Source organism: Paraconexibacter sp. AEG42_29 (genome assembly GCF_040581415.1).
In the GTDB taxonomy this organism is placed as follows: Bacteria; Actinomycetota; Thermoleophilia; order Solirubrobacterales; family Solirubrobacteraceae; genus Paraconexibacter.
The window spans coordinates 4363058-4418322 of sequence record NZ_CP114014.1; the positions used below are offsets into that span (position 1 = coordinate 4363058).

Sequence of the window (55265 nt, forward strand, 5' to 3'; positions counted from 1 at the left end):
GCCGGGCTGAAATCAGGGTTGTTGGGAAACGCCTGGCACGGCAGGTAGGCGCTGCCGCTGCCGCTGGTGAGCGGAAAGCGAACGAAATGCCCGTTGATGTCCTTCTGCCCCGCGATGCCGGCGAGGCCGGCGAGCGCGGCGCCCGTCATGACGGTTGTGGAGATGCCGGTTTCCGGCCACTTCCGTGCGAAGGCGGGGATGATCGTCCGGTCAACACGCGAGACACTCGGAGTGAGACCGTCGAGGAGGGGCTTGCCGGACTGCGCCAGCAGCGCCACCGATCGCACCGCCGGACGAAGGTCCCGCAGGAGCGGGCGTGCGTCCATGAGCAGCGTGTCGGCCTTGAGGGCGACCGTCCGAACGCGGGACAGCGTCGGCTGCAGTTGACCGACACTTCGCTCGAGTCTGTCGACGAGGGGGTCGACGACCCCAAGGGTGGTGCGGAGCCGGTCCAGCGTCACGTTGGTGTCAACCAACGTCGACGGCGCACGGCGGAGCGTGGTTCGGATCGCGGCCTCGCGGCTTGCCGTCGTGCTGAGGGTGGAAGCAGCCCCTTCGATGAGCGCGCGTAGCCGGGAGGGATCCGCGCCGAGGGCGTCGACCGTGCGGGAAGTGTTGTCCACGAGCGCCCGCAGATCGGCACCGCCCCTGCGCTCTCCGCGCAGCGACCGAAACGCTCGGCCGGTCTGTGGCGCGACGTCGGCGAGGGCGTCGAACGCAGCGCTTGGGACCGCCGGGTCGCTCAGGGCCGCCGCGACCTCGCCGGGTAGGCGCTTGAGACCGGCTCGGGCACCCCCTTGGAGGACTGACGTGATGTCGTCGAGCTCGACCTGCGTCGTTGTCCGCGAGGGGGGAATCGCAGCGTCGCCCAGCTCACCTGCACTCGGGTGGCCAGGTATCAGCGCGACGTAGAACGCCGAGCCCAAGACTGTCCGCCAGCGGAGCGCCGCCCGCGCGTCGCCGTAGAGCTCGTCCGCTGAGGAGTCGAGCTTCAACGTCACCCGCGCGCTCTTGCCGTCTGCTTGAGCGTCGATTGACTTGACGGCCCCGACCTTGACGCCGTCGATTCGCACCGGAGCCCCCGGGATGACCTGAGCGGCGCTCCGGAAGTTCACGACAACTTCGCGACCATCCCCTCCGAGGATCTTGCCGGGGGCGCCGGTGAAGATGGCGATGATCAGCCCGAGGCTGAGGACGATGGTCGCAAGCCCGATAAGCCGTTGCCGTCCGAGCGCAGGTGCCTGCATCAGCGGTTCCTTGCCTTCGTCGTCGGGACGAGGTTGAGGTGGGTGGTCGACGGATAGGAGCAGGGCGCTGCGTAGGGGTCCTTGTAGGTCAGGCCGCTCGATTGGTCGGACGTCCCGAGGAGTTCGGCGGGGCTCGGCGGAATCAAGAGGAGACGGAACGCAGCCGCCGGTCCAGCCGGCCCCGACCCGGTTCCGCCCCAGCTCGTCATGCTGCGCCAGCCGGTCGTCCAGGACTTCAGGTCACACCCGTAGCGGCCAAGCGTCACGACGGTCGGGATCGCGCTGTCCAAGCCCGCTCGGAGCGGCGTGAGCACGGGCTTGAGGGCGCCAGTGGTCTTCAGCACCTCGGGCACGGTGGGGTCAACGGCGCGAAGAAGCATGCCCGCCGGGCCCAGTGAAGCAGGCGCCTCCTTGAGCAGCGCTCGCGCTTGACGGAGACCGGCGGGGGCCCCGGCGAGCGTCTTCTCGGCGGACACGCTCAGGGCTCTCAGCGCCGCGAGCAGCGGGCGTCCCTCTCGTGTCGCCGCGCCCAAAGCGACCAGACTCGAAGGGGCGTCGGTCAGGGTCCGCTGCAGCGGTTCGCGCCGATCGATGAACGGCTGAAGCGCGCGATCGGTGGGGGCCAGAAGCGCGGCCAGCTCGTTACGGCTGGCGTCGAGGGCGTCGACGCCGCTTCGCAGCGACGGAACGAGTGCTCGGTTCGCCGCCGGCGCCGTGAGCTGCGTGTCGAGGAACGCGATGGCACCGGGAATCTCACGTGCGACGTCCTCCACGGTCTGATTGACCTGGGTTCCGCGGCCGAGTAGTCCTTGCCCTAGCCCGCCGACGGCCACGGCGAGCGCACCGCGCGTCTCCTTGTCGAAGGTGTCCAGCGCATCGGGGACGCCGAACGTCAGCGCGTCGTCCCCGGCGCGCAGCGTCCCTCCCCCTGACACGTCGTCGCTCGCCTTCCCCGGTGACAGATCGATGAAGCGCGCACCCAGCAGACCGTTGGCGCGCACCGCGACCTTGGTGTCGCTGGGAATCGCCAGCCCAGGCTCGAGCTGAAGCGAGACGACGACGCGCCCGGCGTCATCGACGTCGGTGGTCTCGACCTGCCCGACGCGGACTCCACGGATCCGGACCCCGTCGTGCTTCTTGATGTTCCCCGCGTCCTTGAACGAGACGTCGACGTGGCCGTAGCCTCTCCCGGGGACGCCGTTGAACAGCGACATCGCCAGGTAGAGCGCGGCGATGAGCGCGGCGCCGACCAGCAGACCGCGGATGGCAACGCGGGTGGGCGCCTCGGTGTCGGTCCGACGGTGGTGACGCGATGCTCTGCGCATCTCAGCCTCCGAGTAGGTAGTCGAGGAGGCCGCTGACCGTTCCCTCGTTTGCCGGCGGTGGCCCTGCTCCGTCGCGGCCGCCGGGACCTCCGAGAAGGCCCTTGACCGTGTCGTTGAGTGTCTTGGGGAGCTCCTGGAGGGCGCCGGTGACCTTCGGTACCAGGTCGTTCAGCTTCTCCGGCGCGTTTGCCTGCGGACCCTTCGAGGGGGTGGGCGGGCTCGCCTCGTCAGACGGCGCGCCGCTGCTGGAGCCGGCCGTGGACTGCCCGCCCGTCTTCTTCGTCGCCGTTGGGCTGAGACGGGCGAGCACGCTGGTCGCCGTGTCGAGCGGCACGATCGCCTCGCCGCGGAAGACGTGGGACAGGCCGTCCCTGAACTGGATCGCCTTGGTCCAGTTGTCCGCGAGTGCGAAGAGGTTGTTCGTCGACTTCCCGATCGCCTGGCTCAACGGGGGCAGCTTCTCCGTGAGATCCGCAAGGCTGGATGCGGTCGGCGTCGCCAGACGGAGGACCGGCGTCGCCTGCTTACCGAGCCGCGTCAGAGCCGGCGCGGCCTGCGTGGCGGCTTTGAGCGTCGGGCGGGCGCTCTCCGTGAACGGGGCGACCTGTCGCAGGACATCGTCGAGCAACGGTGCCGAGGCGCTGATCTCCTGCGCCGCGGGCTTCAGCGGCTTGGTCGTCGCAGTGAGATCGGCGAGGAAGGCCTGGAGTTGCCGGAGGGTGCCGGGCGCCCGTGCCAGGGTCTGCTGCAGCGCAGCCCGGCGCTCGGCCAGCGTCTTCGCGGTGCCGCCGAGCGTCCCGACGAGCTTCGTCACCTCACGGCGACGCGCGGACATCTCGGCGACGAACCGATCGCCGGACTCCACGAGGCTGCCGAGGTTCTGATTGTCCGACACCAGCTCGTCGAGCAGGTCGTCCAGTCGATCGAGCGCGGTCGGGAGCTCGCCAATGACGCGACGCAGGTCCAGCCTCCGGCCGGCGACCGCGTTGCCGGCCTCGCTCAGGAAGATCGTCAGCCGCGCTCGGGTGCCGGCGTCCAGCACGTTCAACACCTGGTCGAGGTCCGTCGAGACGGAAACGTCCTTGCTCGGGACCCGCCAACCGTCTGCTGCCTCAGGACCCTGAGCCGGATCATCGATCTTGACGCTCTTCTGTCCGAGGAGGTTGATCGACGTGATGCCGACGCGGACTCCCTGATGCAGCGGCGCGTGATCGTCATCGATCTCGAGCTTCGCCGTGATTCGATCGTCGCTGCCGATCTTGAGCTTGACCTTTCCGATGCTGACGCCGCCCTGCTGAACGGGGGACCCGTCCCGCAGTCCAGCCGCGTCGTCGAGCGCGACTTCCAGCTGGTACGGCTCGCTCCGGGAGGTCACCCAGGCGATGGCTGCGAGCACGACCGCACCACCGAGGATGATCGGGATGATCCTGCGCATCAGGGCGCCTCCGTCTTCGATCCAGGCGTGGTCGACGCGCGGGTGGCGGGCTGGCGCGCCTCGGGATCCTTCGCAGGGTCCAGAGCATCCTTCGTGATCCCGCATTCCGGCTGGAACCAGGGCTGTCCCGCGTTGTTGCCGGGCGGCCGCGGGAAGGCGAACCTGATCCCGGGGTAGATCTTCGCCGCGGTCTCCGGCGTGTAGCTCTGCGTGTTCGTCGCCGCATACGGCAGTACCTGCGGATAGGCCCGAAAGAAGTGATCTCTGCCGTCTGTCGACGACAGGAAGTCGCCCCAGTTGGTGAAGAACGACACGATGTCCGGCGTGTAGGGCCGCAGGCACGGAAGCTGCTCGGTCAGCTGCTTGCCCACAGAGGCGACGTCGGGGAGCAGCGCGGTCGCCTTGTCGAGCAGCGCGTTGACGTCGGGCGACGCGCGGCGGACCGTGGCCAGCGTCGTGCGGGCGTCCGGGCCGACCTCGACCACCGTCTTCAACACGCGGTTGAGCGGACGAGCCAGCCGGCGTATCTCTCCGACGCCCGGATCGAGGCGGACGACGAGATCGTTCGCGGCCCTCAGCGTCGGGTCCGCGCGCTTGAGTGTGTCGCGGACGTTCGTGAAGGTCGCGGGGGAGCGCGCGAGCGTCTTCTCCAGGTTGTTCGACTCGGACGCCACCGCAGCGAACGTTCCCCGGGCGCCGTCCAGGAGGGAGCGGATGCCGGGATCCGACCGATCGATCGCTGTCGTGGTTCTGGCCGCCGATCGGAGCAACGTCTCGAGGTCGTCGGTGTCCGACGCAAGGTCGCCGAGCACGGTGCCGACCGTCTGGACGGGCCCGGGCGCGACGTCAAGCGCCCGTCCGAGCGGCTCGCTCGCCTGGTCGAGTGCCGGTCCGCCCGCGTCGAGCATCGAGCGCAGATCCGTGCGCAGCGGACGATCGAACATCGCGAGCAGCTCGTCGTACTCCACCGGGACGGCGAAGTTCTTCGCGGACATCTGGCCGCCATCGGCGATCGGGCGCGCGTCCGCCGAGCCGGGATGGATCTCGATGTACCGGTTGCTGAAACTCACCGTGCCGCCCCAGCGCAGGCGCATCGTGGTCTTGTCGGTGATCGGCCATGCGACGTCTTCGATATTGAGCGTGACGAGCGCCTTCCGGCCGCGATCGACCGACTGCACGTCGCGCACGTCACCGACGAGCGCACCGGCGGCCCGAACCTCCTGTCCCTTCAGAAGCCCGTGCGCATCGGGCAGGACGACGGACACCGTGCGGGGTCCTTCCCCGCCTGACGAGAGGACGACGACCAGGAGGAGCGTGATGATCACTCCGCCGACGAGAGCCGGGACTCCGAGGGACGCGCGACGTCGCCGCATCTCAGCCGCCCAAGGGAAGGTTGATGTTCGCGCCGTAGTACATGACCGACATCGCGCCGGCCAGGACATGCACCAGCACCAGGTTGACCTTCAACGAGCGGGCGACGGCGGTACCGACGTTGGCCGGTCCGCCCCGCGCCCGCATGCCGTAGAAGCACGCCGTGACCCCGCAGAACAAGGCGATCAGCGCCATCGTCAACGCTGCATAGAGCTCCATCGCGATCGACTGCATGCTCCATGCGACGCTCAGGAGCGACTCACCTGAGATCGCCTGGAGCACGAACGTCGCGTCGATCCATGCTCCTGCGGTCTGGCCGATGATGCAGATCGCCGCCCCGAGCGGTACGAACAGGAGCAGGGCGATCAGACGTGGGCCGACCACGAACCGCATCGGATCCACACCGGTCTGCTCGAGCGCGTCGATCTCCTGCTGGATGCGCATCGCACCGATCTCGGCGGCCATGCCGCAGCACGCCTTTGCGGCGATCACGTACCCGAACATCAGGGGGGCCGTCTGACGCGGCAGGGCGTACCCCGTGATGAGACCGCTGTAGTCGCCAGCACCGATCGGGCTCAAGAGGAAGTACGCCGCGTTCTGCAGCGTGAACCCCTGGAACATGTTCATCACGAGCAACATTCCCCAGGTGCCCGACATCAGGATCGCCGTCTGCCGCACGGTCTCCGACGCGTACCGGGGCGCACCGGCCATCCCGCGGATGCTGGCGCCGAAGAACTGCGCCCATTCGCCGGCTCCCGTGAGCGCGCCGTCGACGGCGTCGCGGGCCTTCGACGGAGCCGCCGTGGGGGGCGGACCTGCGCCTTTGACACTGGTGGCCATCGTCTCAGCCCCTCATCGCGCTGGCGGCCGGGAACAGCGCGCCATAGGCCAGGTTGAAGACGCTGTTGATGAGCCAGATCCCGAGAAACGTCAATACGACGGTCTCGTTGACCGCTCGGCCTACGCCCTCCGCACCGGCGCTCGTGGTGAGGCCCTTGTAGCAGCTCACGACACCGACGAAGAAGCCGATGATCGTCATCTTGAGGACCACGACGAAGAAGACATCTGTCGAGTGAAGGCTCATCACCCAGCTGTCGATCCAGACCCCTCTGCTGAAGCCGAGGACCGGGGGAGCCAGAAGAAGGTTGACCGACGACACGATGACGAGACTGACCATCGCGAGGACCGGAGCCACCATCGTGAGCGCCGCGACACGCGGCAGTACGAGCGTCCTCATCGTGGGCACGCCGAGCACGGCCAGCGCGTCGAGCTCCTCGCGGATCTTGCGCGCGCCGAGGTCGGCGGCCATCGCGCTCCCGACAACGCCGGCAAACACCATGCCGGTGACCCAGGTCGAGATCTCTCGGGTCCACACGATGTTCACGAACCCGCCCTCGCGGTCGAGGAGTCCCAGGTTCGCGACGACAAGTCCGAAGAGCAAGATGCCGAACCCGACGAGGTAGACGAAGTGCGAGAGCAGGAGCGGTCCGAACGAGCGCTTGCTTGCGGCCGATGCCTCCTCGAGCGCCTCGTCGAACCACCCTCGAGTCGTGAATGCGGTACGCACCACGCCCACGGCCATCTTGCCCATGCCGCCTACGGTCTCGAGACGCGTAAACGATCGTGAACCGACCGCGTTCGACGTCGCGTTCTCCACGAGACGCGTGATCAGGACACCCATACCGACACCTCCTCCATAGACAGACAGCGACACTACCCCGCCTCGTTCCCCGCGTGGAGCCTCCATCGGAGGGGTCTTGCACCCTCTCCAGCAGGTCTGAGACGCATCCAGCCGAGGGACCCTCGAGTCACCTCACTTCTCCGGCGTGCCGCCACAGTAAACGATCGCTAACTACAATGCTACGGCTGCGTGGGCGCCGAGGCGCCCGGACAGACTGCCGTTCAGCCGGGAAGCTGCTTTGCGGCCGCTGAGGATCGACGTATTGACAGACGAGAACGGGGCGTAGTCGCCGGCGAACTGCACCGGATCGTTCGGATCGACAGCACGATCCGCCTCGGCCATCAACCGGAACGCCCCAGGCTTGACCATCAGCGCGCAGTTCTCCCAGCGCTGAACGAGCACGTCTTCGAGAAGCGGCTCCAGGTCTCCGAACCACGGCCGCAGATGCTCGACCACCTGACTGATCACCCGATCGTCGGGGGTCTCCCAGTTGTCAGCGCACCACCCTGCCCGCATGAACACGCTGATGATGCCCTTCCCGGCCGGGGCACGATCGGGCGCCTTGTGATGGTCGAGGAAGATTGTGGTGACGTCGGCGCACTCGCGCTCCGGGACCATGACGTACATCTCGGGGTGCGCAGTCGCGCGCGACAGCCCGAGGTGGACGTTGACGCTCTGCGAGTACTCGGCCGACTCGAAGAACCGCCGTTGAGGGCCCTGAAGTTGCGGATAGAGCTCGAGGGCGTTCCGCGGCGGCGCGGCGATCACGCAGCCATCGAACACGTCGGTCTGCTCACCCATGTCGCCGCCGTATGTGACGACCACCCCGGCGTCGCTTCGTTCGACGTTCGCGACAGCTGTGTTGAGCCGAACCTCGCTGCCCTCGAGGAGCCGCGTCGGAAGGCTGTCCATCCCCCCCACGAGCGAATACATATGCGGCGTGAAGTGCTTCGCCGTCCAGAAGAACTGGGCAACCGAGGCCCCCTCGGGCGGAGCCAGCCATGCCCCGCGGACGAGCGTGCCGGTCAGGTACTGGTAGAGCTCCTCGTTCAGCTCGCGGAGCGAGTAGTCGCGTACCGATTCGGTGTCGTGCTCGACGAGCGACGCAACCTGCTCGTAGTCCATCGCCGAGCTCAGCTTGCGCGCATCGGCCGCGACCTTCCAGAGCTTGAGCTTGCTGCGGAACGACAGCAGGTCGGTTTTGAGGAAGCTACGCAGCGGGTGCCCCATGTCCAGCTGACGCAAGCGACCGTCACGCGGCACGGACCCGATCGGCTTGATGGTCAACACCTGGTCACCCATACCGACGCTCTCGGCTACGGTCTTCGTCAGGTCGTAGCTCCCGAGCAGCCCGACCGCTCCAGTGTCGAACATGAAGCCGTTGCGCCGCACCGTTCGCGCCCGTCCTCCGATCCAGTCGTTGGCCTCGAACACCGTCACGTGGTGGCCCTGAGCCCGCAGCTCGTGAGCCGCCATAGCCCCCGCGACCCCCGCACCGACGACCGCAAGCCGAGCACCGCTCATCGGAACGCCCCGTGGAACGAATCACGCAGATAAAGTGAACGATCGCTAACCAGCATAGGGGACTTCTACCTCCTCAACGGCCGCCGCGCAAGTGCAATCGCCATATCGCTCGCCTCAAGGTGCCCGAGCGCGCGTGTCGCTCAGGCAGGCGCGAGCCCGCGCGCGCGGGGCTCGACGACACCCGGCGCCAGCTTCGCCTCGACGCGCCGACTCGCCCTGACCATCAGCACGGTCATGCTCGCCATCCAGGTGAAGAAGGAGACCGAGAGCACGTACCACGTGAGCAGCCCGTTCCAGGCCAGGGGACCACTGTGAGTGAGGACCGCCAGGCTCCCGGATGCCACACCGAAAGACGACCATAGGCTGACGTACGCGGACCAACGAGGCAGCAGCGGGGCCTCGCTGTGGTCCTGCAGGACGACGATTGCCATCACCACCATCTGCACGATTGCGGTCCCTACGATTCCGACGAACGGGAGCCACGCCAGGTCATTGAGCATCTGCACGGTGGCAGCGTCGCGCTCGGGTCGGTAGGCAGCCGTCTGCCACACGAGCTGCGGAAACAGGAACTCGAGGAGCAGGCACGATCCGGCCACGAGCTGCACCGCCCCGAGCGGGGACTCAGAGCCGGCGATCTGCCGGATCTGGTGGGTCAGCGCCGCGACATAGAACGCCAGCAAGGGCGCGGCGACGGTGGCGATCAGGATCCCGACGCGGATTCGGTCGCGGTCCTCGAGAAACATCTGCTGCACGGCCTCTGCCGACATCTGAGGCGACGGCGGCGGAACGAAACCCGCAACGAACACGAAGCCAATAAGGAACACCGGGGCGAAGCCGAAGCCCGCCAGCGCGCAGAGCCGCTGATGCCGCTCGCTCATAAATCTCTCCCACCGTCGGATGTGTACCGCGTACACTACATCGTATGCTGGTGGCTCGAGGAGTTATCTTCTCCGCGTGCCCCCGACCGGCAAGAGAGCGACTCCCGTCGACCGCGATGCCGTCGTGGCTGCGGCAGTCCGGATCATCGACACCGACGGCGTGAGCGCTGTGACGATGCGGCGCCTCGCATCCGACCTCGGCGTCACGACGATGGCCGCCTACCGGCATGTGCGCAGCAAGGACGAGCTCCTGCAGCTCGTCGCTGCCTCGGTTGTTGCGGACATCCCGGCCGCGCCGCCCGACGCATCATGGGGGCGCGTGATCCACGACTTCTTCACCGCGTTCCACGATCGGCTGGTGGAGCACCCTGGCGTCGCCCTGCTCTTCGGCGGTCAGAGTTTCCTGAGCGAGCCGATCTACGCCGTATCCGACCATGTATTCACTGCACTTCTCGATGCCGGGTTCAGCCCCGAGTCCGCGGTCGCTCTGTTCATGGGTTGCGCGAGCTGCAGCATCGGCTCCGCGGTGCTCGAGGCCGCGGCGGCACAGTCCCGAATCGACACGAGCGACAGCATGCTGCTGATGTCCGCGCGGAAGTATCCGGGAATCGCGGCAGTGGCCGAGTTCATCCCGCAACGTCAGTCGTCGACCTCCCACGATCAAGCCCTCAGCAAGCTGGTCGCCGGCTACGCCGCGGTGCTCAGCTTGGCGGAGTAGCCACCCTCAAGCCACGAGGAACATGACGACGACGGCTGTGGCCACGGTCGCGACCCACCCTTCGAAGATAGCCCGCAGCCATCGCGGCGCGTCGCGAATCTCCATGAAGTCGAGTCCGACATACCGAAGCTTTGCGAACGCGACGGCCAGCACGAGTGCTCCCGCGGCGTCGGGATCGTCGAACCCGTGGTCGGTGCCAAGCCACCAAGAGAGCAACGTCGCGAGCACGAGCACGCCCCACACCGCGGTCGCGCGGGTTCGTAGGAGGTCAGCCATGGTCAATGCACCAGGTAGAGGAGCGGGAACAGGACGATCCACAGGAGGTCCACCATGTGCCAGAAGCACGCGGCCCCCTCGAAGAAGAACGACTGGTGCTTCGACAGGCTCGAACGCTTGCTGAGCGCGATCATCATCCCGAGCAGACCCATGCCGACGAGCAGATGCACGAAATGCACTCCGGTGAGCACGTAGAAGTACATGTAGAAGTCGTTCGTGGCGGGGTCGAGCCCATGATCGAGCTTGTTCGAGTACTCGATGATCTTGTTGATCGAGAATGCGATGCCGCAGACGAGGGCGCCGTAGAGCAACGGGGGCGCGAGCCTCGCGCGCCCGATCCGCACCGCACGGACAGTCATCACGACCAGCAGCGAACTTGCGAGCAACAGCAGCGTGTTGACCGCACCAAACGCTTGGGTCAGCGTCTGCTGGGATCGCGCGAACTCCGCCGGCTGCTCGCCGCGGTTATAGAGGTAGGCGATGAACAGCGCCGCGAAAATCGTGAGATCTCCGAGGATGAACATCCAAGTGCCGACCTCCGCCGGCAGCCGGCGACGCTCCGCTTTCAGTGGCGCTGGCCTGGCAGCGTCGACAGTCATCGATGGCAGTGAGGGACGAACTTCCATTGATAACGCACGTTAACCTACTCTAGGCCACGCGGCAAGGGTCACTCTCCCGGGGAAAGAGACTCGCGCGGACAAGAGCCGGCGCCGGCGCGTGGCCGAACGCATTGCGAACGGACGTTTACTTTTTTCAGCGTAGGTGCGACACTCCTCGTCCGACCGCTACCCCGCCCCGACCTCTCAGCCGCCGGCCGACTCCTGTTGCCATCAGCCACGAAACAAGCCCGCAGGCCCGTCAATCGCGGCGAGCGTCTGCTCTCAGCTGCCCGGAAGCTCTTTCACGAGCGTGGGTACAGCGCCGTGAGCGTCGACGACATCGGAGCGGAGTCCGGGCTCGGCGGCGGTTCATCGCTGTACCGATACTTCTCCGGGAAGGAGGCGCTGTTGGTGGCGCTCCTCGACGAGTCGCTCGACCGATACCTGATGGCGTTGCCCAGTCCGACCGACGACCCGATGGCCGACATACGGCTCGTCGCGACGACTCATGTCGCGATCACCATGGAGGCGCCTGATCTCGGGGGCCTCTTCGTGCGCGAGCTCCGTTCGCTGTCGAGCGAGAACGCACGCCGGATCGAGCGCCGTTCCGGCGTGTACCTCGGCGCGTGGGTGTCGTTCCTGCGCCGCGCCTACCCTGACACGCCCGCCAGCGAGCTCGAGGCGGCCGCGAGTACCGCGATGACGACCGCCGCGGCGCTGATCCTGCTTCCCCATCCGCGCGTGAACACAGACCACGAGGCGCTCGTCGCTGACATGATCGTGGCGTCGCTCAGCGCGCTCGAACGCGCTCGCTGATCGTGCGCGGGCGACTTCCCCGCCCAAGCCTCGCTCAGCCGGCCAGCTTGCGTAGCTCGGCGTCCAGCGCAGCCGCGGCTGCCTCGCCAGACGCGGTGGCCGCGGAGAGGTTCGGGGCTGACAGGTACTCGCCGGCGAGCACGACGGACTTGTCGTGTCGGGCGCTCCGAAAGCGGAACTCGCCCAGCCGCGCGTAGTGCCCGACCGGGCTGTATTGCTGCTCCCACCGGGTGATCTCGACGAACTGGACGGCGTCGGCCGTACCGGGCAGGAAGCTGTCGGCAGCCTCCACGGCAATCGCGGAGAGGCTGTCGTCGTGATCGTCGACATGGCGCTCACACCAGTCTGTCGTCAAGGTCGCGGTCAGGAGCCCCTTACCGGCCGGCGCGCGACCCGGTGCCTTGTTGTGGTCGAACCCGATCGCCCCCAGGAACGGGTGTTCTGAACGCGGCACCATCGCATAGGTGGTGTCCATGCCCGCTGGAGCGGCATCCAGCGCGATGTTCGGGGTGATGATCTTGCCGGCGCGCACCATCGAGAGGTAGTCACGTCGCCACTGATCCATGTCGGGGCGCACGGAGACCGCTCTCCGCGCCGGCAGCGCGACGACGCATCCGTCCACCGATCGCACGTGCTCGCCGTCCTCCTCGCGCCACGTCACCTCTGCGCCGTCGGCGGTCTGCCGTACCTCGACGACCTCCGCGCCCAGGACGACGTCGAGCTGATCGGCAAGCCCGTCGGCGTACGCGCCCATGCCGCCGCGGAACGCCAGGAGCTTGGCGCCGGCAAAGAGCGCGAGAATGCCAAGGAACTCGACCCGCGAGACGTCGCTCGGCTCCGTGGCGAAGATGCCTCGGATCGCCGGTCCGAGAAGGTGATCGCTGACCTCACGGCTGAGGTTCCCCTCCGCCCATTCGGCGAGCGTCATGCCGTCGTACTCCCCCGCCTCGACGATGCGCGTGGTTGTCGCCTTCCGCGCCCGCAGCACCTCGGGCACCAGTCTGGCTGCGGCGACCTTCGCGCGCGGCGACAGCGCTTGGGTCCTCACAAAATCGCGGACGATGCGCTCGCCGTCGAGGCGGTGCACCTTCCCGTCGCGTACGAGTCCGAAGACGAATCCGCCCGGCACGAGCTGGTCGGAGAGGCCGGCGTCCGCAGCGATCCCCAGGAGGTTCCGGTGCGTCGTCGGGAGGAAGATCGCTCCTTTATCCAACAAGAACCCGTCGCGCCGTCGCGAGCACATCTTGCTGCCGGCCCGCAAGCTTTGCTCGAGGACCTGGACCGCGTGCCCCGCCTGCTGGAGTCGGAAGGCGGCAGCGAGCCCCGCTGGACCTCCTCCGGCAACGATGATCTGCGACCGAGCCATGTGTGACGACCTCCCGGTGAGCGAGTTGCGCGACGCCCTGGTCTCCTCACTCCAGCGGCCGAGAGCGAGACGCTACCACAATTGCTAACGGACGTTAACTTTGGATAGGCTTGTGGTTGATGCCACTCATTGCGGTCGAACCCAGAGTCGAGATCTACGCGCAGGACATCGGAGACGGGCCTCCTGTGGTTCTGCTTCACGGCTGGGCATTCGATCACCGGATCTGGGACCGACAGGTCGGCGCGCTCGCGGACGCCGGCCACCGGGTGGTCTGTGTCGACCTTCGAGGTCATGGCCGGTCTGACCGCCCGTATGGGGACTACTCGGTCGAGCGCCTCGGACAAGACGTCGTCGCGGTGCTCGACACACTGGAGCTGGAGGACGTGACGCTGGTCGGCTGGTCGCTCGGCGGATTGACGGCGTTCCGGGTGGCAACGACGTCGTCGTCACGTCTCAGGCGGCTCGTCCTTGTCGCGTCGAACGGCGTCGCGACGACCAGGAAGCCCACGTTCCCTTTCGGCGCCCCTGCCGAAGCTCACGAAGAGTTCGTCATCACTCGCGAAAAGGCGGACCGCCTTGAGTCACGCCGCAGCCTCATCGCCGGCGCATTCGCCCAGCAACCGACGGAGGCCCTCATCGCTCGAGTCCTCGAGCTGACCCTTGCCACGCCATCGTGGGCCGGCGCGGCGACCCTGAGCACGTTGATGCAGACGGACCAGGTCGCAGGCCTCGCCGACCTTCGCGTGCCAGTGGCCCAGATCGTAGGCGAGAAGGACCCGATCTTCTCGCATCGAGCTGGCGCGTGGCTCGCCGAACAGATTCCTGACCTGCACCGCATCACCCTCGACGGATGCGGTCACTACCCGATGATCGAGGCACCGGATGCATTCGATGCGGCGTTGCTGAAGTCCGCGTCGCTGTAGCGGGTTCCCCAGCGACACGCGTGGGCCGGGATGAGAAAAGAGAGGGAGTCATCCCGGCCCGCGTCGACGCGTCATGCACGACACATCGCTCATGCGTGCGCTTGAGTTCCGACGTCACCAGACTATCAGATGAGTGAACGTTCGTTATCTTTGGACCCCGCGCAGCGCAGGTTCGCCTCGTCGACCCCCACTCTTCTGCGCGCCGAACAGCGCTAGGTTCCAATGCTCACACCGGCACGTACCGAGATCCAAGAGTCGGGCGCCCCGACCGCGACCAACAATCGCTATCGCCGTCCCGTCGTCGTGTTGACCCCGGGTTGCGACGCCGACGAGGCCATCGACGTCGCCCTGGCGCTAGCCGAGGAGGACGCAGCGCTCCTCTTCCTGTGGCTCTGGCCGGCGCCGCGGCCGTGGCTGCTCGGTGCGGGCCCTGCTTACGTCGAAGCCGGCCGCAGTGGTGGTGTCGCGGGCCTCAACGCCGCACTGCGTCACGTTCACCCGATTGCTGCGGCGACCGACATGCGCTCCGATGCTGTCGACCTCAGCGAACTCCTCCGCGACCACGACCCCGACGCCGTCCTCGTCGCGCCAGATCCCCCGCGCAGACGATGGCTTCGCCGCACGACGCGAGCCGAGTGCCGCCGCATCGCGACGATGACCGCCGCGCCGGTACGCGCACTCGATCCAGCCGCTGACCTTCGCGGGCCCCCCAAGGTCGGTCCACCGTCACCCGCTGACGGCAACCACCCACGGTAACGGGCTTCGACGCACTTCAGGAGCCCTCCACCATGGAGTTAACGGACGTTAGCTTTTGCGATAGGGTGGGCTGGTCCCCAACCGAGGTATCACGACGTGACCGACCAGATCGTTGGCCAGCAAGACCAGCTGGAGCTCGACCACAGCACGAAGATGATGATCGAGACGGTGCGCGACTTCGCGAAGGCCCGCGTCGCTCCCGGCGTGATCGAGCGCGACCGCGAGGAGCGGTTTGACCGCGACCTCGTCAAGGAGCTGGGCGCCCTGGACCTGCTGGGGGGAATCGTTCCCTCCGAGTACGGCGGCACCGGGCTCAGCCATGTCGCGTTCTCCGCTCTGCTCCAGGAGATGTCACGCACCGATCACCTGATGGGCTTGGTCATGTCGTTCCCGAGCGGCCTCGCGGGATCGGGCCTGCTGAACTTCGGCACCGAGGAGCAGAAGCAGGAGTATCTCCCTGGTCTGTGCTCCGGCGACATCATGTTCTCGGCAGCGGTCACCGAGCCCGCGTCGGGCACGGGGGTCGCCGACATGCAGACCATCTGCCGGCGGGACGGCGACGAGTACGTGATCGACGGCGCCAAGACCTGGATCAGCCTGATCGACGTCTGCGACTACGTACTGACCTTCGCCACGCTGGATCGCAGCGGCGGCCGGAACGCGGTGTGCGCGTTCCTCGTCCCGCGCGACGCTCCGGGGTTGACTCTCCGGCCGTTCAAGAACAAGCTGGGGTTCCGTGGCGTGGCTTCTGGCGAAGTCTTCCTCGAGGAGGTTCGCGTCCCGGCGGCCAACCGCGTCGGTGAAGAGGGCCAGGGGTACGGCGTGGCGATGTCCGCCGTCGAGACCGGGCGCCTTGGCGTTGCGTCCCGGGCCCTCGGCATCGCCCAGGACTGCCTCGACCGCTCGGTTGCGTACAGCCGCGAGCGTCTGGTCTCAGGTCAAGAGATCGGCCGCTTCCAACTGGTGCAGTCGATGATCGCCGACATGGTGATCGGCCTCGAGGGAGCGCGCGCGATGACATACGACTACGCCCTCAAGCGTGACGCCGGCGACCGGGCGCGGCGTGAGGCGTCCCTCGCGAAGATGCACGCCAGCGATGTCTCGATGATGGCGGCGACACACGCGGTGCAGATCCACGGCGCGTTTGGCACCCACGAGGAGTACCACGTCGCGCGCCACTTCCGGGACGCGAAGGTCCTGCAGATCGTCGAAGGGCAGAACCAGCTGCACCGCGGGATGGTCGCCGAGTACGCGCTCGGCTACCGCGGCGGGCGTTAGCCACGTGAGCTTGAGGCGGCGCGCGGCGCCGCCTCAAGCTCGCTGGCGAATCCGACGAGCGCGGAGTTGAACCCGGCGGGGCGCTCGAACATCGGGCAGTGGCCGCATCGCTCGAGGACCATCAGGCGAGCATCGGGCAGTGACGCCGCCAGGGCTTCGGCTTGCGCGACCGGCAGGATGCGGTCGTTCGCCCCCCAGACCAGCAGTGTCGGACCCTCCAGGCGGTCGGCGCCGCTGTCCGCCGCCGCATGTGCGCCGGCGACGAGAGCGTCAGAAAATCCCGGGGTGGCCATGAGCGGGACGATCTCGCGAGCCAGTTGCCCTGAGAGTCCGGCAGTGTCATAGAGCCCGAGGCGGAACACCAAGCGGCGGAGCCGGGGGCGCCGCGCGACAGCCCGCAGCGCAGCTGGGCTGAAGAGCCCGTTGAACGCCTGGAAGCCTCGTACGATCAGCGCGAGCCGCCGCTCGCTGAGCGCGATGCCGCCCGCGCAGGCGAGGACCAGACCCGCCACCCGCTCCGGGGCGCCGAGCGCGAGCCGGATGGTCGCAAGCCCGCCCATCGAGTGGCCGACGACGATGACCGGCGGGAGAGCCAGGGCATCGATCAAGGCGAGTAGCGTCGCTGAGTGGGCGTCGAACGTCGCGCCGGGCGCGAGCACGTCCGACCCGCCGAACCCCGGCAGGTCGACGGCCACCACTCGGTGTCCGGCACCGGCGAGCGCCGGGATGTTCTCGAGCCAGGTCTGCCAGCTTCCGCCGAGACCGTGCACGAGGAGGAACGGGGGACCCGACCCGTAGTCGACGTAGCGCACGGACCGGTCGAGCACGCGTATGTCATGCACGTGCTCCGACCAGTCGATGTCCGTCCACCGGGGGAGGTGACCCGTTGCCTGGCTCATGAAATCAGCGCTTGGGTTTGAGCCCCAGGCGGCGTCGCCAGTCGCGCATGCCGAGGAGGCGAACGGCCCGGTCCGTCGACTTGTTCTTTCGCCTGGAGTGCGGGTACCAGTGCACTTCGGTCTTCAGATCGACCCGCTCGGCCACGAACGCCTGCTGCCGGCAGAACTTCAGGACGCCGTTCGGGCCCCCGAAACGGTGGCCGATCCCGGACTCCTTCCAACCTCCCATCGGGAGTGGGAACTGGAAGACGTTCGCGAGCGCGTTGTTGATGCTCACGCCGCCGGTGAGGAACTCGCGACTGAGTCGATCCGCGCGATCGGCGTCAGCGGTCCAGATGCTCCCACCGAGACCGTACGGGGAGTCGTTCGCCAAGCGCATCGCTTCGATCTCGTCGGCGACCTTCATGACCGGTAGCGTCGGCCCGAACGTCTCTTCGCGCATGCAGACCATGCTGTGGTCGACGTCCACGAGGACCGTCGGCGGGTAGAACAGCCCGTGCGCGGCGCGTTTGCCGCCGGTGAGTGCCTTCGCGCCCTTGGCGATGGCGTCGTCGACGTGGCGCTCCACGAGCTCAAGCTGGGCTTCGGTCGCCATCGCGCCGAGGTCCGCCTGGTACGCCCCTACCGGGTCCATCCCCTGCCGAAGCCTCTTCACGCCGGCGGTGAGCTTGCTGACGAACTCGTCGTAGATCGGTGCCTCGACGTAGATCCGCTCGATGGCGATGCACGACTGACCTGCGTTGAACATCCCGCCCCAGATCGCACCGCCGACAGCGCGGTCGACGTCGGCGTCTGCGAGCACGACCATCGCGTCCTTGCCGCCCAGTTCGAGGCTGCACGGGATCAGGCGCTCCGCCGCACGGATGCCGATCTTCTTGCCGGTCTTCGTCGAGCCTGTGAACTGGATCATGTCGACCGCGTCGACCACGGCCGCGCCGGTTCCTCCGAGGCCCGTGGCGCACCCGAGGACTGGCGGCGCGCCGATCTCCTCGTTCCAGCCGCGCACGACCTCGGTCCATGCGAGCGGGGTGACCTCCGACGGCTTGGTCAGCACCGCGGCGCCGGCCATCAGCGCGCCCGGGACATCCATCAGCGGCATCCCGAGCGGGTAGTTCCAGGGGAAGATCATCCCGACCAGCGGGTACGGCTTGTAGTGGACCTCGAGACGTTTGGTGAGGGACGCCGGCCCATGGGGCCGCAGGCTCTTGTCGGCGAGGAACGCCGCGCCGTTCTTCGCGTAGTAGTTGATGACCTCGACGGCGACCATGATCTCGATGCCGGTGTCGCCCCAGGACTTGCCTGACTCCGACTGTACGAGCTCGAGCAAGCGACGCTCGTTGTCCATGATCCAGTCCAGCCACTTGTACAGGTAGGTCGCGCGGCCGTCCGGGCCAAGGGCCTCCCAGGCGGGCTGAGCGGCGCGGAGGTCAGCGGCGAGCGCCGTGACCTCGGACGCGGCCATGTTGGGCAGACTCCCCGCAACGGCGCCGTTCGCGGGGCAGAGGATGTCAAACGTCTTCCCGGCTGCCCTTCCGTCGGGTGAGCTGTCGTGAATGCTGTCCGGGCCGGATGAAACTGCCATGGTTCGCTCTCTCCTGTCAGCGTGGTCGGCGCGTACGCGCCACCGAGGACGATAACTGTCGTTAACTACGTGTCGCGGGAGGCAGCCGCTCGGCTTGCCATTCGTCTGCGGATTGGGCTAGCTCTCCGTACGCAGCACGTAATCGCCGATGTCTGCCTGCCGTGCCATCGCCCAATACTGCGCGTTCGTCCAGGGCATGTTCGCGACGATCCGCCCCTTGCTGTTGCGGTAGTACGTCGTCATGCCGGGATGCGTCCAGATCGTGCGGCTTAGTGCCTCGTCCAGGCGTTCGTTGTACGCGTCGTGGACGTCCTGCCGGCATTCGAAGCTGGTCGTCTCCCGCTCGGCGACCTGCCGGAGGAGATCCATGAGATACCGCACCTGGATCTCGACGCTCATCACGTGGCTCCCTCCGTGTCCGGCGTTGGTGTTCGGGCCGAAGAGCATGAAGAAGTTCGGGAAGTCCGGGACGGTGATACCGAGGTAGGCCCGTGCGTCGTCCTCGCCCCACGTGTCGCGGAGCGTCGCGCCGGAGCGCCCGGTCACGGTGATCGACCCGAGCATGTTCAGCGTCTGGAAGCCGGTCGCGAACACCAGGACATCGGCGGGATACAGGGTGCCGTCAGCGGTCACGACTCCCTCGGGACGGATCTCCACCACATGGTCGGTCACAAGGTCCACGTCGTCGCGGCTCACCGCGCGAAACCACCCGTTGTCGATGAGGGGCCGCTTGCCGTAAGGCGGGTAGGTCGGCAGGCACTTCTCGCGCAGCTCGTCCCAGTGCTCTCCGAGCTCGGCCTGGATGTACGACGTGAGGAACTTGCGATGACTTTCGCTGATCCGGTTGATCGAGCGCTCGGGGTGCGGCCACTCCCGGTCGATCTGCAGCGCAGCGTGCAGACGCTCGCCGTACGTCCACACAAGCTGCGCCCGGTACCAGCTGGCGTAGTTCGGCACGTCGGCCATCGCGCGGATGACGCCGCCCGGGACCTCGCGCTTGTAGTTGGCGTTCGGCACGGCCCACTGCGGCGACCGCTGGAACACCGTCAGCCGACTCGGAGTACCCGCGAGGGCGGGGACCAGCTGCATCGCGCTGGCCCCGGTGCCGAGCACCACGACGCGCTTCCCAGCGAGGTCGACGTCCTCCCGCCACTCGGCGGTGTGGAAGGCCGGCCCGGCAAAGGTCTCGATGCCCGGTATCCGCGGGTACGCAGGACGGTTCATCAGCCCGACGGCACTCAGGACCATGCGTGGATGGAGCTCCTCGACGCTGCCGTCCTGCGTCCGGACCGTCACCGTCCAGCGTTGGCTGCCCTCGTCCCAAGATGCTGCGTCGACCTCGACGCCGTAGCGAATGTGCTCGGCCACGTGATGCTCAGCCGCGACGCGCTCCAGATACGCGCGCAGTTCGTGCTGCTTCGCGAAGTATTGCGGCCAGTCTGGCCGCGCCGCGAACGAGAATGAGTAGAAGTGCGACGGGGTGTCGACGCCGCACCCTGGATAGGTGTTCTCGAGCCAGGTTCCGCCGAGCGCGTCGTTCTTCTCGAGCACCGTGTACGGAATCCCGGCCGCCTCCAGTTCGATCGCCGCCGCAATCCCAGAGAACCCGCTGCCGATGACGAGCACGTCCAACGCCCTCGCCGCCGGCGTGTCAGGCACCTGAACCCGCCGATCGGTGATGCCCATCTCGTCCAGCAGCAGACCGCCGGCCTCGTCGGGAACGGGCGTGGCCATCGCGTGCGTGAGCCACCGAGCGACCTGCGCACTGCTCGGGTCGGCCGCGGGCGCGAGCTGACCGCCGCGCACGGCGGTCACGACCTCGACGACCTTGTTGCGGATCTCGTCCTGCAGCGCTTTTGGATGGCCGCCGGTGTCGTTGTCGCCACCACCGCGCGCCGGTTTCGGTCGATAGGGCTCGTCGAGCCACCGCTCGTCCCCGGTGAGGTGCGTAAGGACGAGGAGGAGAGTCGGGATGTTCGCGTCCTCGAGCGCCTCCCGGAGGTCCGTCGTTGCCGGGTCCAGGGTCGCTGGCGTGCTGGAATCCATGAGGAATTATATGTTAGCGGTCGTTCACTGATTTCGCTACGCTCCGGCGATGGGACCCCTCGCAGGTGTGAAGATCGTGGAGATCGGCTCGATCGGCCCCGGGCCGTTCGCAGCGATGATCCTGAGTGACCTCGGCGCTGACGTCGTCCGCGTCGACCGGCCGCAGCAGACACGGCTGGTGCCGAGCGACGTCCCGGACCCGGTGATGCGTGGTCGACCGGCAGTTCCCGCGGACCTGAAGACCGCAGCCGGCCGGGAGCTCGTGCTCGAACTCGCCGCGACCGCCGATGCGGTCATCGAAGGCTTCCGACCCGGTGTCCTCGAGCGTCTCGGTCTCGGCCCGGACGTCCTGCGGGCGCGGAACGCGCGCCTCGTGGTGGGCCGGATCACGGGCTACGGCCAAGATGGGCCGCTGTCCCAGGTGCCGGGCCACGACGTGAACTACATCAGCGTCTCGGGCGCCCTCGGCGGAATAGCACGAGAGGGCAACCGGCCGCTGTTCCCGTTGAACCTCCTCGGAGACTACGGCGGCGGCGGCATGCTGCTGGCGCTGGGGGTTATCAGTGCCGTCCTCGAGGCGCGGTCCTCTGGGCGTGGACAGGTCGTCGACGCGGCGATGGTCGACGGCTCGGCCCTGCTCACGACCGTCTTCCACGGGCTTCGTGCCGGCGGCGGATGGAGTGACACGCCGGGGACCAACGTGCTCGACTCCGGCGCCCACTTCTACGAGGTCTACGAGACGAGCGACGGCGGCTACATCTCGGTCGGGGCCATCGAGCGGCAGTTCTACGCGGACCTGCTCCGGATCCTCGGGGTCGAGCCGGCAGAGGCGCCCCAGTGGGACAAGGCGCGCTGGCCCGCGCTCAAAGTTCGGTTCGCCGAGATCTTCCGTTCGCGGTCCCGGGACGAGTGGGCGGCTCTGCTCGAGCACGCGGATGCCTGCGCCACACCTGTGCTCTCGATCGGCGAGGCTCCGCAACATCCGCACAACGTTGCGCGCGGCACGTTCATCGAGGTCGACGGTGTCGTCCAGCCTGCGGCCGCCCCGCGCTTCAGTCGGACCCCGGGAGACGCCGCACGGCCGGTCCCCACTCCGGTGGACGCCCTCCGCGCGTGGGGCCTGGCGCCCGCCACGATCGCCGAGGTCCTCGAGGTCGGCGCGGCCGGCTGAGAGCCGGAGACGCGGTCACGGCGGCGTCACCCGAGGCCCAGGTTCGCCGCGACTGCCTCGGCGAGCTCTTGATCCGAACCGCCGTGCAGACTGAGGAAGCGGGCGTCGATGAACGCTGGCGCGATCGCGTACTCGACCATGTATCCGTAGCCGCCATGGAACTGGACACCGGCGTCGACAGCACGGCCGTGGACGCTCGTCGCCAGCAGCTTCGCTGCGGCGGCCCGGCCGGCGGTCACGCGTCCGTGGCGGTGGTCTCCGAGGCACCCGTCGACCACGGACTCGGCGCCATCGAGTTCCGCTGCGACCCTCCCCAGAGCCTGCCGTGTGTTCTGGAAGCTCCCGATCGGTGCGCCGAACGCCCGCCGGTCGCGCACGTAGTCGATGGTGAGGCCGAGCGCGGCGCGCGCGCCGGCAGCAGCAGCAGCGGCGAGGAGGAGCCGTTCGACCGTCAGCAGCTCCTCGACGTCGGCGTCGATCAGGATCCCGTCTGCCTGCACGTGGACGTCGTCCAGCGTGACGTCGGCGAACCCGGCCGCGCGCAGACCGAGCGGGGGCGCTGACGGCGTGACGGACAGGCCGGAGGCATCACGCTCCAGCGCGACGATCCTGGGGCCCTCGTCGGTCGTCACGAGCAGGATCAGGAGACCGGCGTCGATGCCACCGACCACCATTCTGGCGATTCCGTCGAGCACCAGACCGTCACCGCTCGAGGCCGCACGGATACGGCTATGGAGGGCTGAGGTTGCGCGAAGCTCAGCGGTGACGACGCGTTCGAGCCAGGCTGCACGCCGACTGTCAGGAGTGCCTGCACGCAGCGCGCGCGTCGGGATGTCGTCGTGTGCGATCAGCACCAGCGCGAAGGCGGGGACCAGGGCGTGCATGGCCTCTTCGACGATGATCGCCGGGTAGCGGACGTCGTCGACGCCGAGACCGCCCATGTCCTCCGGGACGCCGACGCCGACGAACCCGTGCTCCGCCGCTGCCCGGATGACGGCATCCGGAATGCGCCCGGCCTCGTCCCACGCTTCTGACGCCCCGAGCACCGTGCGCTCCAGGTGCGTGCGAAAGCTCTCGCGATACGTCTCGTGCTCGTCGTCGAAGTGCTGGCGACCGGCGGTGCGCGCTGCAGCGATGGGTGCCATCCGTCAGCGTCCCGTCCAGACCGGCGGGCGCTTTTCCACGAACGCGCGGGCGCCCTCTTTGGCGTCGTCGGACTCCCGGACCGGACTGATAAGCGGCGCTTGCCGTCCGAACGCCTCGGCGTCCGACCAGTCAGCGGACTCGATCACGATCTGCTTCGACGCCGCGACCGCCATCGGCGCACCGGCCGCGATGCGTGCTGCGAGCTCCCTGGCACGGCTCAGCGCCTCGCCATCGGGGACGACGAGGTTGACGAGCCCGATCGCGTAGGCCCGCTGCGCGCTGATCCGCGCACCCGTCGTGACGAGCTCGAGCGCGAGGTTTCGCGGCAGACGCTGCGCAATCCGGAACACGCCGCCGGCCGCGGCGACCAGGCCCCGTCCGACCTCCGGCAAGCCGAAGGTCGCGCTCTCGGCGGCGACGATCATGTCGCAGGCCAGGGCGATCTCGAACCCGCCGCCGAGCGCCGGCCCTTCGATCGCGGCGATGAGCGGCGTCACCGGAGGCCGCTCGACGATCCCGAACGCTCCGCGGGACGCGGTCAGCGGTCGTTCGCCCGTGGCCGAGAACGCCTTGAGGTCCATACCCGCGCAGAAGAAGCCGCCGGCTCCCGTGAGCACACCGGCCCGGAGGTCGTCGCGCGCCTCGAACGTATCGAGCGCGGCAGCCAGCGCCTCCGCAGCCTGGAGGTTGATGGCGTTGCGCACCGTCGGCCGGTTCAGCGTGATGACCGCGACACCATCGGCGCTGTCGAGGATGACCGGCGCGGCCGTGGTGGACTCCATCAGCGAGGCGCCATCCTGATCGCGCCGTCCAGCCGGATCGTCTCGCCGTTCAGCATTGCGTTCTCGACGATGTGCACGGCGAGCTTTCCGTACTCGTCGGGCTCACCGAGGCGGCTGGGGTGCGGGACCGTCTTCGCCAGCGAGTCCTTCACCTCGGCGGGCAGGCGATTCAGCAGTGGCGTGTCGAACGTGCCGGGCGCGATGGTGTTCACGCGGATGAACTTCCCGGCGAGGTCGCGCGCAGCGACGATCGTCATCCCGACGATTCCGGCCTTCGCGGAGGCGTACGGGATCTGCCCGATCTGGCCCTCGAACGCCGCGACCGACGCGGTGAGGATGCAGACACCCCGATCGCCGTCGACCGGCTCGTTCTTCGCCATCCGGGCGGCCGCAAGGCGCAGGACGTTGAAGGTGCCGATGAGGTTGATGGTGATGACGTCGCTGTAGGTCTCCAATGAGCCGGGGTTGCCTTCGCGGTCGACGAGGCGGACGGCGCCACCGCGCCCGGCGCAGTGGACGAGGATGCGGAGCGGGCCGGCTTCCTCGGCGGCGTCGTACGCCGCGTTCATGGCGTCGACGTCACGCACGTCGGCGGGCATGAAGCGCACATCGTCGCCGAGGTCTGCCGCGACCGCCTCCCCGTCGGACGAGGGCAGGTCGACGATGGTGACCTTCGCGCCGCGCTCGAGCAGCCGGTGGGTCGTGGCGAGGCCGAGGCCGGACGCGCCGCCCGTGACGAGCGCTGAGGTTCCTTCGATGTCCATGTGGTGTTGGCCTCCTAGAGCCGTTCGATGATCGTCGCGTTCGCCATGCCGCCGGCCTCGCACATGGTCTGCAGACCCCAGCGTCCGCCGGTCGCCTCCAGCCCGTGGAGCATCGTCGTCATCAGGCGGGCGCCCGAGGCGCCGAGCGGATGGCCGAGGGCGATCGCCCCGCCGCGCGGGTTGACCTTCTCGAGGTCCGCGCCGAAGTGCTTGGCCCAGGCCAGCGGGACAGGGGCGAACGCCTCGTTGACCTCGATGTGGTCGAAGTCCTCGACGCTCATACCGGTCCGAGCGAGGACCTTCTCGGTCGCCGGGATCGGTCCGGTGAGCATCAGGATCGGGTCGGCCGAGGCCACGGACATGGCGTGGATCCGAGCGCGCGGTCGCAGGCCGAGAGCGGCAGCCTTCTCCTCGCTCATGATGAGCAGGGCGGCGGCGCCGTCCGCGAGCTGCGACGAGTTGCCTGCTGTCGTGCTCCATCCGAGGTCCGGGAATCGCTCGCGGTACTCGGGCGCGTCGAACGCGGACTTAAGCCCGGCGAGCGTCTCGACGGACGTGTTCGGGCGGATCGTCTCGTCGGTGTCGACCACACGCGGACCGGAGCCGTTGCCGTCGACGGTGATCGGGACGATCTCCGCCGAGAGGTCCGTCGCCGCGGCCTGCTGCTGCGAGCGCGCCGCGAAGACGTCGAGGTCGTGCCTCGAGAGCCCCCAGTCGCGGGCGATGAGCTCGGAGGAGATGCCCTGCGGGACGAGGCCAGGTGCGTACCTCTCGGCCACCTTCGGCCCGGCGGGGTCCTTGCCCATGCGTGCGGTGAACATCGGGACACGGCTCATCGACTCCACGCCGCCGGCGACGACAATGTCGTAGACGCCGGTCATGATGCCCATCGCAGCGAAATCGACGGCCTGCTGAGCCGAGCCACAACGGCGGTCGACCGTGGTGGAGGGGACGGTGTCTGGAAGGCCTGCCCCGAGCCACGCCCAACGCCCGACCGGGCCTGCCTGTTCGGCGACCTGGCTGACGCAGCCCATGATCACATCGTCGACCTCGACCGGGTCGAAGTCGTTACGGGCGATCAGCTGCGTGAAGACCTGCCCGAGGAGCTCGGCTGGATGGACGCCGGAGAGGGCGCCACCAGGACGGTCGTCCTTCGGGGCCTTCCCCTTCGCCATCGGGGAGCGTGCAGCGTCGACGATTACTGCGGTGCGCATGTCCATGCGGGGTGCCTCCTCAGGCATCCGTCGGTTAGAGGCCCATCGCCTTGGCGACGATGACCTTCATGATTTCGGTGGACCCGCCGTAGATCCGGCTCACACGGGCGTCCGCGAAGGCACGGCCGACGGGGTCGACGCGGTTGTAGGCGGCTGCCCCGAGCACCTGCAGGCAACGGTCGGCGACCGTGCCCTGCAGCTCGGTGCAGAAGAGCTTGACGGCCGCGGCGTCCGCAGGATCGAGGTCGCGCTGTTCGTGAGCGTCGAGCGCGCGGTCGGCGAGAGCCTGGCCTGCAGCGACATCAGCGTGGCAGCCGGCGAGCGCGAACTTCGTCGCCTGATCCGGGGCGCCTTCGTCCTGCGTCCTCCGCTGCACGGCAGCCACGGTCTGATCAAGCGCCGCTACCGCTGCTGCTTGAGCGTTCAGGGCGATCGACAGACGCTCCTGCGCGAGGTTGTTGGTCATGTACTCGAACCCCCGGCCCTCGTCGCCCAGCCGACTTGAAGCGGGGACGACCATGTCGGTGAAGAAGAGCTCTGAGAGGTCTTGCGTGCGGAGGCCGATCTTCTCCAGCTTCCGGCCACGCTCGAAGCCGTCGCTGGCGGCCTCGACGACGAGCAGGCTGATCCCGCGACGCCCCGCCTCGGGGTCGGTCTTCACGGCGAGGACGACGAGATCCGCGCTCAGGCCGTTGGTGATGAAGGTCTTGCCGCCATCGACGACGTAGTAGTCGCCGTCTCGACGTGCCCTGGTCGCCATCGCCTTCATGTCGCTCCCGGCCGCAGGCTCGGACATCGCCAGCGCGCACACAGCGTCGCCGCTGGTCAGACGCGGCAACCACGCCTCGTGCTGCTCGGCGGTCCCGTACTCGAGGAAATACGGCATGCAGATGTCGGTCTGTACGCGGAGCCCTCCGAGGGTCAGGCCGAGGCGCTGCGCCTCCTCGGTCACGATCGCGCTGTGCTTGAACGTCGCGCCGGGCTTACCACCGTACGCATCGGGCACGCCGATGCCGAGGATTCCGAGCTCACCGCAGCGCTTCCAGAACCATCGCGGCGGTGTGCCGGTCGCTTCCCAGCTCAGGTACTCCGGAACGACCTCGGTTTCGAAGAAGCGGCGCACCGAGACCCGGAAAGCCTCGTGCTCTGGCGTGTAGACGGTGCGACGCATAGGCTGAGTAAATGATAACGCACGTTAACTATTGATGACCCGCCATAGGCCGCCGGGACGGCGAGTGTGCGAGTTCACGAGCGTTGGCGCGCCCGCGATCTAGCGCGCGCCGGCGAGCTGCCCCGCAAGCGCGCGCTGGTAGCCGATGATCGCCTTGTTCTTGTTGAACACGATCGCGCCGATGAGCTCCTGCCCACGGAACGCCTCGACCACGAGCGACGGCTTCTCGGTGTCCTCTTCGACGACCTCGAAACGATCGGCCACCGCCAGGAGCCCAGCCGATTTCATCTTCACCGAGTACTGGTCGGACCAGAACGTCGGCACGGTCGCAAAGGATGCGCGCCCCCCGGGGTCAGCCAGGAGGTTGGTCGCTGCGGTCGCCGCCATGTCACGGGCGATCGCCCAGTGCTCGATGCAGATCGGTCGACCGGCCTGCGGGTGCGGCCAGGCGGCGACGTCTCCGGCCGCGACGATGTTGCTCGTCCCGACCGCCACGCAGTGCTCGTCGCACAGGACAGCGCCGTCGAGCAACTCGAGTCCGGACCCCTCGAGCCACTCGGTGTTGGGCGCCGATCCGAGGGCGAGCAACACGACGTCAGCAGGGAGCGAGCGGCCGTCGGCGAGGTCGACCCCGCTGACACGACCTCCTTGCCCGGCGAAGCCCGACACGCTGGTGGACAGGAAGAACCGGACGCCGTTCTGCTCGTGGAGCGTGATTGCTCGCTTGCCGACCTCCGCACCCAGGACCGGCATCGGGAACGGCGCGATGTCAACCACGGCGACTTCGGTGACGCCAAGGCCACGCAGGGTGGCCGCGACCTCGCACCCGATGAATCCCGCACCGACGATCACGACGCGGCTGGTGCTGGACACCGCTTCGCGGAACCCCGCGGCGTCGTCGAGCGACCGGAGAACGTGGAAGCCCTCGAGCTCTGGGAGTTCCGGCCACGATCGTGCTCGGCGGCCGGTCGTGATCATCAGGCCGTCGTAGGGCACCTCGGTGCCATCGGCCAGGCGGACGACCTGCCGATCGCGGTCAAGGCTGACCGCGGCTTGGCCGAGCGTCCACGTCACGTTCGCGTCGGCGCTCACGCGGTAGAGCGTCTCGTCGGCGGTCATCGACCCAGCCAGCAACTGCTTCGACAGCGGAGGCCGGTCGTACGGCCGGTGGGTCTCGTCTCCGACAAGCACCACGGCGCCGCCGAACCCGGCCTTGCGCAGAGCCTCTGCGGCGCGGTGCCCGGCGAGGCCCCCGCCGACGATCACGATCTGCTCCACGGTCGCGATCAGTCCTCGATGCGGATGGCGGCCACCGGGCACATCCGGGCCGCCTCCTCCAGCTGCGTCCGGTACTCCTCACCGGGTTCGGCGATCAGCATCGTGGCGACGTTGTCGTCGTCGTCAAGGTCGAAGATGTCGGGCGCCGCGAGAACGCAGTCTCCGTGCGCCTCGCAGAGGTTGGTGTCGAGGATGATCTTCATGGTTGTTCCTTCGGATCGGGAGCTGGTCTCGAACGGCGAGCCGCTCAGGCGGCTTCCATGGTCACGGGGAGCTGGTACACGCCCCGCGAGTACGCGTCGCGGATGTAGCTGATCGGGCCCGCGGGCCGAATGTCCTTGGTCCGCTGCAAGAGCTCCTCGAGCAGGATCTTGATCTCGAGGGCGGCGACGTGCTTCCCAAGGCAGGAGTGCGGGCCGCGGCCGAAGCTCAGGTGCGGGTTCGGGCTGCGAGTGAGATCGAAGTCGTTCGGGTTGTCGAACGCATCCGTGTCGAAGTTGCCGGCCGCGAACAGCATCGCGACGATGGAGCCTGCCTTCAGCTCTACTCCGTGCAGCTCGACATCTTTCGTCGTCGTGCGGCAGAGGTGGGTGAACGGGCTCGAGATCCGGACGATCTCCTGCGCGGCGGTGAGCGGGATGTCGTCAGCGTGCTCTCGGAGCCAGGCCATCTGGTCCGGCCGGCGCATCAGCTCATGGAGTCCGTGGCCCAGCGACGTACGCGTGCTCTCGGCCGCGCCGCTCGCCAGGAGTACGACGTTCCCGCGGACCTCTCCTTCAGGAAGGCCGGCCTCGGCGATCTTGGACATGATGTCGTCCCCGGGCTGGGCCTTCCGCAGCTTCTCGAGATCGAGCGCGTACCCGAAGAGCTCCATGATCGCCTTCCCGACGTCCTCGAAGGACGGGGTGATGCGCGTGTCGAACGGCGCAGCGAACTGGTCGACCCAGTGGAAGAACTTCGGCCGATCCTCCTCGGGAACCCCGAGCACGTCGCCGAGCGCCTGCATCGGCATCAGGTGCGCGATGTCGTCGATGAAGTTGAACGGCTCCCCCTTCGCCAGCGCGGGCTCGATCACCGCTACGGCGTACTCGCGGAACTTGTCCTCGAGGCCCTTGACCATCTTCGGCGTGAACGCGCGACTGACGATGCGTCGGGTCTCGCGATGCTTCTCGCCGTCCTGCGTGAGCATCGCGGGAGCGCCGACAGCGTCGCCGATGGGCGCGAACGCCCAGAAGTTCACCGAGTTCAGACCGCTGGCATACGTCTCGGAGTCCCGATCCACCATCTCGATGTCCTCGTGTCGACTGACCACGTAGAGCTCAGGAACGAGCAACGGATCGTCGAACTTGTGCAGACAGACCGGCTCCTCCTCGCGGAGGTACTTGAAGGACTCCAAGGGGAGCCCGAACGTCGCTGGGTCGCCGTTGGCGTAGGTCTCCGGGTTGAAGACTCCGAGCTCGGCCTGCGACATCTTGGTGGCCATGCGGCGTTCACTCTCCGTTTACGTGAGATCACCCACTGTCGCGGGGCGATCTAAGGTCGTTGACGTCGATCGTAGCGGTTTCGTGAACGATCGTTGACTTATTTCTCTTCGGTCGCAGCCGCGACCGCACGACGTGCCGCCGTCCCACCCCCCGCGCTAGCATGTTAACTGACGTTTACTGAGTTGTTCTACCGAGGATGTTCGCGCACGATGACCGACCAACGGGCACCCTGGCAGTCGCCGATCGACGGCACACCGGACGAATGGCTCGCTTGGGCAAACGCGCTGCCCATGTCGCGCGACCTCAACATGGTGTGCACCGGCATCGACCGCGGACGCGCGACATACAGCGTCGCTTCGTCGCCCCTGACCCCGAACCCGAACGGATCGATCAACGGCGGAGTCGTCGCTGCGATTGCCGATCAGGCTATGGGAGCCGTCACCATGACTGTGATCTCACCCGGCCAGGTCGTGGCGACGGCCAGCTTCCACGCACAGTTCCAGCGGCCCGCGATGCCGCCCCTGACCGTTCGCGCGCACGCAACGAAGACGGGCCGCACGCTGGTCTTCGTTGACGTCGTCGTCGAAGACGCCGACGGACGCCTGACCAACACAGCCCAGGGAACCATGATGGCGGTTCCGCTCGGCGGTTACCTCCGGGAGCGCACGGCCGATGCGGAGAACGATGGAGCCCCGTCTTGACTTCCCGGCCTGACGTCGTTGCCGCCCCCGGCGGGACGGATGCAAGCAGCGCGCCACGCCGGCGTCTGGTGAGCCGCGACGTGCAGATCCTGCGGGCGGCAGCCAAGCTGTTCGCCGACCGGGGGTTCGCGGGCGTGGGAGTCGACGAGATCGGGAAGGAGGCCGGGGTCACGGGCCCGGCGATCTACCGGCACTTCAGCGGCAAAGATGAGATCCTGGCCACCCTCTGTGACGATGCCCTCGACCAGTTGGTGTCCCTCACCAACAAGGATTTCGAAGACGCCTGGGACCAGTTGTCACACCTCGTCGCCGGGCACGGCAGCTTCGTCGTAAGCCACGGATCCCTTGCCGGGGTCTGGATCAGGGAAGGGCGTCTGCTGTCGGACGCCTCACGACTGCACGTGTACCGGCGCCAGCGCGCATACATCCAGCGCTGGAGCACGACGATCGCGCGCTGTCTGCCGCACCATGCCGAGGATGAGCACCTCACGCTGACCTTCGCCGCCCTCGGGATGCTCAACTCCATCGCCACCTGGCCTCCGGCAGCGCGACGTGCCGACCCGGTGGGTCTGCTCTTACGCTCGGTCCTGGACGGCCTGCGCGGGCTCTCGCGGGAGCCGGCGCAGGCTCGCACCAAGCCGGGCGCCTAGTTGCGGAAGTCCATCCAGCAACCGTGCGGCGTCCACCCGAGGCGAAACGGAATCTCGACGCGAGCGACGGGACCGACGGTGATGTCGTCCGTGTCGAAGATCAGGTATTCGCCCGTGCCCTCACGCCACTTGGACACCGGCACGATCAGCCATCCGTCCCCTTCAGGCGCGTCCGGCTTCCTCGGAGCGAACGTCGGTTCCATGACGGCGAGCGGCTGGTCATCGCGGATCCGGTAGACCTGCTCGGACCCGGTCCGGACGTTCGTGGTGATGACGCTCTTCATGGACATCCCCTTGCGCTTCTCGTCCCCGCCGACGAACGAGCCCCACTCGTACCCCTTGCCGTAGAAGCGCTCGTCCACCTTCGGGAGCTCCGCGATCCGGTCACCAAGCTGCTCGGTCGTGACCTTGCCGCTCTCGAGATCGACTGTCCAGCGCCCGATGTAGCTCTTCGCGATCGAGAAGAACAGCGCGATGTCGTCTCCCGGCTTGAAGTCGCTCTCGAAGGGGAACGGCGGGCGATCGAAGATCGGACCGTCGAGCGTGAGCTTCCCGTCGATCACGTTGGCCGACAGCGTGTGCATCACGTACTGCGGCGGGATATCTGCGGAAATCCACCGCACGTCGCCCTCCAGGCTCCGCGGCACGAGGGCGAGCTTGATCGGCAGCGACTCATCCCACCCGAAGATCCCGAGGTCGTTCTCGACACGCTCTTTGGACGCGATGAACGGCTGGAACGGGAGGACGATCCATTCCTCGGTCAGCCAGATGTCGTGCGCCACCGTCTCGTACGGAGCATCCCAGAGTTCGAGCGACTTGACGGTCCCATCGGGCCGGACGTTGTGGAGCGTCACGTACGGCGGCTCGTCCCGGTAGGCCCAGCCGTAGAGCTCCCCGGTCTCGTGGTCCCACTTGGGGTGCGCGGTGAACGCACAGTCGCCGAAGGCCGTTGGCTCGCTCATTCCGCGCGAGAGCTTCGACGACCAAGGCACGATCCCCGTCGTCTCAAGCGTCTCAGGATGGAGCGCGATCGGCGGTCCCCCCTGTTCGCCAGAGGCTACGACCTGACCCTGAAACGGGAAGACGTTGATGTTGTTCGTTCCGTGCGGGATGCCGGCGGTCGCCTCGTCGCGCTTGACCTCGCCGAATCCCATCGCGCGCCAATCGGTGAACTTGCCGTCGGCCCACTCGAAGATGCCGGATCCATGCCGCTGCTCAGCGAGGAACTTCGGGGTCCTGATCCACCGGTTGCGGAAGTCGGCGCGGCCGTTCTCGAACACGAGACCCTGGATCATTCCGTCCTGTGTGAGGATGCCGTTCGTCCCCTGCTTCGTCGGCCTACGCCATGTGGGTCCGTTGCGGTAGAAGCCGCCACAAAGATCCTTCGGAATCTCGCCCTCGGTGACGATGCAGTCCTCGACGGTCGCCTCGAAGCGCATCGGCTTGAAGGGACCCTTCAGCCGCGCGTCGTTTGGGATAGGTGCGCCCATGTGGGTGTCTCCTGATGCTCGCGGTAGGTGCGGCGCCTCGCAACCGAGGGCGTCGCCGAAAATGAAGTTAGCAACTTTGGTGAACGGTCGTTATCTACGACCGCTCGACTATCGGAGAGCCAGCGAGCCCGCGATGATCTCCCGCAGAACCTCGTTGGCGCCGGCGTAGATGGGCATCACCAGCGCGTGGCGCACATGCGCCTCCATGTCGTACTCGGTGGCATAGCCGTAGCCACCCATCATCTGCATGCCCTCGAGGGCGACGCTCTTCGCGGTCTCGCTCGATTTGATCTTCGCCATCGAGGCGAGGCGGGCGACCACTTTCGGGTCGCCACTGCCGTCCTCGAGTCGTGCAGCCAGCTCATACGTCAGCATCCGTGAGCACTCGATCTCGGTTGCGAGGTCCGCGATTCGGTGCTGGATGACCTGGAAGCTGCTGATCGGCTTACCAAACTGCCTACGTTCCTTGACGTACGCGATCGTGTCGTCGAGCGCGCGCTGCGCGAGGCCGGTCGCCACTGCTGCCCCGAGCAGCCGCTCCCCGTCGAGCCCCGCCATGATGTGGCGGAATCCCTGACCCACCTCGCCGACGACGGCTTCCTCAGGGACGAAGCAGTCGGTGAAGAAGACGTCGTTCACCTCACGGCCGCCAAGAGTCGGGATGCGGTGGGTCTCGATGCCGTCGGCGTTGCCTGGCACCTCGAACAGCGTCAGTCCGTGGTGCCGTGAGCCTTCGCGGCTCGTGCGCGCGAGGACCATGATGCGGCCGGCGCGGTGAGCGTATGAGCACCAGGTCTTCTGTCCGTTCAGGACGTACCCACCCTGGGCCTTGGCCGCCGCGCACGAGATGTTGGCGACGTCCGAGCCCGCCTCCGGCTCAGAGATGCTGATCGCCATCAGCGTGCCGCCGGCGATGTCGGCCAGCGCCGACCGCTTCTGCTCGTCGGACCCGAAGCGCTTGTAGCACCCAGCCACAGTCGTCGAGGCTCCGAAGCCCTTGATCGGAACCAGGCCCCGGTAGAGCTCTTCGAAGAGCAGCGTCTGCTCGACATACGTTCCTCCAGATCCTCCGAACTCCTCCGGGATCGCCACCCCGAGCCAGCCGAGCGCCGCGAGCTTGTCGTACAGCGGGGTGCTGTGGTCCTCCTCGTCGTCGTCGACCCAGTTCTCCCGCTGTTCGCGTGTTCCGCACTCCCGCCGGACGAAGTCGCGGATCGCGTCGCGGAACGCTTCCTGATCAGGATCGAGTCGCATGTGCCGAAACGTAGCAGTCTTAGTTAACGATCGTGTACTGTGACGCCAACCATGGACTTCACGCTCTCCCCTGCTCAAGCCGCGCTCCAGGAGCGCGCGACCGCCGCAGGAGCGGAGTTCCGCGACGCGTGTGGCGCCTGGGACCTGGCGGACGAGGCCCCGTACCGCGAGATCTTCGACCGGATGGGCGAGCTCGGCTTCTTCGGGCTGACCATGCCATCGGAGTTCGGTGGACAAGACCTGAGTGCGCTGGACTACCTCATCGCGACGACCGCGATCTTCCGCGCTTCGCAGACGTGGCTCTGCTGTGAACCCCTATTCTGCACGACTGGCCCAGGACCGTCGATGATCATGCTCGGCGATGAGGGGGTGCGGGAGAAGTACCTACCGGACATCGTCGCGGGACGTCGCGGATGCAACATCGCACTGACCGAGCCGAACGCCGGGTCCGCGCTCACCCACCTGTCCACCACCGCGAAGCGCGACGGTGACGACTACATCGTCACCGGCTCGAAGAGCTACGTCACCGGTGCTGTCGTCAACGACCTGCACGCAGTGTTCGTCCGCTTTGACGACATTCCCGGCGCAAAGGGTGTCGGCGCGCTCGTGTTGGAGGACCGCATGGAGGGTGTCCGGGTCGAGCGCGGCCCTCGTTTCGTGGGCGATCGCGGCATTCCGCACGGCGACCTGTTCCTCGACGAGGTGCGTGTCCCCGCGGAGAATCTGATCATCGGCCCCGGTCAGTTCGCCCGCCTCATGAGCGCGTTCAACATGGAGCGACTGCACAACTGCGCGTTCTGGCTCGGGTCGTCGTTGGCGGCCTACGATGAGGCCGCGAAGCATGTGCAGCAGCGCGAGGCCTTCGATCGTCCCTTGGTGGAGTTTCAAGCCGTCTACCACGACCTCGCCAACATGTGGACGCAGATCGAGGCGCTCCGCCTGCTCGCCACCCAAGCTGCCGCCACGGCGAAGGACGGGAAGTATCCCGACCTCCACATGGTCACGATGGCGAAGCTCTTCGGCGCGACCGTCGGCCCGCAGATCACGCTCAAGTCCATGGAGCTGCACGGCGGTGTCGGAGTGACGCTCGACGCCCCGATCCAGCGCATCCACCGCGACGCGATCTCGAATGTGGTCGCGGGCGGTGCCCCAGCAGTCCTTCGCAACGGTATTGCCGCGGGCCTCTTCCCCGGCCGCCGCTTCCCTCAGACGCGTTGAGTTAACGATGCTCACTGAAACCACCTCGCTCACATTGGTTAGCGATCGTTCATGTAGAGTTTTGGCGTCATGACGAACGCCTCCCAGCCTGCCTCTGTCGACGCCGGAGCGGACGAGTTGCTCGAAGAGGTGCGGGACGGTGTCGGTGTGCTCACGCTCAATCGACCCGCGCGGCTCAACGCCCTCAACGTGACGATCTGCGAACGGCTGCAAGAGGCGCTCGTTCGCCTCGAGGCGACACCGGAGGTCCGAGCCGTCGTGCTCACCGGGGCAGGTAGGGCCTTCAGCTCGGGGGCGGATCTCCAAGGTGCGGTCGGCGGAGCCGACAAACTCCTGCGTGATCACTACAACCCGCTCGTGCTGACCATGATGCGGCTTGACATCCCACTGGTAGCTGCAGTCAACGGTGTCGCAGCCGGCGCGGGGGCCTCTCTCGCCTTCGCGTGCGACTTCCGGGTAGCAGCGGAGTCGTCGCGCTTCCAGCTGTCGTTCGTCAAGATCGGCCTGATCCCGGACTCGGGCGCCACCTGGCTGCTTCCGCGACTCGTCGGGCATGCCCGTGCGCTCGATATCTCCATGAGGGGTCGTGACCTGTTCGCACGCGAGGCGCGGGAGTGGGGCCTCGTCACCGAGGTGACTCCCGACGGCGGAGCCCTTGACGGTGCCGTTGATCTGGCTCGCGAACTCGCGGCACTCTCGTCGAGCCTCGGCGCGACGAAGAACGCACTTCTCGACGGGCTCGATCGTGACCTCGTCTCGCACCTCGAGGCCGAGGCGGACACGCAGGGGCGCGTGCAAACCGGGCCGGACTTTGCCGAGGCCCGCGATGCGTTCGTCGAGAAGCGCAAGCCACGCTTTGCGGCACGCAGCGTGTCGGCGTAGCCGACCAGCGGGCTCAAGCGCCGAGAACCACCATCCGAGTCATCAGTCGAGGAGATCGCAATGCGTATCGGCATCACCATTCCGTCCAGGACGATCAAGTTCGAGCAGGTCGCCGAACTCGCCTCCCACGCCGACGCCGCGGGCTTCGATTCGGTGTGGGACTACGAGGTCTACCGCAACCCGTTCACGATGCTGTGCACTGCAGCCACCACGACGTCCCGTATCCAGCTTGGGACCGGCCTCGCGGCCGCCTTCAGCCGCAGTCCGTTCGAGGCCGCCAACGCCGCCGCAGACGTCGACGAACTCTCGGAAGGCCGCATGCTGCTTGGCATCGGTACCGGTGTGCCGGAGTTCCTCGAGGCGTTCCATTCCACCGACGGGACGAAGCCGCTCGCCCGCATGCGGGAGTACCTCCACGTCCTGCGCCTGTCTTGGGAGTACCTGCAGACGGGAGCGGCCGACACGTTCGAGGGCACGTTCTACCGCTTCGCGCCGCCGCCGATCAACCCCTGGGGCGTCCGGCCCGCCGGCCGCGAAAGGATTCCGGTCTATCTTGCCGCGATGCGGCCGAAGATGATGGAGCTCGCCGGCGAGACCGCGGAAGGCTGGCTGGGCTACCTCGCGACGCCGAAGTTCATCGAGGAGCGCGTCGTCGAGCCGATCGCGGTCGGGGCCGCCCGGGCCGGGCGCAGCCTCTCCGACATCGACATCGCCGCTGATGTCATCTGCAGCGTTTCGCCCGACCGCGAGGCCGCGATGCGGCTGGCACGCATCAACGTCGGCTTCTACGTCACCCACCCGGTCAGCGACGTCGTCTGTGCGCTCCACGGCGTCACCGATGAGCAGAATGCGGTTCGGCACAACCTCATGACCGAGGGCCTGGCCGGGCTGGAGAAGACGTCGGAGAAGCTCGTCGAGCTGTTCAGCATCAGCGGGACTCCCGAGGAGGCCCGGCAACAGCTCGATCAGTATCGCGGGGTCCTGCCGCACGTGATCCTCCACACGCCCTACGTCCCGCCGATCCGGGCCGACGAGAGCCTCGATGCGTTCGCGAACATCCTCGATGCGTTCGGCGGCGTCGTCGCCGCAGAGCACACGACAGGCGCGGCGGCCTCGTCGTGACTGCCCTGGTTGACGTCACGGGCCTGCGCGCCGTCGTCACCGGCTCGACCCGCGGGCTCGGAGAGGCCATCGCGCGCGATCTCGCCGCACGCGGCGCACACGTCGTCGTGAACGGCACGAACGCCGAGCGCTGCGAGCTCGTGGCAAGCGAGATCGGCGGACTCTCGATTCCGGGCTCCGTGGCCGACGAGGGCGCCGCCGAGCAACTCGTCGAAGCGTGCCGCGTCGAGTGGGGCGGGATCGACCTCCTCGTCAACAATGCCGGGATGGCACACGACGCCATGCTCGGCAAGATGACGGCGGCCCAGTTCGACGAGGTCATCGCAGTCCATCTCCGGGGCGCGTGGCTCACCTCGCGGGCCGCCAGTCGATCCATGCGAGGCGCCGGCGGATCGATCGTCAACATCACGTCCGGCACGGCGCTGTACGGCCACCTCGGACAGAGCAACTACGCCGCCGCGAAGGGTGGGGTACTTGGGCTGACCCGGGCCCTGTCGCTCGAGCTTCGTCGCCACGACATCCGGGTGAATGCGCTGTCCCCAATCGCGCGCACCGAGATGGTCGAGCCCCTGTTCGCGATCGCCGGCGATCGTGCTGATGCGCTCGCGCCGCTCTTCGGGGCGCCGAAGGACGTCGCCCCGATCGTGGCCTTTCTCGGCTCGCCGGCCGCGAGCGGGATCACCGGCCAGGTGCTGTCGTTCGACGGCCGTCAGCTCTCGGTCTGGTCACACCCTGCGGTGCTGCGGCAGGTCTGCCGCGAAGCGGCGTGGACCCCGGAGGACATCGGCAGCGCGCTCGAAGAAGGCGACCTTGCGACCCTCAATCCGGATGCGCTGGGCACGGCGGTCCTCGACCTCTTGGGTGTGCGCGCCTAGCTCAGGCGATCAGCCGAAGAGAGGTCCTGTCGTAGCCGGTGCTTGAGGACCTTTCCGGTGGCGTTGCGCGGCAGGGCGGGGACGACATGGACGGACTTCGGCTTCTTGTACGACGCCAGGCGAGAGCGGCAGTGCGCGATCACGCCCTCAGCGGTGATCGTCGCATCACGCAGCGGGACGATCACGGCGCAGACGTTCTCGCCCCACACCGGGTCGGGCAGGCCGATGACCGCGACCTCTGCGAGCCCGGGAAGGTCTGCGAGAGCGTCCTCGACCTCGCGGCTGTAGACGTTCTCCCCGCCCGTGAGAATCATGTCCTTCTTCCGGTCGACGATCGCGTAGATCCCGTCGGCGTCGACCGTGGCGAGGTCGCCGGTGCGGAGCCACCCGTCCACGATGGCGGCTTGCGTTGCCGCGTCGTCGCGCCAGTATCCGGCGGTCACCTGGTCCCCGCGGATGGCGAGTTCACCGACCGCGCCGGGCGCGACGTCGTGGAGATCGTCGTCGACCACCCGGAACGCTGCCAGCGGAGCGGGACGACCGATGGCCGACAAGAGGCCGGGCTGGCCGCCCGCGCCCAGCCGGTGCTGCTCGGGATCGAGCCATCCAGCCGTCCCGGCGAGCTCGGTCATGCCGAACGACTGGTAGAAGTCGGCATTGGCGAACCTGGCCATCGAGCGGCGCAGGAGGTCCGGGGCGATCGCCGAGGACCCGTAGAAGAGCTTGCGCATCGAGCTCACGTCGTAACGCTCCAGCTCGGGGCGTTGAAGGATCAAACTCAGCATCACGGGCGCAATCGGCGATCCGGCCGCACCGTACTCCTCGATCGCTCGGACGAACGACTCCGGATCGAAGCTCGGCTGGAGCACGAGTGTGATGCCCTTGGCAGCCCAGGCGAGGCAGAGGTGCGCAGTCACGTGTGCCATCGGGAATGGCATGAGGTGGGTGGCGTGCCGCTCGGGCTGGACCGACATCAGCGTGTTGGCTACTGAGGCGAAGAGGTTCTGGTGGGTGAGCATCGCCCCCTTCGGGCGGCCCGTGGTGCCGGACGTGTAAATGAGCCACGCCACCTCGTCCGAGCTCGCTCCCGAGACGTCGGCTGTAGCCTGCTCGCCGGCCGCGACGACCGTCTCGTAGGCGACGGTGCGCTCCGGCGCGACCCCGCCGAGGACCACGACGTGTTCGAGTGCCGGCAGCCGCTCGCGGATCTCGGACACAAGGCCGAGCAGCGGCGGTTCGACGATCACGACCCGTGCCCCTGAGTGCTCGAGCACATGGAGGATCTCGGAGGCCGCAAGCCGCGGGTTGACGAACGTCAGCATCTGGCGAGCCGTTGGGACCCCGAACACCGCTTCGACGTACTCCGGGCAGTTGTTGGCGAGAATCGCCACGCGGTCCCCGGGGTCAGCCAGCTCGAGGAGCCCCTGAGCGAGGGCGCGCGACCGGTGTTGCAGTTCGGCGTAGGTCAGGCTGGCGCCCTCGTAGACGACCGCCGCTCGGTCGCCGTACTGGCGTTCGGCGAGCGTTAGGAAGTCGCCGACGCGCATGGTCGTATCGTAGCCGAACTGAACGTACGTTAACCGATTGTGCTCATCGCGCGTGCCCGATCACATGGATAGCGCCGGACGAACCGAGTCAGCTGCTCACGCGCCGTTTCGGTGGCTCGGTTTGGATTGCGACAGAGCCGTCCAGTACTGCGTCCCCGACAGGAGCCCGTTGATGTCCTTTCCGCTTATCGCCGTTCGTCCGTCGCTCGAATGGTTCGATTTCGCTGAGCATTGCCCGTTCAGCCATCTCTCGCGCGCGGACTCCGAGATCGCGAGTCCGCCGCAGACGCTTGCCAATGAGGAGCTTCGGATCCTTCAGCTGCTGTTTCGCTGCGGAGCGCAGCCTGCTGTCTCGTACGGCGGGGCCGATTCGGCCGATGTCGCGCCTGGCCTCACGATTGTCGGCAGGGAGGCGGGGTGTCCCGAGCCGACCGCGGTCGCCGGGTACCTCGAAACCCTGTCCAGAGCCGGCCTCATCTGGGTGTCGAGCGAGTCGCTGCCTGACTCACGCCGGTACGTCACCCTGGACGACGCCGTCGAGGGGCGTGGCCTGCAGCCTGGGCTGCGCTTCACGATCCGCCTGACGGTGGCCGGCGAGCGCTGGTGCGCCGAGACGTTCGCGTCGCCGCTCGCGCACGCGGCGGTGGCGTAGCGCGATCAGGCGACAGGACGCCATGCGTCAAGGCGGGCGGAGTCGCAGGACCCGGATGTGTCGATCGACCGCGCTGGTTTCGCCGCCGTTCACGCGGGTGGCAGAAGGTCGGGCTCGACCGTGTGGAGCGTCCCAGACCCCAGAGATGGTTCGGCGCTCGACCTGCTGACGCGCCGAGTAGGAGAGCGACCGGCAGGAGCCGTGATCGCGGGCGCTGCGGACGGTGCAGCGCTGACTCCTCGCGAACACCGCAGGATCGCAGAGCTCCTCTACCGCGCTACTGACGAGAATCGGCCGACGCCGACGCTCGAGCTCTATCCGGAGCTCACGGACGCGGACGTCGCCGCGATCGACGCCGCGTCGCTGGCGTACCGAGTCCGGCGCGGAGAGACTGTCATCGGGGCACGGTCCTCAGTGTGCCCCGAGGGCACCACCCGCTTGACCTGGCTCACCGACGCGATGTTCCGGGAGCACCAGACTGACGGGACCTTCACGCATGGTGCGGTCACGGTCCCGTGCTTGGGCTTCGTTCTTCGCCGCGAGGTCACAGGTAGCGCACCTGAGCTTCTGGAGAACGTCAGCTGTGTGCGTGCGTGCCTCGAAGTTCTGCGCCCACCCCCGGACGACCCGCTGCCGCGAGGGGCCTACCTGGCCGACGGCACTGCCACGGTCATCGGTCTCGACGGCGACGAGGTGATCGGGTGTCCGACCGAAGCTGACGTCCGTCGGGCCGAACTGACGGCCGGCGCCGGAAGTTCGACGGGTGCAAGCGGACGGGCCCTGCCGGCCGCGATACAGATGTTCAGCACGCTCCTACAGACCGGCGTGCTCTTGCCTGCGGGATTCATGCTGCTCGCACGCTGCGGCGCGGCTCTCCCCGACGCCAGCCGGCGCCAGGGGACCCGCCCGGAAGCCACGAGTGGGTGGGTCGACATCGCATAGCACTCACCGTCGGAGCGTTTCCAGCAGTTGCAAGGTCGTTCGAGCTGGGGTCGTGGGCAGCTCGGAGAGTGCAGCCTCGCACCTCCTGAACGCCGCGATTACACCGTGTTCGTCTCCGACTGCGCCGGCGATGCGCATCCGCAGCCGCCAGGCCTCTTCTCGGGTGGGGTCGTTTTCCAGCGCGCGCTCGATGAGGTCCGTGGCGCCCGCATAGTCCCCTTCGTCATAGGCGATCTGCGCAGCTTCGTACCGCGCGGTGCCGGCGAGCGCTCGCAGCGTGCGCCGCTCCGCGTCGACCCATGACGAGGTGAGGCCCTCGAGATACTCACCCCGGTCGTAGAGCACGAGCGCATCGGTCGTCGCCTTCAGGCGAGCGGAACCCACCAACAGGGCGGCCGCCGAAACAGATGCACCGAAACGACTTGCGTCGCTCGACAGCGGTGCGCCGACTTCGAGCATGATGGTGCCGTCGCCGACCGTCAGCCCACTCCCTTCGGGGAGCACGAGCTTCAGCTGTCGGATCGCCTGTCTCAGGTAGGCCCGGGTGGACTCGTCGTCGCGTCCCTCGAAGAGCAGGTCGATCAACATCGGGCGCGGGATCACCTCGCCTCGGTGTGCGACGAGGTAGGCGAGGAGCTCGAGGCTCTTGGCGATACGCGGGCGGCGCGGCTCTGCGTCGACCATCAGGGCCGGCGGACCGAAATCACGCAGGTGAAGGACCTCGAAGGTCTGGCCCGAGGTTCCGGCGCGTTGCGCGGTGAGCGCCCGTCCGATCGCGTGCCACGCCGAGTCGGTCGCGGGTTCTGCATCCATCCGCCGCGAGAGCACGGCCGGGAAGTCGCGGATCGCCTGGAGCAGAAGGTGCCGCGAGCCCTGCCTCCGAGCGGCGTCGAGCGCGACATCGGCGGCTTCATCGGCCGCAGCGTCGTTTCCTGCTCGCCACTCGGCCTCGGCGAGGTACACCGCCGCCGTCGCGAGTTCGAGTATGCGGTCGGCGTTTGTCATGCCGTTCACCGCGAGCCGCAGACGCTGCAGCGCCTCGGCGTCCTCGCCGTCGAGCAGGCATGCGAATCCGTGCCACATGTTCCAGACATCGGACACCCAGATGAACTGCTCAGCGGCGTCGGCGGTGATCCCGAGCCCAAGGGCCGCCCGAGCCGCCGCGGTGTCACGATCGACGCGTAGCGCGATCTTCACCTGGCACTCGACGTTGAGCACTTGAAGCGCGTAAGACCCGTTGGCGTCGGCCAGTACCCACCCGCGGCGGGCCGCTTCCCTAGCCTCGTCGATCCGTCCGGCATCGAGGAGGACCTCCGGCCCGACAAAGACGTCGAAGCCGAGGCCTGCTCGTGGACCGCGCTCGTAGAGCTCGAGGGCCTCATCTGTACGACCGAGCGCGCGCAGGGCCGCGGCGCGCCAGGGACGCCCGACCGCATCCGCCCATTCCGACTCGGCCGGCTCGGCCAGCTCCTGGAGCTGACCAAACAGGTACGCCGCTATGAGCGCGAGCGCGTCGATCGGTCCCCCGGTCCTCTGCGGAGCCGGGGCGTCGGGCTCGACCCCGGCGGCGGCGCGTGAGACAGAACGCGCCACCCGCACGAGCGGGTCATCTTGGTCAGCGACCGCTAGGACGCTCTGACTGTCAGCGATCCGCCCGACGTGAAGGTACGCCCATGTGATCAGCGCGGCGGCAGTCGGCGACGCTCGGGCGAGCGGCTCGCGCTCGCCGAGCTCCTGGAGTTGGTCGGCGATGCGGACGGCGCGACGAACGTCGTCTTTCGCCAGCGCGAGCATCAGCTCGGCAGTCGTGAGACGGGGTGCGCTCGCCGGCGCGACGTCGACCAGCGCCGCGAGCCACCGCTCGGCAATCGCATGATCGAGTCGCTCGATCACTCCGACGATCGCGCGCTCGGCCATCGGCACCGCCTCAGCGAGCGCGCCGATCCGCAGCAACTCCTCAGCCGCATCCTCCGCATGACCCTCAGACGCAAGCATGTTCGCGTACGCCAGCCGAAGCGTCCTGACCTCGGCTTCGTCCGCGAGGTCAAGACGCTCCAGGAGGTACTCACGGACGCGCGGGTGGCAACGCATCCCGCCGTCTAGCTCCCAGCTGACCGGAAGATGAGCAGCCCGCAGCGCAGCCAGCCGTTCACCGGGACGGGCGAGTCCCAGCGCAGCGGCCCGCCGGACGGTCACCTCATCGAGGATCGACGTGCGCACGAGGAAGTCACGATCCTCCTGGCCGAGTCCCCGGAGAATGTGAGATGAGAGATATCCATTGAGCGGATCCGCCTCGCCGCCGGCACCGGAGACGTGCTCGTCCGAGCGCCATGCTTCGAACAGGACGCCGGTGACCCAACCACCGGTGGACGTGACAGCGTCCTGCGGCGACACCTCGCTCCGACCCAGGCGCTCGAGGACCGCTGCCGCCTCATCCTCGGTGAAAAGAAGGCCTTCGTCGCCGATGTGTGCGACATCTCCTGGTCCCGGGAGCTCGCACAGGTGCGTCGGGATCTCGCGCCGGCTGATGAGGACGACCCGCAGCGCCGGCGGCGCGTGGCGGATGACGGCCTCGACAACGTCCCACGCCTCGACGCGGTCGCCGAGACGCTCCAGTCCGTCAAGGACCAGCACCAGTGGGGCGTCGCCGATCGAGTCGGCGAGTAACCCGGCAGTCTCGGCGTGCGGCACTAATGCGGCGAGCGCACGCGCGCTGATGCCCTCGAGTTCGGGCAGCTGGCGGACCAGCGCCGCCTCGAGGTACGTGACGAGACGACCGGGCGCCGTGTCTGTCTTGTCGAGCGTCAGCCACGCAATTGGTCGCGCCAGCTCACGAAGACCGGCCACGACCGCCGTCGTCTTGCCGGCCCCCGCGCTCGCCGACACGACAACCACGCGCTCCTCAGCGACCGAGCGGGAGACGAGCGCGTCAAGTCGCGGCCGAGGGACGAAACGATCAGCGATCGACGGGATCCGGATCTTGCCTTGAATGACGGAGAGATCGCCCATCGCCGCGGCTGACACTACTGCGTCGCGCGTGGCCGAAGTGCAGGTACGGCAGGGGCGCGCCGCCGGCCGTTTCGTCGCCGTTCACGACCGCATGCGGCAATCCGCGCATGCCAGACGTCAACGCGCCGTTCGTCCCGCCACGGCCCGTGGTCGCCGGGCATGACGATCGACGACGAGTCGCCGTCGTCGGCGCCGGGCTCTGCGGGCTTACAGCTGCTTACCGTCTGCAACGGCGGGGTTGGGTCGTCGACGTGTTCGAGTCCGAAGATCGCGCCGGCGGGCGGGTTCAGACCGTCCGCGAGCAGGGCTATGCCGTCGACACAGGGGCGACCGCCTTGGCGGCGAGCTACCACGCGTACACGACGCTCGTCGCCGAACTCGGTCTGGAGATCAAACCCGCCGCGCCCTGCATTGGCATCGTCCGTGACGGATCGGTCCACTTGCTGCGCCTCGACCGAATCGTGCGCTCGGGATTGTCGACGCGACTGCTCTCGACCGGCTCCAAGCTGAGGCTCGCGCGGCTGGCGTTTGACGTCGGGCGGGCCAAGCTCCGCGGCCAACTCGACTTCGCGGACATGCGCAAGGCCGCCCCGCTCGACAACGAGAGCTCCCGCGACTACGCGCAGCGGGCACTGAACACGGAGATCGACGCCTACCTCTGCGAGCCGATCGTGCGCACCATGCTCATCGCTAACACCGACAAGGTCAGTCGGGTCGAGCTCTTCTCAGGCGTCGCCAACATCTTCACCACCCAGATCCTCGCGCTCGCCGGCGGGCAGGGAACCATCACCGAACGGCTCGCCGACGAGGTCGGCGTAGCGCTGAACACGCCCGTCGTTTCGATCTCGGAGACCGCCGACCAAGTCGACGTCGAGTTCCGGGAACCCAACGGACGCATGGTCCGTGCGGCGTACGACGCGGCGATCGTGACGTGCCCGTTGCCGATCGCTAGCGAGATCTGCCCCGGGCAACGCGAGCAGCTAGGCCCCCTCGCGCAAGCACTCGGGTACACGCAGTGCATAACGGTCGGGATCGGCACCACCCGCGCTCCCGACTGTCCGGCGTTCCTCGTGCAACTCCCCTCGCGCGAGGACGCCGAGATCGCACTGCTCTTCCTCGATCACAACAAGGCTGCTGACCGCGCCCCGACCGGTCACGGGCTCATTAGCGCGTGCTGGGAAACGGACGCGGCGACCGCAATGTTCGGCGCCACCGATGAGGCGATCGTCGGGCGCACGCTCGAGACCGTTTTCCGAGTCTTCCCGGAGCTTGCAGGCACGGTGGACTTCGTGGAGGTGACGCGCTGGACCCGAGCGCTTCCAAAGACGTCGATCGGCTCCTACAAGCAGATCGGCGAGTTCATGGCAGGTGTCGACCGGTCCTCGCGCGTCCAGTTCGCCGCTGACTACATGTCCGCCGCCGGCCAGAACACCGCGGTCGAGTTCGGAACGCGAGCGGCCAACAGCGTGCACGCGATCAAGCCCAGTCAGACCGTCCGCAGGAGTGCAGCTGTATGAGCGACCCGGCCTCGAGGTGTTCCTCGCTGACAAGAACAACAAGAGGCGCTATCTCCGCACCGGCCCATGGACCTCAGCCTTCACCGACATGCAGCTCAAGACCGTCTTTTCGCAGTGCCCCGGATGAGACAAGTTTGCGAACCGGTTGGTACAGGCTGCTGACCTCGACCTCGAGCTCTTCGGCAAGTTCCTTGACCGTCAGGCCGGGCCGGTCGCGAACGAGCGCCAAGATCTGTTCTGCTCGCGCACCCCGCTTGCTCGGTCGCGTCGACTTCGCTGTCTTCGCCCGCGATGCTTTCCGCTTCGGCGCCGCTTTCGCACTCTTACCGGGCCGACCTATCGGGGATGGGGGCTGAGTGGCGGGGTCGTCTACGGGGGCTACGCTCGGAGCTGGAGCTGGAGCCACGCCCACGGGCGTCGCGTCGGCAAAGGGGGCTGGCGGGATCGACGTCGACGCTCCAACGCCGACGTCGATCCCGCGGCCCCTGAGTTCGTCGACAAGCTCGGCGTACTCGCGAGCAAGAGGCTCGAGTTCGCGGACGCGGGCGATCAGTCGCTGCTCGGCCTGGCGGAACTCATCGAGGATCGTCATACGCGGGACATCTCCAAAGCTTCGATTACAGCGAGCATCGTAGTGTCGCGCGCCGCCCGACACTCTTTGCTGCCTTGCTGGCGATGCAGCCATCAGGCCGTCGGGCGCTAGTGACGGCTTTCGGTGGCATGGTTCCCGCGAGGGCTGAGCCGTCCCGGTTTCACGGAGACTTTGTTGTTGGGTTCCTCTCCGATTCAGGAGGGGAGGGGAAAACGGGACCGTACCGCGTAGAGGGTCTCGAACTCGTCGGGCGGGATGTGGCCGAGGGCGGAGTGCAGGCGGTCGTGGTTGTACCAGCCGACCCACTCCACGACGGCGAGCTCCATCTGCGTGCGTGACTGCCAGACGCGGTCGCGGATCAGCTCAGTCTTGAAGCTGTCCACGAACGACTCGGCCATCGCGTTGTCGTAGGCGTCGCCGGTGCTGCCGACCGATCCGAGGACGTCGTGGTCCTCGAGCGTCTGGGTGAAGTCAAAGCTCGTATATTGCGAGCCCCTGTCCGAATGATGGATAAGTTGTACATCAGCCCCGTGAGGGCGGGTTCCGAGCGCCATCTTCAGCGCGTCGAGCACCAGATCGGTGCGCATGTGGGAGGCAAGCTGCCAGCCGACGATCCGCCGTGAATAGACATCCAGGACGAAGCTGAAGAACCCCACGCCCTCCCACGACTTCAGATACGTGAAGTCCGCCACCCACGTGGCGTTCGGCCGGTCGGCGGTGAACTGCCGGTTGACCAGATCGGGCAGGCCGCTGCCCGCAGGGTCAGCGACCGTGGTCTTCCACGCCTTGCCGCGGCGCTTGGCCCCGACCAGGCCGTCGGCGGCCATCAGCCGCTCAACCCGGCCGCGCCCGACATCCACGCCCTTGCGCGCGAGCGCCTTCCACACGCGCAGCGATCCGTAGCACTCGTAGTTCTTGCGGTGCACCTCGCGGATCCGCTCAAGCAGCACCGCGTCCTCCTGCGCCCGGCTGGACAGCACGCCGGTGGCGCGGTGGTAGAACGCTGAGGGGGAGGTCCCGAGGGTGCGGCAGGTGAGCTCGACGGCGAAGCCGGCCGCCTTCTGCTGGGTGATGAAGGCGCTCACCTCCGCGGGGTCCCGTCGAGCTCCGACGCGAAAAACACGCTCGCCGCCCGGAGGATGTCGTTCTGCCGGCGCAGCTCTTTGACCTCGCGCTCGAGCAGGCTGAGCCGGTCGCGCTCGACGGTGTTCAGCACGTCCTTCCGGGTTCCGGCGTCGGCCTGCGCCAGCCGCACCCAGTTGCGCAGCGACTCCTTGTGCACGTCCAGGTTGCGGGCGATCTGCGCGATCGGCCGCCCGGACTCCAGCACCGTCTTGACTGCCCGCTCACGAAGCTCCGGCGGGTACTGCCTTCCACGAGCCATATGACCTGTTACTTCCTCTCACCAGGCTGAATGCCTGTTTCAGAAGTCTCTGTCGAACCCGGGACGGCTCACGCCGCAACACCCCTCGCGGGTCAGCACCACCTCCGCCGCCTGGAGAATCCGATCGGGGCTGCGCTCGTCCGCGCGTGTGTCCACCTTTTCGGACGCCTCTCTATGGCTGGCTGACTGAGGTGACTGAGACACGTTCTTCTGTCCGAGGTCGAGTTCGCCTTCCTGGCCCTCGGCGTTGGCCGATGTCAGCGCGAGGACCGCGCCGAGCGAACTCGGGATTGTTCGGACGGCTGACCGTTCCGGGCACGCATGATACCCAGACTTCACCGATCGGTGAACACCGTTGGGTCGATGGCGATCGTGCCCGCTTCCGCGTGGCCCGCTCCGCCGACGAGCTGTATCTCGCGGCGCAACCCCTGTTCGTTGGCCCGAAACATGGGCCGCTCCTCTAGGCAGGATTCGAGTCTGCGGCCTGATGGCGCGACGTGGACCGGACCGCCCAGCCGCGCTGTCCCCACGATCCAGCGCACCGCCGGCGCCCTCGATCGCCCCCACCGACAGTCGCGCCACGGCTCGGCGCGCGGGCGTGCCGCCGGGCTGGGGAATGGCGGACCCGTGGCGACACTCGGTGGCGTGCGATGGGATAGGTTCGGCCCTATGCGCATCGTGCAAGCCGGTGGGTGGTTTCCGGATCCGGCGCAACACTCGGTCGAGCCGGAGATGGTGGCACGGGCGGTGGCCGAGGTCGCCGACTACCAGCAGCGCTTCGAGCGTGACCCGGGCCGGGCCCGGGTGAGCCTGGCCGGAGTCCCGCACGCGCTGATCCCGACGGCGATCGTCGCGCGTGATCTGCCGTCTGCGTTGGCGAAGCGCGATGATTCGCAGGCCGTTGCGTTGGTGCTCCATGAGCTCGGCGTCCTGATCGGCCGCACCCACGCGACAGCGTTCTTCGAGGATCGCGGCATCGACGAGGACGACCGCCTGCATCGGGTGTTGACGGGTCCCGCGCACTTCGCATGGGCAGGTTTCGGCGACGTGAACCTCCTGCTGATGGACACGAGCTGGGATGTGGGTTTCGCGGCGCTGTGGGAATCCGTGAGCTCATTCAGCGCGGCCGACGCCGGCAGCCGGGTACGCAGCTGTCACCTCCAGGTCGGGTACGCGTCGGGATGGCTGAGCGAAGCGACCGGACAGACGCTGCACGGGACGGAGATCGCGTGCCGCGCGGAGGGCGCCCATCGCTGCCGCTTCGTCATCGGCCACGAGTCGCGGATCCATGCGCTGGCGCAGGATCCACGCATGCACAAGGACCGCGATCGGTACGACGTCCTCCCGATCCATGCGGTTCGCGCGGACTGACCGCAGGGCGCCGCTCAGGACGCCAGGTCGTCGCGCGCCACCTGCGGTTCGGCCTGGAGGCTCGCCAGCTCGATCACGTGTCTCTCGAGGGCGGCGCGTGCGCCGGGACCGTCGCCGGCCCTCAGCGCGGCAAGCACCCGGACGAGTCCGGAGACGGCATCATCGAGGCCGTGGGCCACTGGGTCCGCCAGGCCTGCCTTGCTGCGGATCGACGCGACCAGACGGTCCAGATGGCGGCTGCTGCCGCCGAGCACCGTGTCCCGGAAGGCCAGATCAGCAGCCTGCACCCCGGCGGCATCGGCGTGCTCGGCGGCGATCGTCGCGCGCCGCAGCATCTCTCCGAGCGCTGAGAGCCGCCCATCGTCCATGTGGTCCGCGGCCCGTTGCGCGGCGAGGCCCTCGAGTGCGCCGAGGATCTCGGTGAGGTCGGCGACATCCTCCCGGGAGTGACCGATGACGCGGACGCCGACCTGCGGCATGCTCTCCACAAGGCCCTCGGCGTGGAGGCGCTTGAGTGCCTCGCCGACCGGCGAGCGGCTCATGTCGAGCTCCTCCGCGAGGGCGTAGGCCGACAGGATCGTGTCGGCCGGCCATCGACCCGCGAGCAGATCCGCACGCAGCGCCTCGTAGGCCGCCTGCGCGCGGCGAGGAGGTTGTCCGGGGGCCGCGCGCATCACCGGGATTCTAAAGGTGACGACGTCGACCGGCCGTCACCGGCCCGGCCGCACGGCCCTCAAGCGGGCGCGGGGGCCGTGGTGTCCGTGAGTCCGCCGGCCTGGGCGAGGCCGCGTACGCCGAGCCCGCCGTCTGACCGCAGCACGGTGCCGGTGACCGTCCGTGCCTGCTCGTTCGACGCGAGGTACACGTAGGCCCCGGCATGGTCCTCAGGTGCGCAGACCACGCCGAGGGGGTTCGATCCGCTGATGAGGCTCTCGATCCCTGGGACGTCGCGAAGGCGCAGGCCGTCCTGACCCAGCGACTTGAGCCCGGGCAGGTCGCTCGGGGTACCGCCGGGGGCGACCGCGTTGACGCGGATCTTCGGCGCGAGCTCGTAAGCGAGTTGCTCCACCAGGCCGCGCACGGCGAACTTCGAGGAGGTGTAGAGGAAGCCGCCTCCGGCGGTGTTGAACGCGGCGTTCGACGCCGTGAGGACGATCGCGCCGTCACGGGCGAGCAGGTGCGGGAGGGCGGCCTTCACTGCGAGCACCATGCCTTTGACGTTGGTCCCGTACAGCTCGTCGAACGCCTCCTCGACGGTCTCCGACGGGACGTCGACGATCGACGCGAAGTAGTCGAAGACGCCGACGCAGGCGACGAGCACGTCCACGCCCCCGAACGCCGTGACCGTCTCGGCGACGGCGCGCTCGTTGTCCGCGCGCGAGGTGGCGTCGCCCAGGACGGCGCACACGCGATCTCCGTGCGCGGCGGCGAGGTCCTGCACGTGGGCGGCCGACCGCTCGAGGACGCCGACCGAGGCCCCCTCGGCGATGAAGCGGTCCACGACGGCCCGCCCGATACCGGCGCCGCCACCCGTGACGAGCACCGTCTTTCCGTTTGCTGCGTTCATCGTCGATCTCCTCGTCGGTCGTGGGTCGTCATCGGGCGTCGTCGGGTGACAGGCCGTCGGGAACGCGGAGCTGCTCGTGGCGGCTCGCGAACCACTCGGCGAACTGCCCGCGTGCGGCGTCGTCGCGGGCGATGTCCGCGAGCAGGCCGAGGACGTTCTCGTCCAGCGAGCAGAGCAGCGACAGCGCGACCGGGTCCAGGACGATGGAGCCGTGGTCGCGCAGCGAGTCGACCCGGAGTCGCGGCCCGTTCGAGGGCGTGTCGTCGAGCGTGAGCCAGATCGTGGCGAACTCGTTGGAGAGCTTCGCGATCGGCTCGGCGGCGTTGGTGTCGCTCATGCGGGGGTGCGGTCGCGGATGGTGCCGCCCCATTCGACGGTGGGCACGTCGCCGAACTGGCGGAGCGCCTCCTCGAGACCCTGGAAGAACTTCAGTGCCGTCGTCAGCGACCCCTGGACCTTGACGGGGCCCGTGACGGCGCGACGGATGCCCATCTCACCAGCGCCGAGCTTTCGCCAGGTCTCCGTCGTCGCGCTGAGGCGGAACCGCGGGTCCCCGTCATCGCGGGCGGGGCCGGCATAGTCGCAGGTGCCGTCCGTCAACAGGTTCAGCTGCACGGGCTCGCGGTCGTCGATGTCCGTGGCGCGCAGCTCGATCAGGCCGCCCATGCCTCGGGTCCCTTCGATGGCGACGGTGTTCGCGTTCCAGAGCTCGCGGTAGTGGGCGATCCACTCGGTGCTCAGCAGCGGAAGTAGCTCGGTCATACGGTCGTCTCCTGGCGATCGAGTTGCAGAAAGGCGCGGACGAGGCGCGCGAACGTCTGGGGGTGCTCGAGCATCGCCCAGTGTCCGCAGCGGCCGATGACGTGGAGGTCTGCGCCCCGGATCCGGTCGAGGAGCCACAGGCTGGCGGCCATCGGGATGATCCGGTCCTCGCGACCATGGACGATCAGCGTCGGATGGCCGATCGCCTTGATCGAGTCCTCGTCGATCGCCAGCTCCTTGAGGAACTCGCCGTCCTCGGAGTGGAACATCGCGTCGAAGGAGCGCTTGCTCACCGGGTCGAGGGCGGCCTGGAGCCGCTGCTCGACGAGCGGGCCGACGTCTCCGAACTGCTCCAGGTCGTAGACGAACGACCGCAGCAGCTCCTCGAGGTTCCCGGTCGTCGGGTCCGAGTAGAAGTTCAGCAGCCGCAGGAGGTCGGGTGAGGGCTTGGTCGGTGGGCCGGCGCTGCCCATCAGCACGAGGCGTCGGACCCGGTCGGGGTGGGCGATCGCGAATCGCAGCGCCAGGGCGCCGCCGAGCGAGTTGCCGACGAGATCGGCCTGCTCGGCGCCGACGTGGTCCATCAGCCCGAGCAGCTGCTCGATCCGCAGGTCCAGCCACGCCTGCGGCCCGTAGACCGGTGGGTCGGGGTGGGTGGTGTTCCCGAAGCCGACGAGATCGGGGGCCAGGACGTCGACCACCTCGCCGAGTGCGGCCAGCGTCGGAGTCCAGTTGGCCTCGGCGCCGGCCCCGGGGCCTCCACCGTGCAGGAGCAACACGCAACCAGGGTTGCCGGCGCCGGCGCGCAGCAGGTGCGTCTCGCCCCCGGGGGTGAGGACACGCTCGGTCGTGATCGTGGCCATGTCAGACGGCTGCCCGAGCGTGGCAGGGTGTCGTCTCGTCGAGCGGCTGGCCGGCGCCGGGCATGTACTCGGGGCCCCACCAGATCAGGCCATCCTGGAGGTCGTGCTCGGTCCACACCACGGTCTCCCAATCGGGGTCGTAGATGTGGTACCCGCCGCTGAACAGCTCCAGGCGATGGCCGGACCCGGGGTCCCGGACGTAGCAGAACGTCGCCTGGCTGATCCCGTGGCGCCCGGGCCCGAGGTCTGGGCGGATCCCGTGTTCGGCGAGGATGTCCATCGCCCGCAGGATGTCCTGGGAGTTGTCCAGGTAGTACGCGATGTGGTGAAAGCGCCCCTGCTGCTGGGCCGGGTCGGCGAGGATGCCGAGGTCATGGACGAGCGACGTGACCGCCATCCAGGTGCCGACCAGCGGCAGCGGCCCGCCGGTCGGCACGATCTCCTCGTTGGCGCGAAAGCCCAGGTTGTCCCGGACCCAGTCGCGGGGCTCCTGCGGATTGGCGCACCAGAGATTCACGTGATCGATCGTGCGAGGGGAGATGCCGCGGGCGTGCGAGCGCGCGGTCTGGTTCTTCAGCCGCGACCGGCGATCCTCCGGCGCCTGCGGGCGGTCGATGTCGAAATAGATCTCGAACGGCCACTCGCCGCCGGGGACGTCGAAGCGGACGGCAGCGCCCTGACCGCGCTCAGCGCCGGCCTCGACAGCCTGCACATCCGCTCCAGCTGCGGCGAGCGCCTGCGCGTAGGCATCGACGTCGGCCTGGGATCCGGCGCGCCACCCGACGTGGTCGACCCCGGCGGGGCCCTCCTTGAGTGAGAGCGAATGGTGCTCGAACTCGCCCCAGGCGCGGAGGAAGACGGTCTCCTCGTGGCGTTCGACCTCCTCGAGGCCGACGACGTCCCGCCAGAACCAGAGCGACTTCTCCATGTCCGGGGTGGTCAGGGCGACGTGCCCGAGTTTCGAGATGGAAGGCATGCGTGAGCTCCTTTAGAACATCAACGAGATGTTGTCGGTCTGGAAGGCGACGTTGTCGAACAGGATGTCCCGCCGCCGGATCTGAAAGGCGCCCTCGGCGACCGGCTTGAGCCGGTCGACGCGCGTCCCGGTGAAGAGGTGCTCGACGGTCTCCAGGCGGCTGCGATAGACCAGGAAGTTCGACTTCGCCTCGATGTCGCCGCCGTCGAGCGGACGGGCCCGGACGTTGGTGATCAGGCGACGTGCCCGGGACGGAGGGATCTCGGCCCAGGCACTGCGCACCTGCAGCCCCTGCACGCGCAGCTCGAGCGACCCGTAGTCGTCGTCGAACATGCACAACCCGCCCTCGCCGACCACATCGTCGGCGCCTTCACGCGTGACGCGCACGGGCGCCCGGTAGGCGCAGTCGAGCGTGAAGAGCGCAAACCACTCGTCGAAACGACGCTCATCCAGCAGCTCCGCCTCGGCGTACAGGAACTGCTCCACGCGGTGGGCCAGCAGCAGTGCTTCGACGTCCGTCGAGGCGGTGACGGCCCCGGACGCGCTCACGTCGTCCCCTCCAGCTGCGCGCCGAGCTCGTCCCAGCTCTCGGACGTCATGAACGAGGTCCAGTGACGGTAGAACTGGCGCTGACAGTGCTCGGACCAGATCCCGCCCGCGGTCCCCGGGACGTCTGCGCCGAGGAACTCGCTCGACGCCCGCTCCTGCCCGAGACCGAGCAGCATGTTGTGCTCCAGGTTGCGCCCGATGTAGCCGCTCATGCCGACCTGACATTCGCGCCAGTTCTCACCGTCGTCCTGCTCCAGCAGGCCGGCCGGACCGAAGGACAGCTCGTACTGCTTGCGCAGCTCGTTCTTCGTGTCTGCGTCCAGTGACGCGTCGACCGCACAGAACTGATGGATCATCGTCAGGCCCGGTCCCCGCGGATGCTGCACGCGGATCAAGCGCAGCATCTCGATGTCCAGCGAAGAGAAGTTCGGGAACGCCGCCGAGTGCCCGAGCGGGATCAGCCGTGCCAGGTCCGGGCCGAGCTCATCCGCGATCCGCGCCCGTTGCTCTTTGAGGATGTAGGTGTTGACGTTGGGCAGCGTCCAGTAGGAGTGCAGCGCGTCTTCGCTGGCCTCGTCGCCCGAGACCGGCCCGGTGAGCTGATGCCCCACGTAGCCCATCCCGGTCGCCAGCTCGTAGCCGGTGCTCTCGATCTGGCCCATGAGACCGAGGTCGGCTGGTCGCTGATGCGCCGACGAGACGTGGTACATGTCGGCGGCGAAGTTCTCGACCGGATGCTTCCAGTTGCACTCGATCGTCCACTTATGGGCGCCGCCGATGATCTCGATGCCCTCGGGGTCGCGGCCGAACGTCAGGTCGAGGATCGTCTTGTACGGCCCCAGGTAGTCGCTCAGCGACGGCGCGTCGGCATCCCAGGTCGCGAAGATCAGGCCCTGGTGCATGGCCAGCTGTGCGACTTCCTTCAGGCCCCATTCGCTCTTGTCCAGGACGCCCTTGTACGCCTCGCGGTAGCGGGGAACGCCGGTGAGCTGCCCGTCGTTGGCGTACGTCCACGAGTGGTAGGGACAGCGGAAGAAGGACGTGTTGCCCTCGTCGGCACGGCAGACGCGCATACCGCGGTGGCGGCAGGCGTTCAGGAAGGCGCGGATGGTGCCGTCGGCGCCGCGGGAGACGATGACCGGGTCCTCACCCATGAAGGTCGTCACGTAATCGCCCGGCGCTTTGAGCTGGCTCGTGTGCGCGAGGTAGAGCCAGCCGCGAGCGAAGACGCGCTCGAGCTCACGTTCGTAGATCTCCCGCTCGACGTAGACACGCCGGCTAATGCGGCCGTTGTCCGCGTCGACGAGTGCGCGAACGTCGATCGGACGAGTCTCTTGTGTGGCCATACCGCTCTCCGGTTCTTGGGGCAACGTGGCCTCAACGCTCCCATCCCGAGACCTCATCTGACAAGATGTCAATTCTGATAATCCGAACACACTTGGATTGACATGTCACTGCAGACCATCCGTCGCGCCGGGGAGTTCCTCGCGCTGTTCACCACTGATGCTCCAGAATGGGGAGTGACAGAGGCGGCGGAGCGCACCCGCCTGCCCAAGACCATCGCCCACGCGCAACTCTCGTCGCTGACGGAGATCGGGTTGCTCCGTCGAAC

54 protein-coding genes and 1 pseudogene (2 of these 55 running past the window's edge) are annotated in these 55265 nt (G+C 67.9%); 18 read left to right on the forward strand and 37 right to left on the reverse strand.

Features of this window, described 5'->3' with window-relative positions; genetic code table 11:
* The 8 genes from DSM112329_RS21155 to DSM112329_RS21190 form a co-directional block, all read right to left on the reverse strand.
* A protein-coding gene (locus tag DSM112329_RS21155) for an MlaD family protein (RefSeq protein WP_354698542.1) crosses the window boundary here: on the reverse strand, nt 1-1247 show its 5' portion. The gene continues 97 nt to the left of window position 1, outside the view; 1247 of the gene's 1344 nt are visible here — the first part of the coding sequence; it begins with the start codon at nt 1245-1247; the stop codon falls past the left edge of the window.
* The gene (locus DSM112329_RS21160; protein WP_354698543.1) at nt 1247-2572 is read right to left on the reverse strand and encodes an MlaD family protein; all 1326 of its coding nucleotides are present in this window, start codon (nt 2570-2572) and stop codon (nt 1247-1249) included. The genes DSM112329_RS21155 and DSM112329_RS21160 overlap by 1 nt, the downstream gene beginning before the upstream one ends.
* A 1-nt stretch (nt 2573) precedes the next feature.
* Nucleotides 2574-4007, reverse strand: coding sequence for an MlaD family protein (locus tag DSM112329_RS21165; protein ID WP_354698544.1), 1434 nt, complete (start codon nt 4005-4007; stop codon nt 2574-2576).
* A complete protein-coding gene (locus DSM112329_RS21170) occupies nt 4007-5449 on the reverse strand; it encodes an MlaD family protein (protein WP_354698545.1) in 1443 nt (480 codons plus the stop codon). The genes DSM112329_RS21165 and DSM112329_RS21170 overlap by 1 nt, the downstream gene beginning before the upstream one ends.
* The gene (locus tag DSM112329_RS21175) at nt 5382-6218 is read right to left on the reverse strand and encodes an ABC transporter permease (RefSeq protein WP_354698546.1); all 837 of its coding nucleotides are present in this window, start codon (nt 6216-6218) and stop codon (nt 5382-5384) included. Before DSM112329_RS21175 ends, DSM112329_RS21170 begins: the two co-directional genes overlap by 68 nt.
* A gap of 4 nt (nt 6219-6222) precedes the next feature.
* On the reverse strand, nt 6223-7059 hold the full coding sequence (locus tag DSM112329_RS21180) for an ABC transporter permease (RefSeq protein WP_354698547.1): 837 nt from the start codon (nt 7057-7059) through the stop codon (nt 6223-6225).
* Between the two features lie 171 nt (nt 7060-7230).
* Nucleotides 7231-8583: an NAD(P)/FAD-dependent oxidoreductase gene (locus DSM112329_RS21185; RefSeq protein ID WP_354698548.1), complete on the reverse strand. Its 1353-nt coding sequence runs from the start codon at nt 8581-8583 to the stop codon at nt 7231-7233.
* Nucleotides 8584-8723: 140 nt separating this feature from the next.
* Entirely contained in the window at nt 8724-9461 is a 738-nt protein-coding gene (locus DSM112329_RS21190) for a hypothetical protein (RefSeq protein ID WP_354698549.1), read from the reverse strand.
* A gap of 76 nt (nt 9462-9537) precedes the next feature.
* Here DSM112329_RS21190 and DSM112329_RS21195 point away from each other — a divergent pair, with 76 nt between their 5' ends.
* The gene (locus tag DSM112329_RS21195) at nt 9538-10179 is read left to right on the forward strand and encodes a TetR family transcriptional regulator (protein WP_354698550.1); all 642 of its coding nucleotides are present in this window, start codon (nt 9538-9540) and stop codon (nt 10177-10179) included.
* Between the two features lie 6 nt (nt 10180-10185).
* Here the strand turns inward: DSM112329_RS21195 and DSM112329_RS21200 are convergent, their stop codons facing one another.
* A complete protein-coding gene (locus tag DSM112329_RS21200; RefSeq protein WP_354698551.1) occupies nt 10186-10455 on the reverse strand; it encodes a cytochrome C oxidase subunit IV family protein in 270 nt (89 codons plus the stop codon).
* Between the two features lie 2 nt (nt 10456-10457).
* Nucleotides 10458-11081: a cytochrome c oxidase subunit 3 gene (locus DSM112329_RS21205; protein WP_354698552.1), complete on the reverse strand. Its 624-nt coding sequence runs from the start codon at nt 11079-11081 to the stop codon at nt 10458-10460.
* 198 nt (nt 11082-11279) lie between these two features.
* Here DSM112329_RS21205 and DSM112329_RS21210 point away from each other — a divergent pair.
* Nucleotides 11280-11462 (forward strand): annotated as a pseudogene (locus tag DSM112329_RS21210) (helix-turn-helix domain-containing protein); the annotation flags it as partial.
* Nucleotides 11463-11465: 3 nt separating this feature from the next.
* Nucleotides 11466-11870: a hypothetical protein gene (locus DSM112329_RS21215; RefSeq protein ID WP_354702543.1), complete on the forward strand. Its 405-nt coding sequence runs from the start codon at nt 11466-11468 to the stop codon at nt 11868-11870.
* A gap of 34 nt (nt 11871-11904) precedes the next feature.
* Here DSM112329_RS21215 and DSM112329_RS21220 read toward each other — a convergent pair whose 3' ends face one another.
* The gene (locus tag DSM112329_RS21220; RefSeq protein WP_354698553.1) at nt 11905-13236 is read right to left on the reverse strand and encodes an FAD-dependent oxidoreductase; all 1332 of its coding nucleotides are present in this window, start codon (nt 13234-13236) and stop codon (nt 11905-11907) included.
* Between the two features lie 119 nt (nt 13237-13355).
* Here DSM112329_RS21220 and DSM112329_RS21225 point away from each other — a divergent pair, with 119 nt between their 5' ends.
* From DSM112329_RS21225 to DSM112329_RS21235, 3 genes are all read left to right on the forward strand, one after another.
* On the forward strand, nt 13356-14159 hold the full coding sequence (locus DSM112329_RS21225; RefSeq protein ID WP_354698554.1) for an alpha/beta hydrolase: 804 nt from the start codon (nt 13356-13358) through the stop codon (nt 14157-14159).
* Nucleotides 14160-14381: 222 nt separating this feature from the next.
* The gene (locus DSM112329_RS21230) at nt 14382-14915 is read left to right on the forward strand and encodes a hypothetical protein (protein ID WP_354698555.1); all 534 of its coding nucleotides are present in this window, start codon (nt 14382-14384) and stop codon (nt 14913-14915) included.
* A 96-nt stretch (nt 14916-15011) separates the two neighbouring features.
* A complete protein-coding gene (locus DSM112329_RS21235) occupies nt 15012-16193 on the forward strand; it encodes an acyl-CoA dehydrogenase family protein (RefSeq protein ID WP_354698556.1) in 1182 nt (393 codons plus the stop codon).
* On the opposite strand, the gene DSM112329_RS21240 is transcribed toward DSM112329_RS21235, so the two are convergent.
* The 3 genes from DSM112329_RS21240 to DSM112329_RS21250 all read right to left on the reverse strand — a co-directional run bounded on the left by DSM112329_RS21240 (nt 16190) and on the right by DSM112329_RS21250 (nt 20720).
* Nucleotides 16190-17020: an alpha/beta fold hydrolase gene (locus DSM112329_RS21240; protein ID WP_354698557.1), complete on the reverse strand. Its 831-nt coding sequence runs from the start codon at nt 17018-17020 to the stop codon at nt 16190-16192. The two genes, DSM112329_RS21235 and DSM112329_RS21240, sit on opposite strands and share 4 nt — an antisense overlap.
* Before the next feature lie 76 nt (nt 17021-17096).
* Nucleotides 17097-18647, reverse strand: coding sequence for an aldehyde dehydrogenase family protein (locus tag DSM112329_RS21245; protein WP_354702514.1), 1551 nt, complete (start codon nt 18645-18647; stop codon nt 17097-17099).
* Nucleotides 18648-18791: 144 nt separating this feature from the next.
* On the reverse strand, nt 18792-20720 hold the full coding sequence (locus DSM112329_RS21250) for an NAD(P)/FAD-dependent oxidoreductase (protein ID WP_354698558.1): 1929 nt from the start codon (nt 20718-20720) through the stop codon (nt 18792-18794).
* A gap of 49 nt (nt 20721-20769) precedes the next feature.
* Between DSM112329_RS21250 and DSM112329_RS21255 the strand changes: the two genes are divergently transcribed.
* Nucleotides 20770-21891: a CaiB/BaiF CoA-transferase family protein gene (locus tag DSM112329_RS21255; RefSeq protein WP_354698559.1), complete on the forward strand. Its 1122-nt coding sequence runs from the start codon at nt 20770-20772 to the stop codon at nt 21889-21891.
* Between the two features lie 26 nt (nt 21892-21917).
* On the opposite strand, the gene DSM112329_RS21260 is transcribed toward DSM112329_RS21255, so the two are convergent.
* From DSM112329_RS21260 to DSM112329_RS21295, 8 genes are all read right to left on the reverse strand, one after another.
* Nucleotides 21918-23036: an acyl-CoA dehydrogenase family protein gene (locus DSM112329_RS21260; protein WP_354698560.1), complete on the reverse strand. Its 1119-nt coding sequence runs from the start codon at nt 23034-23036 to the stop codon at nt 21918-21920.
* A 3-nt stretch (nt 23037-23039) separates the two neighbouring features.
* Entirely contained in the window at nt 23040-23819 is a 780-nt protein-coding gene (locus DSM112329_RS21265; protein WP_354698561.1) for a crotonase/enoyl-CoA hydratase family protein, read from the reverse strand.
* The gene (locus DSM112329_RS21270; protein WP_354698562.1) at nt 23819-24583 is read right to left on the reverse strand and encodes an SDR family NAD(P)-dependent oxidoreductase; all 765 of its coding nucleotides are present in this window, start codon (nt 24581-24583) and stop codon (nt 23819-23821) included. The genes DSM112329_RS21265 and DSM112329_RS21270 overlap by 1 nt, the downstream gene beginning before the upstream one ends.
* Before the next feature lie 14 nt (nt 24584-24597).
* Nucleotides 24598-25797 (reverse strand): thiolase family protein, encoded by a 1200-nt coding sequence (locus DSM112329_RS21275; protein ID WP_354702515.1) that lies wholly within the window; start codon nt 25795-25797, stop codon nt 24598-24600.
* A gap of 34 nt (nt 25798-25831) precedes the next feature.
* The gene (locus DSM112329_RS21280) at nt 25832-26968 is read right to left on the reverse strand and encodes an acyl-CoA dehydrogenase family protein (protein ID WP_354698563.1); all 1137 of its coding nucleotides are present in this window, start codon (nt 26966-26968) and stop codon (nt 25832-25834) included.
* A gap of 99 nt (nt 26969-27067) precedes the next feature.
* Nucleotides 27068-28246, reverse strand: coding sequence for an FAD/NAD(P)-binding oxidoreductase (locus DSM112329_RS21285; protein WP_354698564.1), 1179 nt, complete (start codon nt 28244-28246; stop codon nt 27068-27070).
* An 8-nt stretch (nt 28247-28254) separates the two neighbouring features.
* A complete protein-coding gene (locus DSM112329_RS21290; RefSeq protein ID WP_354698565.1) occupies nt 28255-28449 on the reverse strand; it encodes a ferredoxin in 195 nt (64 codons plus the stop codon).
* Between the two features lie 44 nt (nt 28450-28493).
* Nucleotides 28494-29729, reverse strand: a complete 1236-nt coding sequence (locus DSM112329_RS21295; protein ID WP_354698566.1) for a cytochrome P450 — start codon at nt 29727-29729, stop codon at nt 28494-28496.
* A 210-nt stretch (nt 29730-29939) separates the two neighbouring features.
* Here DSM112329_RS21295 and DSM112329_RS21300 point away from each other — a divergent pair, with 210 nt between their 5' ends.
* On the forward strand, nt 29940-30431 hold the full coding sequence (locus tag DSM112329_RS21300) for a PaaI family thioesterase (RefSeq protein WP_354698567.1): 492 nt from the start codon (nt 29940-29942) through the stop codon (nt 30429-30431).
* A 68-nt stretch (nt 30432-30499) separates the two neighbouring features.
* Nucleotides 30500-31081, forward strand: a complete 582-nt coding sequence (locus tag DSM112329_RS21305) for a TetR/AcrR family transcriptional regulator (protein WP_354698568.1) — start codon at nt 30500-30502, stop codon at nt 31079-31081.
* On the opposite strand, the gene DSM112329_RS21310 is transcribed toward DSM112329_RS21305, so the two are convergent.
* Together DSM112329_RS21310 and DSM112329_RS21315 are read right to left on the reverse strand one after the other, a co-directional pair.
* The gene (locus DSM112329_RS21310) at nt 31078-32571 is read right to left on the reverse strand and encodes a carotenoid oxygenase family protein (protein ID WP_354698569.1); all 1494 of its coding nucleotides are present in this window, start codon (nt 32569-32571) and stop codon (nt 31078-31080) included. The two genes, DSM112329_RS21305 and DSM112329_RS21310, sit on opposite strands and share 4 nt — an antisense overlap.
* Nucleotides 32572-32679: 108 nt before the next feature.
* Entirely contained in the window at nt 32680-33825 is a 1146-nt protein-coding gene (locus tag DSM112329_RS21315) for an acyl-CoA dehydrogenase family protein (RefSeq protein WP_354698570.1), read from the reverse strand.
* Between the two features lie 51 nt (nt 33826-33876).
* On the opposite strand from DSM112329_RS21315, the gene DSM112329_RS21320 reads away from it, so the two are divergent.
* From DSM112329_RS21320 to DSM112329_RS21335, 4 genes are all read left to right on the forward strand, one after another.
* Complete coding sequence (locus DSM112329_RS21320; protein ID WP_354698571.1) at nt 33877-35043, forward strand: acyl-CoA dehydrogenase family protein; 1167 nt, start codon at nt 33877-33879, stop codon at nt 35041-35043.
* A gap of 69 nt (nt 35044-35112) precedes the next feature.
* The gene (locus DSM112329_RS21325; RefSeq protein WP_354698572.1) at nt 35113-35925 is read left to right on the forward strand and encodes an enoyl-CoA hydratase-related protein; all 813 of its coding nucleotides are present in this window, start codon (nt 35113-35115) and stop codon (nt 35923-35925) included.
* 60 nt (nt 35926-35985) lie between these two features.
* The gene (locus DSM112329_RS21330; RefSeq protein WP_354698573.1) at nt 35986-37047 is read left to right on the forward strand and encodes an LLM class flavin-dependent oxidoreductase; all 1062 of its coding nucleotides are present in this window, start codon (nt 35986-35988) and stop codon (nt 37045-37047) included.
* Complete coding sequence (locus DSM112329_RS21335; RefSeq protein WP_354698574.1) at nt 37044-37922, forward strand: SDR family NAD(P)-dependent oxidoreductase; 879 nt, start codon at nt 37044-37046, stop codon at nt 37920-37922. The genes DSM112329_RS21330 and DSM112329_RS21335 overlap by 4 nt, the downstream gene beginning before the upstream one ends.
* Here DSM112329_RS21335 and DSM112329_RS21340 read toward each other — a convergent pair.
* Nucleotides 37919-39469: an AMP-binding protein gene (locus tag DSM112329_RS21340; RefSeq protein WP_354698575.1), complete on the reverse strand. Its 1551-nt coding sequence runs from the start codon at nt 39467-39469 to the stop codon at nt 37919-37921. The genes DSM112329_RS21335 and DSM112329_RS21340 overlap by 4 nt on opposite strands.
* 172 nt (nt 39470-39641) lie before the next feature.
* On the opposite strand from DSM112329_RS21340, the gene DSM112329_RS21345 reads away from it, so the two are divergent.
* A complete protein-coding gene (locus DSM112329_RS21345; protein ID WP_354698576.1) occupies nt 39642-40121 on the forward strand; it encodes a hypothetical protein in 480 nt (159 codons plus the stop codon).
* A 201-nt stretch (nt 40122-40322) separates the two neighbouring features.
* Nucleotides 40323-41063 carry a hypothetical protein gene (locus DSM112329_RS21350; RefSeq protein ID WP_354698577.1) on the forward strand — a complete coding sequence of 247 codons (741 nt, stop codon included), beginning with the start codon at nt 40323-40325 and terminating at the stop codon, nt 41061-41063.
* Between the two features lie 3 nt (nt 41064-41066).
* Here DSM112329_RS21350 and DSM112329_RS21355 read toward each other — a convergent pair whose 3' ends face one another.
* Nucleotides 41067-44072 (reverse strand): BTAD domain-containing putative transcriptional regulator, encoded by a 3006-nt coding sequence (locus DSM112329_RS21355; protein WP_354698578.1) that lies wholly within the window; start codon nt 44070-44072, stop codon nt 41067-41069.
* A gap of 107 nt (nt 44073-44179) precedes the next feature.
* Between DSM112329_RS21355 and DSM112329_RS21360 the strand changes: the two genes are divergently transcribed.
* A complete protein-coding gene (locus tag DSM112329_RS21360) occupies nt 44180-45589 on the forward strand; it encodes an NAD(P)/FAD-dependent oxidoreductase (protein ID WP_354698579.1) in 1410 nt (469 codons plus the stop codon).
* A gap of 73 nt (nt 45590-45662) precedes the next feature.
* Here the strand turns inward: DSM112329_RS21360 and DSM112329_RS21365 are convergent, their stop codons facing one another.
* The 3 genes from DSM112329_RS21365 to DSM112329_RS21375 form a co-directional block, all read right to left on the reverse strand.
* A complete protein-coding gene (locus DSM112329_RS21365) occupies nt 45663-46181 on the reverse strand; it encodes a helix-turn-helix domain-containing protein (protein WP_354698580.1) in 519 nt (172 codons plus the stop codon).
* A 194-nt stretch (nt 46182-46375) separates the two neighbouring features.
* Nucleotides 46376-47266, reverse strand: coding sequence for an IS3 family transposase (locus DSM112329_RS21370; RefSeq protein WP_354698581.1), 891 nt, complete (start codon nt 47264-47266; stop codon nt 46376-46378).
* On the reverse strand, nt 47263-47565 hold the full coding sequence (locus DSM112329_RS21375) for a transposase (RefSeq protein WP_354698582.1): 303 nt from the start codon (nt 47563-47565) through the stop codon (nt 47263-47265). The genes DSM112329_RS21370 and DSM112329_RS21375 overlap by 4 nt, the downstream gene beginning before the upstream one ends.
* Nucleotides 47566-48234: 669 nt before the next feature.
* On the opposite strand from DSM112329_RS21375, the gene DSM112329_RS21380 reads away from it, so the two are divergent.
* Nucleotides 48235-48936, forward strand: coding sequence for a 4-vinyl reductase (locus DSM112329_RS21380; protein ID WP_354698583.1), 702 nt, complete (start codon nt 48235-48237; stop codon nt 48934-48936).
* Nucleotides 48937-48950: 14 nt separating this feature from the next.
* Here the strand turns inward: DSM112329_RS21380 and DSM112329_RS21385 are convergent, their stop codons facing one another.
* The 8 genes from DSM112329_RS21385 to DSM112329_RS21420 are packed head-to-tail and all read right to left on the reverse strand — an operon-like array spanning nt 48951 to nt 54999.
* Nucleotides 48951-49610: a GntR family transcriptional regulator gene (locus DSM112329_RS21385; RefSeq protein ID WP_354698584.1), complete on the reverse strand. Its 660-nt coding sequence runs from the start codon at nt 49608-49610 to the stop codon at nt 48951-48953.
* Nucleotides 49611-49669: 59 nt separating this feature from the next.
* Nucleotides 49670-50503: a 3-(cis-5,6-dihydroxycyclohexa-1,3-dien-1-yl)propanoate dehydrogenase gene (gene hcaB / locus DSM112329_RS21390; protein WP_354698585.1), complete on the reverse strand. Its 834-nt coding sequence runs from the start codon at nt 50501-50503 to the stop codon at nt 49670-49672.
* A 28-nt stretch (nt 50504-50531) separates the two neighbouring features.
* Entirely contained in the window at nt 50532-50840 is a 309-nt protein-coding gene (locus tag DSM112329_RS21395) for a hypothetical protein (protein WP_354698586.1), read from the reverse strand.
* Nucleotides 50837-51265: an SCP2 sterol-binding domain-containing protein gene (locus DSM112329_RS21400; RefSeq protein ID WP_354698587.1), complete on the reverse strand. Its 429-nt coding sequence runs from the start codon at nt 51263-51265 to the stop codon at nt 50837-50839. The genes DSM112329_RS21395 and DSM112329_RS21400 overlap by 4 nt, the downstream gene beginning before the upstream one ends.
* Nucleotides 51262-52128: an alpha/beta hydrolase gene (locus tag DSM112329_RS21405; protein ID WP_354698588.1), complete on the reverse strand. Its 867-nt coding sequence runs from the start codon at nt 52126-52128 to the stop codon at nt 51262-51264. The genes DSM112329_RS21400 and DSM112329_RS21405 overlap by 4 nt, the downstream gene beginning before the upstream one ends.
* 1 nt (nt 52129) lies before the next feature.
* Nucleotides 52130-53104, reverse strand: coding sequence for a VOC family protein (locus DSM112329_RS21410; RefSeq protein WP_354698589.1), 975 nt, complete (start codon nt 53102-53104; stop codon nt 52130-52132).
* Between the two features lie 12 nt (nt 53105-53116).
* Nucleotides 53117-53653 (reverse strand): aromatic-ring-hydroxylating dioxygenase subunit beta, encoded by a 537-nt coding sequence (locus DSM112329_RS21415; RefSeq protein WP_354698590.1) that lies wholly within the window; start codon nt 53651-53653, stop codon nt 53117-53119.
* A complete protein-coding gene (locus DSM112329_RS21420) occupies nt 53650-54999 on the reverse strand; it encodes a Rieske 2Fe-2S domain-containing protein (protein ID WP_354698591.1) in 1350 nt (449 codons plus the stop codon). Before DSM112329_RS21420 ends, DSM112329_RS21415 begins: the two co-directional genes overlap by 4 nt.
* 102 nt (nt 55000-55101) lie before the next feature.
* On the opposite strand from DSM112329_RS21420, the gene DSM112329_RS21425 reads away from it, so the two are divergent.
* On the forward strand, nt 55102-55265 hold the beginning of the coding sequence (locus DSM112329_RS21425) for an IclR family transcriptional regulator (protein WP_354698592.1). The gene runs 589 nt beyond the window's last position; the window shows 164 of its 753 coding nt (coding positions 1-164); the start codon lies at nt 55102-55104; its stop codon lies off the right edge, out of view.

What these genes read in the sequence shown, in the direction of transcription:
- DSM112329_RS21290 (WP_354698565.1), bottom strand. Translation starts at nt 28,449, where the DNA reads ATGAAGATCATCCTCGACACCAACCTCTGCGAGGCGCACGGAGACTGC.
- DSM112329_RS21380 (WP_354698583.1), top strand. Translation starts at nt 48,235, where the DNA reads ATGCGCATCGTGCAAGCCGGTGGGTGGTTTCCGGATCCGGCGCAACAC.
- DSM112329_RS21190 (WP_354698549.1), bottom strand. Translation starts at nt 9,461, where the DNA reads ATGAGCGAGCGGCATCAGCGGCTCTGCGCGCTGGCGGGCTTCGGCTTC.
- DSM112329_RS21205 (WP_354698552.1), bottom strand. Translation starts at nt 11,081, where the DNA reads ATGGAAGTTCGTCCCTCACTGCCATCGATGACTGTCGACGCTGCCAGG.
- DSM112329_RS21355 (WP_354698578.1), bottom strand. Translation starts at nt 44,072, where the DNA reads ATGGGCGATCTCTCCGTCATTCAAGGCAAGATCCGGATCCCGTCGATC.
- DSM112329_RS21200 (WP_354698551.1), bottom strand. Translation starts at nt 10,455, where the DNA reads ATGGCTGACCTCCTACGAACCCGCGCGACCGCGGTGTGGGGCGTGCTC.
- DSM112329_RS21410 (WP_354698589.1), bottom strand. Translation starts at nt 53,104, where the DNA reads ATGCCTTCCATCTCGAAACTCGGGCACGTCGCCCTGACCACCCCGGAC.
- DSM112329_RS21280 (WP_354698563.1), bottom strand. Translation starts at nt 26,968, where the DNA reads ATGCGTCGCACCGTCTACACGCCAGAGCACGAGGCTTTCCGGGTCTCG.
- DSM112329_RS21395 (WP_354698586.1), bottom strand. Translation starts at nt 50,840, where the DNA reads ATGAGCGACACCAACGCCGCCGAGCCGATCGCGAAGCTCTCCAACGAG.
- DSM112329_RS21405 (WP_354698588.1), bottom strand. Translation starts at nt 52,128, where the DNA reads ATGGCCACGATCACGACCGAGCGTGTCCTCACCCCCGGGGGCGAGACG.
- DSM112329_RS21315 (WP_354698570.1), bottom strand. Translation starts at nt 33,825, where the DNA reads ATGCGACTCGATCCTGATCAGGAAGCGTTCCGCGACGCGATCCGCGAC.
- DSM112329_RS21270 (WP_354698562.1), bottom strand. Translation starts at nt 24,583, where the DNA reads ATGGACATCGAAGGAACCTCAGCGCTCGTCACGGGCGGCGCGTCCGGC.
- DSM112329_RS21320 (WP_354698571.1), top strand. Translation starts at nt 33,877, where the DNA reads ATGGACTTCACGCTCTCCCCTGCTCAAGCCGCGCTCCAGGAGCGCGCG.
- DSM112329_RS21365 (WP_354698580.1), bottom strand. Translation starts at nt 46,181, where the DNA reads ATGACGATCCTCGATGAGTTCCGCCAGGCCGAGCAGCGACTGATCGCC.
- DSM112329_RS21345 (WP_354698576.1), top strand. Translation starts at nt 39,642, where the DNA reads ATGTCCTTTCCGCTTATCGCCGTTCGTCCGTCGCTCGAATGGTTCGAT.
- DSM112329_RS21300 (WP_354698567.1), top strand. Translation starts at nt 29,940, where the DNA reads ATGACCGACCAACGGGCACCCTGGCAGTCGCCGATCGACGGCACACCG.
- DSM112329_RS21165 (WP_354698544.1), bottom strand. Translation starts at nt 4,007, where the DNA reads ATGCGCAGGATCATCCCGATCATCCTCGGTGGTGCGGTCGTGCTCGCA.
- DSM112329_RS21360 (WP_354698579.1), top strand. Translation starts at nt 44,180, where the DNA reads ATGCCAGACGTCAACGCGCCGTTCGTCCCGCCACGGCCCGTGGTCGCC.
- DSM112329_RS21250 (WP_354698558.1), bottom strand. Translation starts at nt 20,720, where the DNA reads ATGGATTCCAGCACGCCAGCGACCCTGGACCCGGCAACGACGGACCTC.
- DSM112329_RS21385 (WP_354698584.1), bottom strand. Translation starts at nt 49,610, where the DNA reads ATGCGCGCGGCCCCCGGACAACCTCCTCGCCGCGCGCAGGCGGCCTAC.
- DSM112329_RS21295 (WP_354698566.1), bottom strand. Translation starts at nt 29,729, where the DNA reads ATGGCCACCAAGATGTCGCAGGCCGAGCTCGGAGTCTTCAACCCGGAG.
- DSM112329_RS21260 (WP_354698560.1), bottom strand. Translation starts at nt 23,036, where the DNA reads ATGGCACCCATCGCTGCAGCGCGCACCGCCGGTCGCCAGCACTTCGAC.
- DSM112329_RS21275 (WP_354702515.1), bottom strand. Translation starts at nt 25,797, where the DNA reads ATGCGCACCGCAGTAATCGTCGACGCTGCACGCTCCCCGATGGCGAAG.
- DSM112329_RS21230 (WP_354698555.1), top strand. Translation starts at nt 14,382, where the DNA reads ATGCTCACACCGGCACGTACCGAGATCCAAGAGTCGGGCGCCCCGACC.
- DSM112329_RS21310 (WP_354698569.1), bottom strand. Translation starts at nt 32,571, where the DNA reads ATGGGCGCACCTATCCCAAACGACGCGCGGCTGAAGGGTCCCTTCAAG.
- DSM112329_RS21175 (WP_354698546.1), bottom strand. Translation starts at nt 6,218, where the DNA reads ATGGCCACCAGTGTCAAAGGCGCAGGTCCGCCCCCCACGGCGGCTCCG.
- DSM112329_RS21225 (WP_354698554.1), top strand. Translation starts at nt 13,356, where the DNA reads ATGCCACTCATTGCGGTCGAACCCAGAGTCGAGATCTACGCGCAGGAC.
- DSM112329_RS21330 (WP_354698573.1), top strand. Translation starts at nt 35,986, where the DNA reads ATGCGTATCGGCATCACCATTCCGTCCAGGACGATCAAGTTCGAGCAG.
- DSM112329_RS21400 (WP_354698587.1), bottom strand. Translation starts at nt 51,265, where the DNA reads ATGACCGAGCTACTTCCGCTGCTGAGCACCGAGTGGATCGCCCACTAC.
- DSM112329_RS21160 (WP_354698543.1), bottom strand. Translation starts at nt 2,572, where the DNA reads ATGCGCAGAGCATCGCGTCACCACCGTCGGACCGACACCGAGGCGCCC.
- DSM112329_RS21170 (WP_354698545.1), bottom strand. Translation starts at nt 5,449, where the DNA reads ATGTCCTGGCCGGCGCGATGTCGGTCATGTACTACGGCGCGAACATCA.
- DSM112329_RS21420 (WP_354698591.1), bottom strand. Translation starts at nt 54,999, where the DNA reads ATGGCCACACAAGAGACTCGTCCGATCGACGTTCGCGCACTCGTCGAC.
- DSM112329_RS21265 (WP_354698561.1), bottom strand. Translation starts at nt 23,819, where the DNA reads ATGGAGTCCACCACGGCCGCGCCGGTCATCCTCGACAGCGCCGATGGT.
- DSM112329_RS21185 (WP_354698548.1), bottom strand. Translation starts at nt 8,583, where the DNA reads ATGAGCGGTGCTCGGCTTGCGGTCGTCGGTGCGGGGGTCGCGGGGGCT.
- DSM112329_RS21340 (WP_354698575.1), bottom strand. Translation starts at nt 39,469, where the DNA reads ATGCGCGTCGGCGACTTCCTAACGCTCGCCGAACGCCAGTACGGCGAC.
- DSM112329_RS21220 (WP_354698553.1), bottom strand. Translation starts at nt 13,236, where the DNA reads ATGGCTCGGTCGCAGATCATCGTTGCCGGAGGAGGTCCAGCGGGGCTC.
- DSM112329_RS21180 (WP_354698547.1), bottom strand. Translation starts at nt 7,059, where the DNA reads ATGGGTGTCCTGATCACGCGTCTCGTGGAGAACGCGACGTCGAACGCG.
- hcaB (WP_354698585.1), bottom strand. Translation starts at nt 50,503, where the DNA reads ATGAACGCAGCAAACGGAAAGACGGTGCTCGTCACGGGTGGCGGCGCC.
- DSM112329_RS21375 (WP_354698582.1), bottom strand. Translation starts at nt 47,565, where the DNA reads ATGGCTCGTGGAAGGCAGTACCCGCCGGAGCTTCGTGAGCGGGCAGTC.
- DSM112329_RS21325 (WP_354698572.1), top strand. Translation starts at nt 35,113, where the DNA reads ATGACGAACGCCTCCCAGCCTGCCTCTGTCGACGCCGGAGCGGACGAG.
- DSM112329_RS21255 (WP_354698559.1), top strand. Translation starts at nt 20,770, where the DNA reads ATGGGACCCCTCGCAGGTGTGAAGATCGTGGAGATCGGCTCGATCGGC.